The sequence below is a fragment of the Streptomyces sp. NPDC029014 genome, from assembly GCF_055564695.1.
Map to the genome: position 1 here is coordinate 137,089 of NZ_JBVHVT010000002.1, position 57,671 is coordinate 194,759.

Genomic DNA, 57,671 nt, shown 5'->3' on the forward strand with positions numbered 1-57,671 from the left:
CGGCACCTTCGCGGACGCCCACGACCCCTCCCTCGCCCAGAACCGCTGCTTCCTGTACCACGTCATCGGCGGCGGCACGGGCGACTGGGACGTCCCCGTCGGCGGCATGGGCTCCCTCACCCGTGCGCTGGCCGGGGCGGCACGGGCCGCCGGGGCGCACATCGCGACCGGGCACGAGGTGCTGCGCATCGACTCGGACGGCACCGGGGCCGAACCCGCCGAGGTGGTCTTCCGCACGGCGACCGGCGAGGGGCGGGTCGCCGCGCGCACCGTCCTGGTCAACGCCTCCCCGCGGGCGCTGGCCGAACTCTGCGGCCAGGAGCCGCCGTCGCCTCCCGCCGAGGGCGCCCAGCTGAAGGTGAACATGCTGCTGCGGCGGCTGCCCCGGCTGCGGGACACCTCCGTGGACCCGCGCGAGGCCTTCGGCGGCACCTTCCACATCGCCGAGGGGTACGCCGAACTCGCTCGGGCCCATGCCGAGGCCGCGGCCGGGGAGTTGCCCTCCGTACCGCCCTCGGAGATCTACTGCCATTCGCTGACCGACCCGACGATCCTCGGCCCGGAGCTGGTGGAGCAGGGCTACCAGACGCTGACGCTGTTCGGCCTGCACACGCCCGCGCGGCTGTTCGAGAAGGACAACCAGGGCACACGGGAGGTGCTGCTGACCGCCACCCTCGCCCAGCTCGACGCGCACCTCGCCGAGCCGATCACCGACTGCCTCGCCTTCGACGCGGACGGCCGGCCGTGCATCGAGGCCAAGACCCCGCTCGACCTGGAACGCGAACTGCGCCTGCCCGGCGGACACATCTTCCACCGGGACCTCTCCTGGCCCCACCGGGCCGACGACGCGGCCGCCGGGGACGACGACGCGGCCGGTGCCGGCTTCGGCTCGGGCCGGTGGGGCGTGGGGACCCCGTACCCGGGCGTCCTGCTGTGCGGGGCCGGCGCCGTGCGCGGCGGCGGCGTCAGCGGGGTCCCCGGCCACAACGCCGCGATGGCGGCGCTGGGCCGCTGAGGGACGGGGTGCGCGGGAACGCGGCCGCTACTGGGCGGGAGCGGCGGGAGTGGCCGCCGGGTCCGGTTCGATGACGACGATCGGGATCTCGCGGTCGGTGCCCGCCTGGTATTCGTCGTACGCGGGCCAGTGCCCGACCATGACCGGCCAGTACGCGGCGCGTTCCTCGGGCGTGGCCGTACGGGCCGTACCCTGCATGACCCTGGGGCCGACCTGGATGCGGACCTCGGGGTGGGCGACCAGGTTCCGGTACCAGAGGGGGTGCTCGTCGGAGCCGCCCCGGGACGCGACGACGAGGTAGTTGCCGTCGGCCTCGCCGTAGATGAGCGGGGTGCGCACCGGGTCGCCGGAGACCCGGCCGACGGTGGTGAGGAGGAGGGTCTGTGTGCCCTGCCAGTACTGGCCCTCCGCCCCCTTCGACTCGACGTACTGCCTGACGTGGTCGAGCTGCCAGCCCGGCCGGGGGTCCTTCGGGTTGTCCCAGTCGATGTGCGTCGTCATGCGGTCCTGCCTGCCTTCGCTGAGGGGTGGCGTTGGGTCAACACCGGTGTCAACGGGGAGGCGTGCGGTCTTATGCCGGGACGGGCACGTCCGGAAGGGTGAATCCGTTGAACAGGTCGTCCAGCGCCCGTAGTCGGACGCGCGCCGGGACGGCCCGGACGGCGAGGTCGCGGGCGGCCGCCGCGAGGGGGTGGGCCTGCGCGACCATCCGGCCCGCGCGCCGGGCCCGGACCCGGATCGAGTCCGTGCGGGCGCAGCGGGCCGCGCTGTAGGCGGCGAGGGCCTCGCGCACGCCGACGGTCCCGTCCGCCGCGTCGTCGAGGAGGTGCGCCAGGACGACGGCGTCCTCGACGGCCTGGCAACCGCCCTGCCCGAGGTTGGGCGTCATGGCGTGCGCGGCGTCGCCGAGCCAGGCGATCCGCCCGTGGTGGAAACGGGGGAGCGGGGCGGCCAGGTCGTACAGGTCGTGCTGGAGCACGGCCGCCGGGTCGATCCGTGCGAGCAGCGCCGGGATCGGGTCGTGCCAGGTGCCGAAGCGGCGCAGGAGTTCGGCCCGGACGTCCGCGGGCCGGTACCCCTCGGGGACCACGGCGGTGGCGTACAGGTACAGGCCGCCGTCGCCGAGCGGGACGAGCCCGAAGCGCTCGCCGCGGCCCCAGGTCTCGGCGGTGGCCGGTAGCGACGGCCGTCCGGCCTCCCGCGCCGCGGCCGGGACCTCGCGGGCCGGCAGTACGGTGCGCCAGGCGGTCTCCCCGCTGTACCGCAGCCCGGGGTGGTCGGGGAAGTACCGGCGGCGCAGCGCGCTGTGAATGCCGTCGGCGGCGACGACCAGGTCCGCGCGGAGCTCGCCGGCGGTGGTGCGGACGAGCGGGCTGCCGTCGGGGCCGTCGACCCCGGTGACGGCGGCCCCGTACCGGAGCGCGTCCGCGGGGAGTTCGGCGGCCAGCCCGGCGGCGAGGGCCGGCCGGTACACGGCGAGCGGGGGTCGGCCGTAGCGGGCCTCCAGGGCGGCGGTGTCGGCGCGGCTGAGCCAGCGCCCGCCCCGGTGGCGCACGCCCATCGCGGCCGGGACGGCCCGGCCGGCGGCGCGCCCGGCGTCGAAGCCGATGGTGTCGAAGGCGCGCAGGGCGTTGGGCGCGAGGACGATCCCCGCCCCGGCGGCGGACGGCCCGGGAGCCCGTTCGCACACGGTGACCCGCCAGCCGCGGCGGTGCAGCGCGAGCGCCGCCGTGAGCCCGCCGATCCCCGCACCCGCCACGACCGCATGACGCTGAGACATGTCCCGTCCTCCTTGGACGCCCCTCGTCCTCTACATCCGTAGAGGAATCGATCCTCACTCTACAGCTGTAGAGTGAGGCCATGTCCACCCCCACCCCCGACCCCGACCACGACCGCTCCGCAGCGAGCCCCGAACCGCGTACCGCAGCCGCCGACCGCCGCACCCTGATCGCCGACACCGCGATCGGGCTGGTGGCCGCCGCCGGTCTGCGCGGCCTGACCCACCGGGCCGTCGACGGGGCCGCGCAGCTGCCGCCGGGCAGCACCTCGTACTACTTCCGCACCCGGACCGCGCTGATCGGCGCCTGCTACCAGCGGCTCGCCGAACTGGACGTGGCCGACTACGCACACGCGGACCGCCCTGCGGACCGCCCCGAGGACCGCAGGGCGGACTCCGCCGCGCCGGCCGGCCGCGACGAGGTCGCCGCAGCGACCGCCGCGCTGCTGCACCGCTGGCTGACCACCGACCGGTCCCGGCAGCTGGCCCGCTTCGAACTCAGCCTGGAGGCCGCCCGCACCCCCGAACTCCAGCCCGAGTTCGAGCGCGCCGGCCGGGTCGTCCGAGCCCGGGCCGCCGCGATCCTCGGCGAGCTGGGCGCGCGGCAGCCCCGGGAGGCCGCCGAACTCCTGGTCGCCTGGACCGACGGACTCCTCCACGACCGGCTCGTCGGCGCCCTCGCCCGCACCCGCCCCGTCCCCGACCCGGCCGAACTGGCCGCCGTCGTACGCCGGATGCTCGACGCGGCCCTCGACTGACGCCCCGGCCCCCTACGATCGGGGCATGATCGCCGAACTTGAGTGCGTGGTGCTGGACTGCCTCGATCCGCTGGCCCTCGCCGGGTTCTACCGGTCCGTGCTGGGCGGCACCGTCAACCGGCCCGACCCCCGGTGGTCGGTCGACGAGGACTGGGCCACGCTGCACACCCCGTCCGGGACCGTCCTCGCCTTCCAGCGGGTCGCCGACCACCGGCCGCCCCGCTGGCCCGACCCCGCACGCCCCCAGCAGTTCCACCTGGACTTCGGGGTCCCCGACCTCGACCGAGCCCAGGGGCAGGTGCTGGCCGCCGGAGCCGCCCTCCTCGACGCCCGACCCGGCAGCGACGACTGGCGCGTGTACGCGGACCCGGCGGGTCACCCGTTCTGCCTGGTCCGCCACTGACCCCCCCGGGGCGCCGGGGTGCGCCCCCGCGCGACGCGAACGTGCTCTGGTGGGGCCGCCGCGGCATCTCCTACCATCGGAACGGCGATGGGGGAGGGGGGCCTGCATGGCGGCACGAGTGGGGCGGCTGGAACGCTTCGTGGCCTGGGTGTTGCGCAACGCCGACGTCGTGGTCGCCCTGTGCGTCGCGATGGGCGTCGGCTTCCTGGACATCTTCGGGGACGTCGTCAGCGACGACGTCTCCTCCGGAGCCACCCTGGTCGTCCTCGGCCTGCTCGCCACCGGCTCGATCGTGGAGCGCGTACGCCGGCCCGCAGCCATCCAGGAGGCGATGAACGGCACCCGGCGGGCGCTGGAGGACCTCGCCATGGTGCGCTCGCTGTCGGGCAACGAGGTCGGCGAGGCGCTGCGCAAGGCCCGCCAGCACACCAACCTCTGGTACTTCAAGGGCGGCACCGGGACCTATCTCCGGGCCGTCACCCTGCCCCAGTGCGTGGCCGCGGCCAAGGAGCAGCGCTCCCAGCTCAACGTGAAGATCGACATCGTCAACCCGTCCGACGAGCGGGCCTGCGCCGCCTACGCCCGGTTCCGGCAGATGTTCGGCGGCCAGCGCCGCGGCGACGAACCGTGGACCACCGACCGGGTCCGCCGGGAGTCGTACGCGACCGTCCTCGCCGCCTGCTGGTACCAGCGGCAGCTGACCACGCTGGAGATCAGCGTGCACCTCTCGTCCGCCGTGCCCACCCTGCGCTTCGACCTGTCCGAGACCTGCCTCGTCATCACCCAGGACGACCAGTCCCGGGTCAACCTGCTCGTGGAGCGCGGACAACCGCTCTACGACTACTACGTCACCGAGCTGCACCAGAGCCGGGAACAGGCCACGGCGCTCGACCTGCGCGTCACGGCCCCCCTCGGCCAGGAGCCCACCGTCGATGAGGCGCGCACCCTCTTCGACGAGCTGCGGCTCCCGCTCCCGCGCGTCTTCACCGACAGCGACATCGGCAAGATCATCGAGAAGGCCCTGCACGCGGAGGACCCCTACAGGAGGTGAGGCGCTCCGGCGCGCCCCCATGGACCACGAGCTCGAAAGGACACTCGCCACCCTGGAGGAGATCGCCTCCGGGGAAAGGACGTTACGGGCGGTGCGGCACCCCCTCGGATTCCTCTGCCTCCCCCTGGTGAGAGAGGACCCCCGCGGCATCTGCGTGCACCTCTTCGATGCCGGCGACCGCGCCGAGCCGGGCGCGTCCCCGCTGCACGCCCACAGCTGGGAACTGCGCAGCCGCGTGCTGTACGGGCGGGTGGCCAACCTGCCCGTACGCGTGCGGGAGGTGGGCGCCGGCGAGGAGGGCGCCACCCACCGCGTGTTCGAGGTGCACAGCGGCAGCGACGGAGTCGACGAGATCCGGCCCACCCCCCTCCTCGTGCGCAGCGAACTCGGTCCCGCCCACGTCACCGCCCGGGGCGGGACCTACACCCTCACCGCGGGCGAGTTCCACGCCACCGCCCTGGAGGGCCCGGAACCCGCCGCCACCCTGGTCCACGGGCTGTCCGTGCCCGGGCGGGCCGACCTGTCGCTCGGGCCGATCGACGGCCGTCCGCGCCGCACCACCCGCCGGCTGTGCGACACCGAACTGACCGTGCGCAGCGTCCACGCCGTCCTCAGGAGGATCCATGCCGAGCAGCGGGCTGCCTGACTTCGACCAGGAGCGGCAGGTCGCCGTCGCCGCGGCCGAGGAGGCGGGCGGCCTGCTGCGCAGCCGCTTCGGTGCGGCGCGCCGCCTGCGGACCAAGGGCGACTCCGGCGACGTCCTGATGGACCTCGACCTCGCCGCCGAGGAACTCGTCCTCGGCCGGATCCGGCACCACTTCCCGGACGACCGGATCCTGTCCGAGGAGGCGGGCCTCCTCGGCGCCGCCGGGGAACGCACCTGGCTCGTCGACCCACTGGACGGCAGCAACAACGTCGCGATCGGCCTGCCCGCGTTCGTGGTGGGCATCGGCCTGTGCCTCGGCGGCACCCCGGTCATGGGCGTCGTGCACGAACCGGTCACCGGGGAGACCTGGCACGCGGTCAAGGGGTACGGGGCGTACGGGCCGGCCGGGGCGCTGCCCGGCCCCCGGCCCATCCTGCCGCGCCCCGGGCCCGTCGTCGCCTGGACCCAGGGGTACGCGGTGGCCCGCGGCGACGCCACCGCGACGGCGCTGCGCGGGGCGCTCGAACTCGGCTGCCGGCGCGTCCTGCAGCTGTGGGCGCCGCTGCTCGGCTGGAGCCTGCTGGCCCGCGGCACCATCGACGCCTTCGTCGGCTACCGCGCCGAGGGCGTGGACCTGCCGACCGGGGCACTGCTCGCGGCCGAGGCGGGGGTGGAGCTGCGCACGCTGTCCGGGACGCAGTTCCGGCCCGGCTTCGCCGGGGACGACACCGGGCGCAGCTTCGTGGCCGGGCGCGGCGGGACCCTCGCGTACCTGTTGCGGGAGGTGGGGGCCGCGGTCGAGCGGGCGGCCGGCTGAGCCGGGCGGCGCGGGGTGGGGCTACGCGGTGGCCGCCAGGGCCACCGTCGCCGCCAGCGTGCCCGCCACCGCCAGCACCAGTCCCGTGCCGAGGAAGCGGCCGAGGTCGATCCGGGTGCCGTGCCAGCGGCACCGCTCGAACCACAGCAGGGTGGCCAGCGAGGCCCACGGCGTGACGACCGGGCCCACGTTGACGCCGATCAGCTGGGCGAGCAGCTGGTGGTGGTTGCCGTCGGGGATCGCCGACTCGCCCGCCATGTACGCCGGCAGGTTGTTCAGTATGTTCGAGAAGCCGGCGCCGACCGCGGCCGACCTCAGCATCCCCATGGGCCCGTTGTCGGATCCGATGGCCGCCGCCAGTACCTCCTGCAGCCCGTTGGCGCTGGCCGTCTCCACGACCAGGAACATCCCGGGTACGAGGACGAGGAGCCGCCAGGGCACCAGGGACAGCCGGAGCGTCTCGCGGCTGCGGACCGCGAAGGCCGCCACCACGACCAGTGCGGCCGTCAGTGACGCCGCCCACAGCGGCACGTCGGCGAGGATGGCCAGCAGGAACCCGGCGCAGGCCACCGCGCACACCCGGAACAGCACCCGGTCTGCCGGGCTCGGCGGCGACGGCGGCTCGTAGCGGAGCTCGCCGCGGCGGCCCAGACGCCAGTAGAAGCCCCACAGGCAGGCCATCGTGACCGTTATGGCGGCCAGCTGCGGCGCCCACATGGCGGCGGCCATCTCCGACGGGGCCAGCGCCACCCGGTCCGCGGCCAGCAGGTTCGTCAGGTTCGACACCGGGAGCAGCAGGCTCGCCGTGTTCGCCAGCCAGACCGTGGTCATCGCCAGCGGTACGGACGCGATGCCCACCCGGGTCGCCAGCGCCAGCATCACCGGGGTCAGCAGCACCGCCGTGGTGTCCAGGTTGAGGGTGATGGTGGTGAGGGAGGCGAACGCCACGCACAGACCGAACAGGAGGGGGTAGTTCCCCCGGCCCGCGCGGGCCACCCAGGTGGCGACCACGTCGAAGACCTGGGCCTTGCCGGTCAGTTCGGCGAGGACGATGACCGTGGCGAGGAACACCAGCAGCGGGCCGATGCGCTCGATGACGTTGCCGGCGGGACCGGTGGGGAGCAGACCCGTGGCCACACAGAGCACGCCGAGCACGAGCAGCCCGCCGGCCAGCCAGTCGAGTGCGTGGAGACGCCTGAGGAGAGACACGGCGAACAGAGTCGCACACGCGCACGCCCGGACATCAGACGGCGAGGTGCAGAACAGGATGAACGGGGCAAAGTGAACGGAGCTGGATCCGGTCGGGTGAACGGGTCGGACCGGACGGCGGCCCGCCGGCGCGAGCCCGGCCCCACCGCCGGCCGGGAACCCGGCCTTCCTCGCCGGAACAAGGTCGCTCCCGGACCCCCGGGCCTACCATGGATCCATGATGACGGACGGGCAATTCGGCGCATCCGCAAGAGAGTTCGACTTCTTCATCAGCTACTCGCCAGCAGACGAACCATGGGCCGCATGGATCGCGTGGACCCTGGAGGAAGCCGGCTACCGCACGGTCGTCCAGGCCTGGGACTTCGTGCCGGGAACCAACTTCATCGACTTCATGGACCGCGGGGTCAGCGAGTCCGTCGCGGTGATCGCCGTCCTGTCCCGCCACTACGAGCGCTCCACCTACGGCCGCATGGAATGGCAGGCCGCCCTGCGCGCCTCGCCCGAGTCCCCCGAGCGCCGCCTGCTGACCGTGCGGGTGGACGAAATGCCCATAGAGGGCCTCCTCGCCACCATCACCTACGTCGACCTCGTCGGCGTGCCCGACTCCGACACCGCCCGCTCCCTGCTGCTCACCCGGGTCGAGCAGGCCGTCGACGGGCACGCCCGCCCCGGTCGCCGGCCCGGCTACCCGGGCAGCGGACCGGCCCCCGCCCGCCACCACGAGCAGCCCGATCCGGCCCGCCCGCAGCCGAGCGCCCTCGCCGGCCCCGGCTGGTCCGGGCGCCGCCGGCCGGCCCGGGCACCCCTCTACCCGCAGGCCTCCCCGGCCGGCGGCAGCGCCCGCGACGCCGTCACCGTCCTGCACCTGGCCGGACCCGACTTCGGGCGCGGCCGCGAGCCCGACGCGCTCAGCCGGCAGGTCCGCGGCGACCTCATCATGCTCAGGGACGCCGGAGCCCCCGCCCCCGACCTGATGGTCGTCACCGGCGACCTCACCGCCTCCGGCAGCCCCCGCGAGTGCGACCAGGCCCTCAGCTTCCTCACCGCCCTGCGCTCCCAGCTCGACCTGTCCCCCCAGCGGGTGATGGTGGTGCCCGGCGCGCAGGACGTGAACCAGGCCGCCTCCCAGGCCTACTTCCACACCTGCGAAGCCGACGAGGTCGCACCGCAGCCGCCGTACTGGCCCAAGTGGCGCCACTACACCCGGCTCTTCCGCGGCCTCTACCAGGGCCTGGAGACCGTCTTCGACAGCGACCAACCCTGGACCCTCTTCCCCGTGCCCGAACTGAGCACCGTCGTCGCCGGCTTCAACTCCACCATCGCCTACAGCCACCGCCCCGAGGAGCAGTACGGGTTCATCGGCCGCGACCAGGCCGCCTGGTTCGCCGAAGCCATGCGCACGTACGAGGAGGAGGGCTGGCTCCGCATCGGAGCCCTCCGGCACCCCCTCACCGACGGCCGCCGCCCCGGCGACGCGGCCGGCGGCCCCGGCGCGCTCAGGGACGCCGACACCCTCGCCCGGCTGGCCGCGCCCCGGCTGCACCTGCTGCTGCACGGCCCGACCGGCGGCCCCCGCACCACCACCGCCGACCCAAGCCGCTCCCAGCTCACCGGCGCCGCCGGCGGGCTGCCGCTGTTCGGCTCCGCCGCCCCCGCCCGCTTCCAGCTGCTCCAGGTCACCGCCGACGGCGTCACCCGATGGGACGACCGCATCACCGGCTCCGGCGAGCGCTTCCCCGCCGACTGGCGGCAGACCCGCCGGGTCTTCCCCGTCCCCGAACTCCCCGCCGTCGTCCACGCCCTGCCCCGGCAGGGCAGGGCCCCGCTCGACGACCCCGCCGCCTCGCTCGCCGAGCGGGTCAAGGAGGTCTGCCGGGTCCGCAGGGAGGGCGTACGGCTGCGCGACGTACCGCGCCGCGAACCGGGCGACATGGTGCAGATCATGTCCACCTGGCGGGAGCCCGACGACGGCGTCGTCCGCCAGCAGCGCATAGCCGTCCACCCGGGCACCCCCGCCGAGGACGAACTCGACCGGTTCATCGCCCAGGTCCACGCCACCGACCCCGGCTCCGAAGCCGTCCTCGTGTACGGCGGCGAGGCACCGCCCGGCGCCCTGCGGCAGCGGGCCGCCAGCCACGGCGTACGGGTCCGGGTGCGCAGCTTCATCGAGTTCCAGGGCCTGCTCGACCTGCGCGGCTACGTCACCGCCCAGACCGCCCGGCTCGTCGCCAGCGAGCAGTACCCGCCCTCCCTCTACCTCCCCCAGCGCTACCGCGACGCCGACCGCCCCGACGGCCAGGAACGCGACGGCCTCGTCGAGGAACTGCTGGAACTCCTCGAATCCGACCACGGCCGCTTCGTCCTGCTCCTCGGCGACTTCGGCCACGGCAAGACCTTCGCCCTGCGGGAACTGGCCCGCCGCATCGCTGGACAGCTCCCGCACCTGACCCCGCTGCTCATCCCGCTCAACAGCCTCGACCGGGCCCACAGCCTCGAAGGCCTCGTCGCCGCCCATCTGGCCGGCCACGACGTCGACACCATCGACCTGCGGGCCCTGCGCTACATGCTCGCCCAGGGCCGGGTCGTCCTCCTCTTCGACGGCTTCGACGAACTCGTCCACCGCGTCAGCTACGACCGCGCCGCCGACCACCTCCAGGTCCTCCTCGACGCCGCCGTCGACAGCGCGAAGATCGTCGTCAGTAGCCGCACCCAGCACTTCAAGTCGCACGCCCAGGTCCTCACCGCCCTCGGCGAGCGCGTCGGACTGCTGCCGCAGCGCCGGATCCTGTCCGTCGAGGGCTTCACCCCGGCGCAGATCCGCTCCTACCTGGTCCGCAGCTACGGCGACGAGGCCTCCGCCGACCGCCGCTACCAGCTCCTGCGGAACATCCCCGACCTGCTGATGCTCTGCCGCAACCCCCGGCTGCTGTCCTTCGTCGCCGGCCTGAGCCAGGACCAGCTCAGGGCCGTCGCCGGAGCCGGCCGCGCACTCAGCCCGGCCCGCCTCTACGAGGACGTCTTCACCGCCTGGCTGCAGTACGAGGAACAGCGCGGCCAGGGCGGGCCCGGCGCCCCGCCCGGACTCACCCTCGACGAGCTGTGGGCCGCGGTCACCGCACTGGCCTGGCGGCTGTGGGAGAGCGGCCGCAGCGCCCTGCGGCTGGACGAGCTCACCGAAACGGTGGCCGCCACCCTCAACGAACTCACCGAGTCCCCGCTCACCGCGGCCGAGCGCGCCCAGGCCGTCGGCGCGGGCAGCCTGCTCGTGCGCAGCGACGACGGAGTGTTCCAGTTCATCCACGGATCCGTCATCGAATGGCTGGTCGCGCGGGAAGCCGCCCGCCAACTCGACCGCGGGCAGCACGCCCTGCTCTCCGCCCGCCCGCTCAGCCAGCTCGCCGTGGAGTTCTTCTGCGACCTCGCCGACCACGAGCGCTGCGCCCGCTGGGTGCGCGAGGTCCTCGACTCTCCCGGACGCGGGGTCAGCGACGCCGCCCGCGCCAACGCCGTCCGCATCAGCGACCGCCTCCGGGTCCCCGCCAACGCCGACCTGCGCGGCGCCCGGCTGGCCGGCGAGGACCTCTCGCACCGCGACTTCTCCGGCGTCGACCTGACCGACGCCGACCTGACCGACGCCCGTCTGATCGGCGCCAACCTCTCCGGCTCGCTGCTGCGCGGCACCCTGCTGGTCGGCGCCCGCCTCGACCGGGCCGACCTGAGCCGGGCCGACCTGACCGGCGCCAACCTCAGCCGGGCCCGGCTGACCCGGGCCGACCTGCGCGGCGCCCGGCTGACCGGCAGCCGCTGGCACCGGGCCGCGCTCATCGACGTGACGATGGACGACGACGTGCGGGCCGCCCTCGAGCTCGCCACCGCCGCCATCGCCCCCGGCATGCCCGTCGACGCGGGCCTGCGCCCGTCGGCGGTCGGCGTCCCGTACGGCTTCGGCATCCGCACCAGCCGCCTCCCCGAACCCATCGCGTACAGCCCCGACGGCGAACTCCTCGCCGTCGGCAGCGAGGACGGCTCCATCCTGGTCTGCGGCGGCGACGACGGCCGCGCCGTGCGCACCCTCCAGGGCCACGAGGGCCGGGTGTACGCCGTGAAGTTCCGCGCGAACACCATCGCCACCGGCGGATCCGACGGCGTCGTACGGCTCTGGGACCCGGTGACCGGAGCCTGCCGGCACCGCCTGGAGATCCACCCCGACGGGGTGTGGCCGCTCTCCCTCGACCCCGACGGCACCCTCCTCGCCACCGGCGACAGCGAGGGCCTGGTAACCGTCTGGGACGTGGCCGGCGGCGCGCCCCTGCACCGGCTTCCCGGCCACACCGCCCCCGTCTACACCGCCGTGTACGGCCCCGGCGGAACCCTGCTCACCGGCGACGCCAACGCGCAGCTACGCCTCTGGGACCTGGCCACCGGCCGGTGCGTCCGCGAGATCGACGGCCACCGAGGGGCCGTCTACCGCGCGCGGTTCAGCCCCGACGGCACCCTCTTCGCCACCGCCGACCGAGGCGCGGCCGGGCAGGGCGGCACGGTCAGGGTCTGGCGCACGGCTGACTGCCGGCTCCTGCACGAGTTCACCGGGCACACCGGCCGCGTGTACGTCCTCGACTTCCACCCCGAGGGGAACCTCCTCGCCAGCGGTGACACCGACGGCCAGGTCCGACTGTGGGACCCCGTCGTCGGCACCCCCGCCGGCACCCTCGAACGCAGCACCGGCGCCGTCTACCAGGTGCTGTTCGGTGACGGCGGCAGGCTCCTCGCTGCCTGCGACAGCAACGGCACGGTCCGGCTGTGGACCGTCACCGCCCGCCCGCACGGCCACACGGTCGCCCTCCACCCGCAGCAGCCGACCGAGCACCGGGGCACCGCCTGGGCCTGCGCCTTCCGGCCCGGCGACAGCCAGCTGCTCACCGTCGGCAACGACGGCGGCGCGCAGATCTGGGACGCCGCCACCGGCCAGGGCAAGCGCATCCTGCGCGGTCACGGCCGCCGGATCAGCGGGGTCGCCTTCAGCGCGGACGGCACGCAGCTGGCGACCGCCGGCAACGACGGCGTCGTACGGCTGTGGGAGACCCGCACCGGGCGACGTACGCAGGAGCTCCTCGGGCGCGGCGACCGGCTGGTGTCGGCGGCCTTCAGCCCCGTCGAACCCCTCCTCGCCACGGCCAGCAACGACGGCGACATGTACCTGTGGGACCCGGCGGGCGGCGCGTACATGCGCGAGCTCGACGCCGAGACCGAGCACGTGTGGGCGGAGGCCTTCAACGCCGACGGCACCCTGCTGGCCACCGCCAACGACGACGACTCCGTCCGGGTCTGGTTCCGCCCCACCGGCTCGCCCGTGTCCACGCTGGACGCCCACCGGGGCCGGGTCCGCTCGATCGCCTTCCGCTCGGACGCCGACGTCCTGGCCACCGGCTGCGACGACAGCCACGTCCGGGTGTGGGACGCCCGCAGCGGCCGGCTCGTGGCGGAGCTCGGGGGCGACGGCGGCGGGCACGCTGACCGCGTGTACGGCGTCGCGTACGGGCGGGGGAGCGGCGGCTGGCTGGCCAGCGCGAGCTGGGACGGCACCGTCATCGTCTGGCGGGACGGGCGGGCCGCCCTGCGCCTGCGCGGACGCGGCGGCCGGCTGTGGGCCGTGGCCGCCCACCCGTCCCGGCCCCTGCTCGCCGCCTCGGGCGACGACCGCAGCGTCTGCCTGTGGCACGCCGGGACGGGCGAACACGTCGCCGACCTCGTCGGCCACACCGGCCGGGTCCTGTCCCTCGCCTTCTCCCCGGACGGCACCACCCTCGCGAGCGGCGCCGAGGACGGCACGGTCCGGCTGTGGACCCTGCCGGCGACCGCGGGCGGGGGAGCGCCGACGCTGCGGGCGACCCTGATGGGCCTGGCGGGCGGTTGGGCGACGCTGACCCCGTCCGGCGGGTACAAGTACGAGGGCGACGTCGCCGGCGAGTTCTGGCACGTGGTCGGGATGTCCCGGTTCACCCCGGGAGAACTCGACGAGTACCTGCCGGGCATCCGTCGCCTGCCGCTGGGCGAGGAGCTCTGAGCAGGCGGCGTCCGGCGCCCCCGAGTCCGGTCCGGGGGACTCTCGGCACGCCGGCCCTGGTAGAACAGTGACCGGTGGGTATCCAGGAGCGCGAGCGCAAGGTGTACCGGCCGCTGCGGCGGGCCGGCCTCGAGGTGATCCCGAACGCCGTGCCGGACGGCACGATGCCGTTCGTCGGGAGCTGGGGTGCCGAGGACGTCGTCGGCGGCTTCTCGCACCGGTACGACACCCCGCGGCTCGTCGAGCGGCTCAACGAGGGCTGGTACGACCTCGCGGTCTCCTCGGGTCTTCTCGACCACCGGCGCGAGTTCCTCGTCCACCTCCCCCACGGCACCCGCACGCACCAGGCCGTCCTGCAGGACATGCGCAGTGGCCGCCATACCGCACCGGCGGTCTGGACCCGGGTCCGGCTCCTGGACCGCTGGGACGTCATGGGCCGGGGCGCGGCGTCGGCGTTCCTCGGCATACGCGCGGGCCACCCGGGCTTCGGCATGATGTCCCTCGACAGCAGCGTGTACGTCAGTTGCTCGACGGGCGAGGCCGGCGTGGACGTGACCGCGGTGGCCCACCCGGACCGCTCCGAGAACGTCCTGCGGTTCCTCGAATGGTTCGCGCAGTGGGACGGCTCCTCCCGCGAACGCGAGTTGCAGAGACAGATCGCCGTCTGGCTCGCGGCGAAGACCTAGTCGGACGAGCGGGTCCAGCCGTCCGCGCGGAGGGCCGCGGCGTCGGTCGGGCGGTCCTCCGAGAACAACAGCCGGGCCCGCTCCGACACCCGTACGACGTCCACGTACACCCCGCGCCCGACGTAGCGGCCGGTCGCGGCGTGCCGGAAGCGCAGGTGCACCGGGCGGCCCGCCCAGGCCGTGAGGGGGGCCTCCAGGCGGTGCCAGATGCGGCCCGACCAGCCGTCGGTGCGGCCCTGCGGCCACTGTTCGGCGGTGCCACCGGTGGTGCGGACCGTGGTGAACGGCAGCGGCTGCCACACCGTGCCGTCCGCCGACGCCTCCAGGTGGAAGGCACCCTCGCCGGGCACGGTGTCCCACCACACGGCACAGCGCAGCCGGGCCTCGGCGGTGGCCGGGGTGAGCGGGGGCAGCGTCAGGGTGCCGGAGCCGCCGGGCTCCATGCCGGAGAACCAGGCCGGGCCGCCGTGCCGGGTCCGGACCGGGACGGCTCGGGCGAAGCGGTTGCCGACCGCGATCCGCGGGGCACTGCCCGCCCGCCAGGTGCGTACGGGGTGCACGGAGTTGCCGAGCAGGATGAGGAAGGAGTCGGTGGAGGGGTCCAGGACGAGGGAGGTGCCGGTGAAGCCGGTGTGGCCGGCGGACCGGGGGGTGGCCATGGCGCCCATGTACCAGTGCTGGTAGAGCTCGAAGCCGAGACCGTGGTCGTCGCCGGGGAAGGCGGTGTTGAAGTCGGTGAAGAGCAGTTCGACGGAGGCGGGGCGCAGGATGCGTCGGCCGGCGTAGATCCCGCCGTCGAGGAGGGCGCGGGCGAGGACGGCGAGGTCCCAGGCCGTGCTGAAGATCCCGGCGTGGCCGGCGACGCCGCCGAGGGCGTACGCGTTCTCGTCGTGCACCCTGCCCCACACCAGCCCGCGGTCCAGGCCGGACCAGGGTGGGCGCTGGACCTCGGTGGCGGCCGTGACGCGGCGCCAGGAGAGCGGCGGGTTGTAGCGCGTGCGGTGCATCCCGAGCGGAGCAGTGATCTCGTCCTGGAGCAGGAGATCCAGAGTGTGACCGGTGATCCGTTCCAGGAGCAGTTGCAGCGTGATGAGGTTGAGGTCCGAGTAGCGGTACACCGTCCCGGGCGGCTCCTGGGGACGCACGGACCACAGCAGCCGCAACTGCCCCGCCCGGGTGGGCTCCTGGTAGAACGGTGCCCAGGAGCGCAGCCCCGACGTGTGGGTGAGAAGCTGCCGGACCGTGATCAACTCCTTGCCGCCGCCGGTGAACTCGGGCAGGTACCGGTCCACCGGAGCCTCCAACTCCAGACGGCCGCGCTCCATCTGCTGGACCGCCAGCAGTGACGTGAACAGCTTGGTCAGCGACGCCAGGTCGAAGACGGTGTCCTCCGCCATCGCGATGCGCTGCGCCGCCGGGAACTCCTGGGCGAGGTCGGTCCGGCCGTCGTAGTCCGCGTACCGTACGGCGTCGCCCATCGCCCGGTGCAGGGCGATGGTCCGGCCGCGGCCCGCGAGGACCACGGCCCCGGCGTAATAGGGGTGCAGGGGGGAGGGGCCGAGGAACCGCCGGGCCTCCTCCACCACCTGCTCCAAGTGCCGCTCCAGCAGCCCGGCCTGGCGCGCGGACCCGTACCGCAGCCGCAGCCCCTGGAGCGCCCGCCGCTCGGCCGGGTTGCCCGCCGCCCCGGCGGCCCCGGGCAGCACCCCCTGCAACAGCAACACCCCGCCCAACGCCAGCAACCGGCCCCCCAGCGCCCGCCGCGTCAGCCCGCCGCCGGGAGGCCGCCCCCCGCTGCTGCTGCCGCTGCCGCCGCCGTGGGTCTCGCGGGTCCTGCGGTCTGCGCCGTCACCGCCGTCGCGACCGCCGGCACCGGCTTCCGAACCGCCGTGGTGGTGGCCGTGGTCGTCGCCGGTGGGGGTTCCGCCGACGGGCGCGGAGCCGCGGCGGAGCCCGGCCGAGTCCCCGCTGCCGCCGCGCTGTGCGCCGGCGGTCCCGACCTCGCCGCGCTGCCCGGCGGTGTTTCCGACGCTGTCGTGCGGGGTGCTGGTGTTCACGTCTCCGCCGTGCTGCGCTTCGACGATCTCGCTGTCACCGCGCTGCCCGTCGGCGGCTGCGTTCCTGCTGCACCGCGTGTTGGCGTTGCCGTCCGCTCCGGGCTGCCTGCGCGCCCCGTCGTCCGTGTCGCGCGGCCCGCCGGTCCCGCCGGTCCCGCCGTGGCTGTGCCCGCCGCGCATCCCGTTGCCGTGCCGCCCGTTCGTGCCGTGCCGCCCGCTGCCTTCGCCGCTCGTGGCGTCGTCGGTGTGGTCCGCGCCGTTGCCGACGGCCGTTCCACTGCCGCTGCGGAGTGCACTCCCTTGCCCGTCGACTGCGCGGGCTGCCGGGTGGAAGGTGTCGTGTGTGCCGTCCTCGCCGTCGGGCGCGGTGCCGCGGGGTGGGAGCCCGTCGCGCAGATGGTTTCCGCCGTTGCCGCTGAGCGGGTCGGTCGACCCTGCGGCGTCCGTGTCATCGGCGTTGCCGCAGGGGGTTGCGGGAAGTGCGGTGGGGCGGGGGCCTGTGGTTCCGTCGCCGCTGTTGCCGCTGTTGCCGCTGTTGCCGCTGTTGCCGCTGTTGCCGCTGCTGCCGTGGCGTGGGGGTGCGGCGCCGGCGGTCGTGCCGGCCGGTTCGGCTGCCGGGCCGTTGCCGTCGGTGCCGCGGTACGGGCGGTGGGCGCGGGGGGTGCCGGCGGGCCCGGTTCCGTCGTCGTCGGCCGCGTCGGCCGTGGCCATGTGCGGGGCTCGCGCGGGCGGGCCGTCGGCTGCCCTCAGGCTCGGCTCCTGCGCGTCGTACGCGGGCCGGGCGGGGTGCGCCGTGTCCTCTGCCCCGCGGTCGGGCGCGGGGCCGCCGTCCGGTCGGGGTGGGGTGGCGGGGCCGGCGGCCGGTCGGGGTGGGGTGGCGGGGCCGGCGGCCGGAGCGGCGCGGTCCGCGGCGTGCGGCCTCCGCGCCGCGGGGGCCTCGGAGCCGGGCCCCGCGGGGTGGGTGCGGGGCGGCGCCCCGAGGGGGTGCGAGGGCGTGGTGTCGTGGTCGGGGGGCGCTTCCGCGTCCTGGGCGCGGTGCGCCGTGTCGTCCCCCGTGCGTGCCTCCATGGTGGGCCTCCTGTCCGCCCTATCGGCGTCTCGAAGTATCTGCCCGCCCGCGGCGTGCGCCCCGCACGGATCACCCCCAAAGAATCTGACGCTGCATCAGAAAACCCCTTCCCTCGACCGCCGGGCTGCGGCATGCTGCCGCCCATGCAGACGGAGCTGAGCAAGAGACTGGGAGTCGAGCACGCCCTCTTCGGCTTCACCCCCTTCCCCGCGGTCGCCGCCGCGATCACCCGTGCCGGCGGCTTCGGCGTGCTCGGCGCGGTCCGCTACACCGCCCCCGACGACCTGCGGCGCGACCTCGACTGGATGCAGGCGCACACCGACGGCAAGCCCTACGGCCTCGACGTCGTCATGCCCGCCAAGAAGGCCGTCGACGGCATCGGCGAGGCCGAGATCGAGGCGATGATCCCGGCCGGCCACCGCAACTTCGTCCGCGACACCCTCGCCAAGCACCACGTCCCCGAGCTCCCCGAGGGCGAGTCCTCCGGCTGGCGGATCACCGGCTGGATGGAGCAGGTCGCCCGCGCCCAGCTCGACGTGGCCTTCGACTACCCCGTCAAACTCCTCGCGAACGCCCTGGGTTCCCCGCCCGCCGACGTCATCGCCCGCGCCCACGACCGCGGCGTCCTCGTCGCCGCCCTCGCCGGCAGCGCCAAGCACGCCCGCCGGCACGCCGAAGCCGGCATCGACATCGTCGTCGCCCAGGGGTACGAGGCCGGCGGCCACACCGGCGAGATCGCCACCATGGTCCTCGTCCCCGAGATCGCCGAAGCGGTCGCCCCGCTGCCCGTCCTCGCCGCCGGCGGCATCGGCAGTGGCGAGCAGATCGCCGCCGGGCTCGCCCTCGGCGCGCAGGGCGTCTGGCTCGGCTCCCTCTGGCTGACCACCACCGAAGCCGAACTCCACTCACGCGCCCTCACCGAGAAGCTCCTCGCCGCCGGCTCCGGCGACACCGTCCGCTCCCGTGCCCTCACCGGCAAGCCCGCCCGACAGCTGCGCACCGAGTGGACCGACGCCTGGGACGGCCCGGACGGACCCGGCGCCCTGCCCATGCCCCTCCAGGGACTGCTGGTCGCCGAGGCGCTCTCCCGGATCCAGAGGTACGAGGTCCAGCCGCTGCTCGGGACCCCCGTCGGCCAGATCGTCGGCCGCATGAACAGCGAGCGCAGCGTCCGGGCCGTCTTCGACGACCTCACCCGCGGCTTCGAGAAGGCCGTCGACCGCATCAACCGCATCGCCGGCCGGACGGCGTGAAAGGGGTGACCCGAGTGAGCAGTGTGACGGGCGCGAACGGTAGGGGCCACGGCAACGTGCCGCAATCCGCAGGCGGGTTCTGGGCCCAGGCCGCCGCCGACCCGCAGCGGGTCGTCCTGGTCACCCCGCAGGGCGAGGAGTGGACCGCCGGCCGGCTGCACGCCGACGCCAACCGCCTCGTCCACGGCCTGCGCGCCGCCGGACTCGAACGGGGCGACGCGTTCGCCGTGGTCCTCCCCAACGGCGTCGAGTTCCTCACCGCCTACCTCGCCGCCACCCAGGCCGGCTTCTACCTCGTCCCCGTCAACCACCACCTCGTCGGCCCCGAGATCGCCTGGATCGTCTCCGACTCCGGGGCCAAGGTGCTCATCGCCCACGACCGCTTCGCCGACGCCGCCACCGCCGCGGCCGACGAGGCCGCCCTTCCCGCGACGCACCGCTACGCCGTCGGCGCCGTCCCCGGCTTCCGCCCGTACGCCGGACTCCTCGACGGCAGGCCCGGCACACCCCCCGCGGAGCGCACCCTCGGCTGGGTCATGAACTACACCTCCGGCACCACCGGCCGCCCCCGCGGCATCCGCCGCCCGCTGCCGGGCAGGACCCCCGAGGAGACCCACCTCGGCGGCTTCCTCGGCATCTTCGGCATCCGCCCCTTCGACGACAACGTCCACCTGGTCTGCTCGCCGCTCTACCACACGGCGGTCCTGCAGTTCGCCGGGGCCTCGCTGCACATGGGCCACCCGCTGGTGCTGATGGACAAGTGGGCGCCACAGGAGATGCTGCGGCTGATCGAAGCCCACCGCTGCACCCACACCCACATGGTCCCCACCCAGTTCCACCGGCTGCTCGCCCTCCCGGAGGCGACCCGGTCGGTGTACGACGTCGGCTCCATGCGGCATGCCATCCACGGCGCCGCCCCCTGCCCCGAGCACGTCAAACGGGCGATGATCGCCTGGTGGGGGCAGTGCGTGGAGGAGTACTACGCGGCCAGTGAGGGCGGCGGGGCCTTCGCCACCGCCGAGGACTGGCTGAAGAAGCCGGGCACGGTCGGCCGGGCCTGGCCGATCAGCGAGCTCGCGGTCTTCGACGACGACGGCAACCGGCTGCCCGCCGGGGAAGTCGGCACCGTCTACATGAAGATGAACACCGGCGGCTTCAGCTACCACAAGGACGAGGGCAAAACGCGGAAGAACCGCATCGGCGACTTCTTCACGGTCGGCGACCTCGGACTGCTGGACGAGGAGGGCTACCTCTTCCTCCGCGACCGCAAGATCGACATGATCATCTCGGGCGGGGTCAACATCTACCCCGCCGAGATCGAGGCCGCGCTGCTCACCCATCCGGCGGTCGCCGACGCCGCCGTCTTCGGCATCCCGCACGCCGACTGGGGCGAGGAGGTCAAAGCGGTCGTCGAGCCGGCCGACGGCCACGAACCGGGGGAGGAGCTGGCCGCCGGGATCCTGGCGCACTGCGCGGGCCTGCTGGCCGGCTACAAACGGCCCAGGACCGTCGACTTCATCACGGAGATGCCCCGCGACCCCAACGGCAAGCTGTACAAGCGGCGCCTGCGCGACCCGTACTGGGAGGGCCGCGACCGGGCGGTGTGACCGGGGCCCGGCGGCAGGCGGACGGGCAGCGCGACCGGGCGCGGCCTTCCGATGGCGCCACGCCCCGGCCGTACGCTCAGCAGCGCAACCTTGCGGGCCGCCCGGGCTAACCGACGGCCGCGCCTGTGGCAGGGCGCCCGCGGACATCGATGAGATGGGCGGCGGACCGACTCGGTCCGCAATCCCACGCCATCTCACGCACTCCCTCCGGCCTGCGCGGCCGAGGGAGGTAAGGAAGTCATGAACGCGAGTACCACCTCCCGCCGCTCCCGGCGCCGGGCCCTGGGCGTCGCGGCCCTCACGGCGGCGGCCGTCGCCGGCCAGCTGCTGGTCATGTCCCCGCTGGCCCAGGCGGCCGGTGACCCCGAGGCCCGTGCGGTCACCTCCGCCCGGAACCTGCTGGAGCCGCCGCCGGACCAGGACGACCCCTCCCTGGGCGAGGAAGGCCGTCCCGAGGACGCCCCGCCGCCCGGGGAGGACAAGCAGAAGCCGAAGCAGAAGCAGAAGCCGAAGCAGAAGCAGAAGTCCCCGCACCACGGAGTGCAGGAGTACACCAACGACGGGACCTTCGTGCCCCCGCCGGGCGTGACCTCGGTGTTCATCCAGGCCTGGGGCGCCGGCGGTGGCGGTGGCGGTGGCGGTGGCGGTGGCAGCGGCACCAACGTCGGCGACGGCGGCACCGGCGGCGGTGGCGGTGGCGGCGGCCTGGCGTGGTGCGCCGTCCCGGTGAAGCCGGGGCAGGCGTACGTGGTCGTCGTCGGCGACGGCGGCACGGGCGGCACCGGTGGCCCCGGCGGCACGGGCGGAGGCCCCGGCACCGCCGGCAACCCGGGCACGGCGGGCACCGCCACCACCCTGGCCTCGCCCAAGGGTGACGTCCTGGTCACCGCCGGCGGCGGTGGCGGCGGTGGCGGGGGCGGTGGCGGGACCACCGTCGACGGAGCGGACGGCACGCCCGGCACCGGCGGCACCGCCACGTGCCGCACCGGCGGCGTGACCCGGCCCGGGGAGACCCCGACCGGCAACAGCAGCGGCGGCGTCGCCGACGGCATCATCGGCCTGCCCGACGCCGCCGGCACCGGCGGCTTCGGTGCCGGGGGCGGTGCCAGCGGCACCACGTCGGGCGGCAACGGCGGTACGTCGATCGGCAGCGGTGACGGATACGCCGTCATCTTCTGGTAGCCCGCCCACGGCAGAGGCGGCCGGCCGCAGTCCCCGGCGCGGGGACCGCGGCCGGCCCGCGCCGCCGGTCGCGCGGCGGACCACGGGGCGTGGCAGCGTGGGGGCATGAGACGCGCAGTCCTCAGGCTCCCCGCCGCTGCATGGACCGTCCTGGTCCCCCTCGTCTCGCTCCTCGCGCTCGTGTTCAGCTGGGGGCGGGACCTGCCGGGATACGCGGTGGCGATCGTCGCGCTGTGCCTCGCCGGCGCGGTGCTCGCGGCCGTGCACCACGCCGAGGTCGTCGCCCACCGGGTGGGCGAGCCGTTCGGGTCCCTCGTCCTCGCGGTGGCCGTGACCGTCATCGAAGTGGCCCTCATCGTCACCCTGATGGTCGACGGCGGCGTCAAAACCGCCTCGCTGGCCCGGGACACCGTCTTCGCCGCCGTCATGATCACCTGCGACGGCATCGTCGGTCTGTCCCTGCTCGTCGGTGCCCTGCGCAACCGGGTCGCCGTGTTCAACGCCGAGGGCTCCGGCGCCGCCCTCGCCAGCGTGGCCACCCTCGCCACCCTCAGCCTGGTCCTGCCGACGTTCACCACCAGCAAACCCGGCCCCGAGTTCTCCGGGGCCCAGCTCACCTTCGCCGCCTGCGCCTCGCTCGCCCTCTACGGGCTGTTCGTCTCCGTGCAGACCATCCGGCACCGGGACTACTTCCTGCCCGTCGTCACCGGCACCGACACCGGCGACGACAACCATGCCGCGCCGCCCAGCGCCCGCGCCGCCGGGATCAGCCTCGGGCTGCTGCTCGTCGCCCTCGTCGCCGTCGTCGGCAACGCCAAGGCCGTCTCGCCGACCATCGAGTCGGCCGTGGCGGAGGCCGGCCTGCCGCAGGCCGTCGTCGGCGTCGTCATCGCCCTGCTCGTCCTGCTGCCCGAGACGCTCGCCGCCGTCCGCGCCGCCAGCCGCGACCGCGTCCAGACCAGCCTCAACCTCGCGTACGGCTCCGCCCTCGCCAGCATCGGCCTCACCATCCCGGCCATCGCCCTCGCCTCCCTGTGGCTGTCGGGCCCGCTGGTGCTCGGCCTCGGGCCGGTCCACATGGTGCTGCTCGCCCTCACGGTCTCGGTCGGCACCCTCACCGTCGTACTCGGCCGCGCCACCCTGCTGCAAGGAGGCGTCCACGTGGTCGTCCTGGCCGCCTACCTCTTCCTGGCGGTGAGCCCGTGAGCCCGCTCCCTGCGCGGCTCGACGCCGTACATCCGCACCCCCCACCTGATCGCCCACGAGGACGCCGTGCCGTACGCGGTGCGCGCGCCGGAGCTGCTCGGACGTCGCCGGTACGGCAGACGGGGTGCCGGGTACCGGCCGGGGGCCGGCGGCCCGTTCGGGTCCCGGTGGTTGACCCGTCGTGCGCGGGGGCACGAGGATCGCGGTATGACGGCAGTGCGGGACAACACGGTCGACGGGCTCGTGCGGGACAGCGCGCGCCGGTTCCCCGAGCGGGAGGCCCTGCGGTACCGGGACCGGGCGTGGACGTACGCCGAGCTCGACGCGGCGGTCTCCACCGGAGCCGCCGTCCTGCGCGGGCGGTACGGGCTGGACGCCGGCGACCGCGTCGTGGCCTTCGCCCACAACTCCGACGCCTACCTGCTCGCCTTCCTCGCCTGCGCCCGGGCCGGCCTCACGCACGTCCCCGTCAACCAGAACCTCACCGGCGACGACCTCGCGCACATCCTGGCCGACTGCGCGGGCGCGCTGGTCCTCGCCGACCCGGACCTGACCCCGCGGATCCCTGACGGGTACCCGGTGCGGCCGCTGCGCGACGCACCCGGCTCCTTCCTCGACGAGCTCGCCGAACCGCTGCCGTGCGAGGCGGCCGGCGACCCGGGCGCCGTGGTCCAGCTGCTGTACACCTCCGGCACCACCGCCCTGCCCAAGGGCGCGATAATGACGCACCGGGCGCTGGCCCACGCGTACGAGAGCGCCGTCGAGGCGTTGGACCTGCACGCGGAGGACCTGCCGGCGCACGCCCTGCCGCTGTACCACTCGGCGCAGATGCACGTCTTCCTGCTGCCCTACCTGGCCGTCGGCGCACGGAACACGATCCTGGACGCACCCGTGGCCGAAGAGCTGTTCGAGCTGGTGGAGGCGGGAAGGGCGGACAGCTTCTTCGCGCCGCCCACGGTCTGGATCGCCTTCGCCGACCACCCCGAGTTCGAGCGGCGCGAGCTGGGCGGACTGCGCAAGGCGTAATACGGGGCGTCCGTGATGCCGGTGCCGGTCCTGGAGCGGCTGCGGGCACGGCTGCCCCGGCTCGGCTTCTACAACTGCTTCGGGCAGAGCGAGATCGGGCCGCTGGCCACCGTGCTCGGGCCCGCGGAGCACGACGGGCGGCTGGAGTCCTGCGGGCGGCCGGTCCGGCACGTCGAGGCGAAGGTCGTCGACGAGGACGGCGCGGACGTGCCCGACGGCACCGCGGGCGAGGTGGTGTACCGCTCGCCGCAGCTCTGCCTGGGCTACTGGAACGACCCCGGGGCCACGCAGGAAGCCTTCAGGGACGGCTGGTTCCGCTCCGGTGACCTGGCGGTGCGCGATGCGCAGGGGTACTTCACGGTCGTCGACCGGGTCAAGGACGTCATCAACTCGGGCGGGGTGCTGGTCGCCTCCCGGCAGGTCGAGGACGTGCTCTACACGCACCCCGCGGTGGCCGAGGCGGCGGTCGTGGGACTGCCCGACGAGCGGTGGATCGAGGCGGTCACGGCCGTGGTGGTGCCGCGCGGGGACCTGGCGGAGGCGGAGCTGCTGGCGTACGCACGGGAGCGGCTGGCCCACTTCAAGGCCCCGAAGCGGGTGCTGTTCGTCGAGGCCCTGCCGCGCAACGCCAGCGGCAAGATCCTCAAGCGGGAGCTGCGCGACCGTTTCGGCCGGCCGGCCGACCGCTGACACGGCGGTTTCGTCGAGGCGGTCCTGGACCGCTACCGGCTGCCCGGCGACAGCACCCCGTACGTCGACGTCGCCCTGCGGCCCGGTCGGTCGGGCAGGAAGCCGGACGGGGCGGTTCATTCGAGGAGCAGGCCGTCGTGCCGCAACCGGCGCAGGGTCAGGTGTTCGTGGACCATTCGGCCCACGAGCGCGCCCCCGTAGACGACGAAGCCGACGCCGACGAGCCAGGACTGGACGACCAGCAGCGTGCCGAACGGCCCGTACGTCACGGCGTTGGAGGCGATCAGCGGTGAGAACACCAGCTGGGAGAAGATCCGCAGGCCGAGCAGGCCCAGGCCGGTCGCCACGGCCCCGGGCAGCAGGGCCCGCCAGCGGACCCGCCCGCCCAGCAGCAGGCGCTGGGACCCCCAGAAGAAGACGCAGGTGCCGACGACGTCCCCGGTGCCGACGAGGAGGTTCCCCAGGGTGTTGTCCGACGGGGCGGGGACCCCCACGAGCAGCGCCAGGTAGCACACCAGCAGGGCCAGCCAGACGACGTGCCGCCACATGGTGTGCCACCGGGCCGTGGGCAGGTCCCACACCTTCTCGTACCCGGTCTGCACGGCCGACCCGAAGGTCAGGCCGAACACCGCCAGGGCGGCGAGGCCGAAGGCGGTGGTCCGCTCCAGCGCCAGGTCGGCCGACGCGAACAGCATCTCGATCCGGGCCCGGGAGGACGCCGCGACCCCGAGCGCCTGGCCCAGCCAGCGGCCGAAGTTCGAGCCGCTGCCGGGCGCGGCGGCCGCCACCACGACCAGCAGCGGCACCAGGGTCAGGAACCCGAGGGCGGCGAAGCCCATGGCCCGGTGCATCAGCTCCATCTCGCGCCCCCGGCTCCAGGCGAGCCCGACCGGGGAGGCCTGGAGCCGGTCGTGGAGCTGTCGGAGCTTGGCGGTCACGCCTCATGCACTACCCGCACGGGCCCGACGGCTCTCGGGGGCCGCCCCGAAGTACGGCCGATCGGGGGTCTCCACCTGCTGGTCCTTGAAGTTGGGTCAGTGAGCTGCGCCGTTCGTTGCCCTGGGGCCATCCGGTGTGGCGATTCGCGACCGCCGGGGGCCTGACACCCGCCGACGGGAAGGTGTTGCGACTGGCAGGCGCGCACCTCGGGTCGCTTGCCTCCCGTGATCCCAAGGCCCGGTGCGCGGACGGCCTGGAACGCTCCACGGACACGTGGGCGGCCCGGAAGAAGAGCCTGACCTCTGAGTCATCGTCCCGCTGGGCGGGGGCGATCACCAAGGCAACGCACGACCAGTGGGCCTTGTCCCGCGCTGCCAGCTCGCGCACATCCAGGGCCTCGAAGCAGGCCTCACGATGATTCGGCACCGTCTGTCCCAGCCCATCGGGGAGAAGGGCACCAAGAAGGATCCAGGCGGGTACCGCTCGAAGAACGACGGACCGTCCAGGCCGGACCGGAAGCCCTTGGGCGTGGGGAAACCCGCCGCCGCGTCTCCGGACCACGGACACGATCCGTGCAGCCGGACGCGGCGAGTACGCGGGCGACCAGGACACCCAAAGCCGTTCGGGATGTCCGCAGTGACCAGGTATAGGTCCGAGACCTACTCCTGCTCACTGATGAGGAACGGTTTCAGCCGCCCGGACGCGTGTCCCCGCCCTCCCCGGCGCCGCGCAGGTCGACCAGCCGCTTGAGCTTGCCCACGGAACGCTCCAGCGTCTCCGGGTCGACGACCTCGACCGCGACGGTGACGCCGATGCCCTCCTTGACCGCCCGCACCACGGCGGCGGCCGCGGACTCCCGACGGGCGGAGTCCGTGTCCGGGCGCGCCTCCACCCGTACCGTCAGCGCGTCCATCCGGCCCTCGCGGTACAGCCGCAGCTGGAAGTGCGGGGCCAGACCGGGCGTGCCGAGCAGGATCTCCTCGATCTGGGTCGGGTACAGGTTCACCCCGCGCAGGATGAGCATGTCGTCGCTGCGCCCGGTGATCTTCTCCATGCGCCGGAACGCGGGCCGGGCGGTGCCCGGCAGCAGCCGCGTCAGGTCCCGGGTCCGGTAGCGCACCACCGGCATGGCCTCCTTGGTGAGGGAGGTGAACACCAGCTCACCGGGCTCGCCGTCCGGCAGTACCTCGCCGGTCAGCGGGTCCACCACCTCCGGGTAGAAGTGGTCCTCCCACACGTGCAGGCCGTCCTTGTGGGTGGCGAACTCCTGCGCCACGCCCGGGCCGATGACCTCGGACAGGCCGTAGATGTCCACCGCGTCGATGTCGAGCCGCTCCTCGATCTCCCGGCGCATCCCCTCGGTCCACGGTTCCGCGCCGAATATCCCCGTTCGCAGGGAGGTGCTGCGCGGGTCGATGCCCTGCCGCTCCATCTCGTCGAGCAGGGTCAGCATGTACGAGGGCGTCACCATGATGACCTCGGGCCGGAAGTCCTGGATCAGCCGTACCTGGCGGTCCGTCATACCGCCGGAGGCGGGCACGACCGTACAGCCCAGCCGTTCCGCCCCGTAGTGCGCGCCCAGGCCCCCGGTGAACAGGCCGTACCCGTAGGCGATGTGCACGATCTGGCCCGGCCGTCCGCCGGCCGCCCGGATCGAGCGGGCGACGACCGCGGCCCAGGTGTCCAGGTCCCGCTCGGTGTAGCCGACCACCGTGGGGCGGCCGGTGGTGCCGCTGGAGGCGTGCAGTCGGCGCACCTCCGTGCGGGGCACGGCGAACATGCCGAACGGGTACTGCCCGCGCAGGTCCGCCTTCGTGGTGAACGGGAAGCGGGCCAGATCGGCGAGGGAGCGGCAGTCGTCCGGATGCACCCCGGCCTTGTCGAAGGCCTGCCGGTAGAAGGGCACCCGCTCGTAGGCGCGGGCCAGGGTGTCCCGCAGCCGGGTCAGCTGCAGTGCGGCCAGCTCCTCGCGGCCGAGCCGCTCGCCCGCGTCCCGTAGGTCCTCGTACTGCGTCATGTGCCCTCACCCCGTCGTGAGCCGAACAGCCGACCGATCATTCGGTACATTGCCCGACCGGGGTGGCCAAAATCAATGACTCGAACGAGTGGTCGCACGACAGGGTGCGCCCGTGCTTTCCGTCACCCCGTACGACGGGACGGGGCCTGGCCGGGGGCCGGGCCCCCGTCACCCGGCCGGCGGCGGGTTCCGGCGGGCGGCCGCCGCGTCGGCCTCCACCGCCACCGACTTCGCCCACCGGTAGTCCGCCTTGCCGCTCGGCGACCGTTGCACGGCCGGTGCGATGACCAGCTGGCGCGGGATCTTGTACCCCGCCAGCCTGGTCCGGCAGTGGCTCTGGATCTCGTCCAGCGTCGGCTCCGGCGCGCCCCCGCGCAGTTGGACCACCGCCGCGACATGGCTGCCCCACTGCGCGTCCGGCACCCCGGCGACCAGGGCGTCGTACACGTCCGGATGCGCCTTCAGCGCCTGCTCCACCTCCTCTGGGTACACCTTCTCGCCGCCCGTGTTGATGCACTGCGAGCCGCGCCCCAGCACGGTGACGATGCCCTCGGCGTCCACGGTGGCCATGTCCCCGAGCAGCACCCACCGCTCCGCGCCCTTGCGGAAGAAGGTCTCGGCGGTCTTCGCGGGGTCGTTGTAGTAGCCGAGCGGTACGTGGCCGCGCTGCGCGAGCCGCCCGGGCACGCCCGGCGGCACCGGCTCGTGCGTCGCCGGGTCCACCACCTGCGTACGGTCGTTGACGACGAGCCGGAAGCCCCGCTCCGGGCCGGCGTCGTCGGCCGCCCGACCGTTGGAACCGGACTCCGAGGAGCCGAAGTTGTTGAGCAGCAGCACGTTCGGGACGAGCCGCAGGAACTCGGCGCGGACCGAGTCCGACATGATCGCCCCGGACGAGGACACGCTGAACAGTGAGGACAGGTCGGTCCCCCGCAGCGGGCCCTTCAGCGCGTCGATGAGCGGCCGCAGCATCGCGTCGCCCACCAGGGACACGCTCGACACCTTCTCCTTCTCGATGGTCCGCAGCACCTCCTCGGGGACGTACTTGCGGTGGATGACCACCCGCTGGCCGTAGTTGAAGGCGATGAACGAGGTCAGCGTCGAGGTGCCGTGCATCAGCGGTGGGGCGGGGAAGAAGGTGAGCCCGGGGTCGCGCGCCGCGGCCCGCTCCGCCAGCTCCTCCGGCCGCTTGACCGGCTCGCCCGACGGCTCCCCGCCGAACAGGCCCGCGAAGAACAGGTCCTCCGCCCGCCACATGACGCCCTTGGGCATGCCGGTCGTGCCGCCGGTGTAGATGATGAACAGGTCGTCGGGGGAGCGGGGCCCGAAGCCGCGGTCCGGCGAGCCGGCCGCCTCCGCGTCCGCGAACGGCACCGGGGCGACGGCCGGCTCGGCTGCCCCCTCGGGGGCCCGCCCGACCCGGATCAGGTGGCGCAGCTTCGGTGTCCGGGGCAGGGCGGCCGCCACCCGCGCCGTGAACTCGCCCTCGAAGACGAGCGCGGCGAGGTCGGCGTCGTCGTAGAGGTAGACCAGCTCCTCCTCCACGTACCGGTAGTTGACGTTCACCGGCACCAGCCGGGCCTTCAGGCAGGCCAGCACGGTCTGGAGGTACTCGACCCCGTTGTAGAGGTGCAGGCCCACGTGCTCGCCGGCCTTCAGCCCGCTGTCCCGCAGGTGGTGGGCGACGCGGTTGGCCGCCGCGTCCAGCTGCGCGTACGTGAGGCGGCGCTCGGCACCGGTCCCCGGGTGGTCCACGTACACCAGGGCCTCGCGGTCCGGGACCACGTCCACGACCGATTCGAACAGGTCGGCAAGGTTGTACTCCACCGTTCCTCCTCACCCCCGAAGCTCCCTTGGCGGCCGGCCGGCCGGGCCGCCCGGCGGCCATTAGAGCGCCGCCCGGACCAACTGGGAAGGGTGCGGGACAACAAAACTGACTGAGTGTCAGAAAACCCTTGAACTGCACACCACGCTCCTGCAACCTGTTCTAGGTCTCGAGAGGGAGGACGGCAATGGGCGGCACCGAACACCTCACCGTCGAACGGCACGGCGCCACGCTCGTGCTCACCATGAACCGGCCCGAAGCGAAGAACGCGCTCTCGCTGCCCCTGCTGGTCGGGCTCCACGACGGCTGGCTGGAGGCCGATGCGGATGACAGCGTCCGCTCGATCGTGCTGACCGGCGCCGGAGGCGACTTCTGCGCCGGGATGGACCTCAAGGCGCTCGCCGGGAAGGGCATGGCCGGGGACGGGTACCGCGACCGCCTGAAGGCCGACCCCGACCTGCACTGGAAGGCGATGCTGCGCCACCACCGGCCGCGCAAGCCCGTCATCGCCGCCGTCGAGGGGTACTGCGTGGCCGGCGGCACCGAGATCCTCCAGGGCACCGACATCCGGGTCGCGGGCGCCGGCGCCACCTTCGGGCTCTTCGAGGTCCGGCGGGGCCTGTTCCCCATCGGCGGCTCGACCGTACGGCTGCCGCGCCAGATCCCCCGCACCCACGCCCTGGAAATGCTCCTGACCGGCCGGCCGTACTCCGCGGAGGAGGCCGCTCGGATCGGGCTCGTCGGCCACGTCGTCCCCACCGGCACGGCCCTGGGCGCGGCCCTGGAGATCGCCGAACAGATCAACGCCTGCGGCCCCCTCGCCGTCGAGGCTGTCAAGGCCTCGGTCTACGAGACCGCCGGACTCGACGAGACCACGGCACTGGCCGCCGAACTCGCCCGCGGCTGGCCGGTCTTCGACACGGCCGACGCCAAGGAGGGCGCCCGGGCCTTCGCCGGGAAACGTCCCCCGGTGTACCGCCGCGCCTAGACCGCCGCGCCGCCGCCCCTCGCTCGTCCGCCCGCGCCGCCGCCGCAGCACCCTACTCACCCGCCCGTCCGGAGAACTGGGAGAGCCGCCATGACCGCCGCGTCCCCGCCCGAGGTGCTGCGCGCGCCCCTCGTCGTCGAGTTCCCCTTCACCCGGTCCCTCGGACCGGTGCAGAGCGCCTTCCTCACCGGGCTGCGCGAGCGCGTCCTCCTCGGCGTGAAGACCTCCGACGGCCGGGTGATGGTCCCGCCCGTCGAGTACGACCCCGTCACCGCCGAGGAACTCCGCGAGCTCGTCGAGGTCGCCCCCACCGGCACCGTCACCACCTTCGCCTGGAACGGCCATCCCCGCCCGAACCAGCCCCTCGGCACCCCCTTCGCCTGGGTGCTGGTCCGCCTCGACGGGGCCGACACCGCCCTGCTGCACGCCCTCGACGCGCCCGGCCCGGACGCCGTCCGCACCGGCATGCGGGTGCGCGTCCGCTGGGCCGCCGAACGCACCGGCGCCATCACCGACATCGCCTGCTTCGAGCCGTACGCACCCGGCGGCCCCGGCGAACCCGCGGCCGCGACCCCCGCCCCGCACGACGGGGTCCTCCCCGAGCCCGTCACCGGCATCGTCGCCCCCGCCCGCCTCGACTACACCTACAGCCCCGGCCGCGCCCAGACCGCGTACCTGGGCGCCCTCGCCGAACACCGCACCGTCGGCGAACGCTGCCCCTCCTGCCACAAGGTGTACGTCCCGCCCCGCGGCGCCTGCCCCACCTGCGGGGTCGCCACCACCGACCGGGTCGAGGTCGGTCCGCGCGGCACGGTCACGACCTTCTGCATCGTCAACATCAAGGCCAGGAACGCCATGAACGACGCCGTCGAAGTGCCGTACGTCTACGCGCACATCGCCCTCGACGGCGCCGACCTCGCCCTGCACGGCCGCATCGGCGGCATCCCCTACGACCAGGTCCGCATGGGCCTGCGCGTCGAGCCCGTGTGGACCGAAGGCGGCCGCTATCCCGACCACTACCGTCCCACCGGCGAGCCGGACGCGGACTACGAGGCGTACAAGGAGCTGTTGTGACCGACGGGACCCGGTACGCGCGCGAGGTCGCGGTCGTCGCCTTCGCGCAGAGCGACCACCTGCGCCGCACGGACGAGCTGAGCGAAGTCGAGATGGTCATGCCGGTCCTGCACGAGGTGCTCCGGCAGACCGGACTGAAGGCGGGAGAGATCGGCTTCACCTGCTCCGGCTCCTCCGACTACCTCGCCGGCCGGGCCTTCTCGTTCACCATGACCCTCGACGGCGTCGGCGCCTGGCCGCCGATCTCCGAATCCCACGTCGAGATGGACGGCGCCTGGGCCCTCTACGAGGCCTGGGTCAAGATCCAGACCGGCGAGGCCGACACCGCGCTCGTCTACGCGTACGGCAAGTCCTCCCCGGGACCGGTGCGCGACGTCCTGACCCGGCAGCTCGACCCGTACTACCTGGCGCCCCTGTGGCCCGACTCGGTGGCCCTGGCCGCCCTCCAGGCCCAGGCACTGATCGACGCCGGAGAGACCGACGAGCCCGCCCTCGCCGCCATCGGCGCCCGCAGCCGGGCCGCCGCAGGGGCCAACCCGCACGCCCAGCTCCGCGGCCCCGTCCCGCAGGGCGACTACCAGGTGCGGCCGCTGCGCACGGGCGACTGCCCGCCCATCGGCGACGGCGCGGCCGCGGTCGTCCTGGCCGCCGCGGACGCCGCCCGGCGGCTGTGCGCCCGCCCGGCCTGGATCACCGGCATCGACCACCGCATCGAGGCCCACGGCCTGGGTCTGCGCGACCTCACCGACTCCCCGTCCACCCGGACCGCCGCCCGGCACGCCGGCTTCTTCGACCGACCCGTGGACACCGCCGAACTGCACGCCCCGTTCTCCTCCCAGGAGGTCGTGCTGCGCAGGGCCCTCGGCATCGGGGACGACGGCGCGGTGGCCGTCAACCCCTCCGGCGGGGCGCTCGCCGCCAACCCGCTCATGGCCGCCGGCCTGATCCGGATCGGCGAGGCCGCCGCCCGGATCCACCGCGGAGAGTCCGACCGGGCCGTCGCCCACGCCACGTCCGGCCCCTGCCTGCAGCAGAACCTGGTCGCCGTCCTGGAAGGGGACCGCACATGAGCAAGGAGCCCGTGGCCGTCGTCGGCATCGGCCAGACCAAGCACGTCGCCGCCCGCCACGACGTGTCCATCGCCGGCCTCGTCCGCGAGGCCGCGGTCCGCGCCCTCGCCGACGCCGAACTGGCCTGGGCGGACGTCGACGCCGTCGTCATCGGCAAGGCCCCCGACTTCTTCGAGGGCGTGATGATGCCCGAGCTGTACCTCGCGGACGCCCTCGGCGCCACCGGCAAGCCCATGCTGCGCGTGCACACCGCCGGCTCGGTCGGCGGGTCCACGGCGCTGGTCGCCGCCAACCTCGTCGCCGCCCGCGTCCACCGCACCGTACTCACCCTGGCCTTCGAGAAGCAGTCCGAATCCAACGCCATGTGGGGCCTGTCGCTGCCCGTCCCCTTCCAACAGCCCCTGCTGGCGGGCGCGGGCGGCTTCTTCGCCCCGCACGTACGCGCGTACATGCGGCGCACCGGCGCGCCCGACACCGTCGGCTCGCTCGTCGCCTACAAGGACCGCCGCAACGCGCTGAAGAACCCGTACGCGCACCTCCACGAGCACGGCATCACCCTGGAGAAGGTCCAGGCCTCGCCCATGCTGTGGGACCCGATCCGCTACTCCGAAACCTGCCCCTCCTCGGACGGCGCCTGCGCCATGGTCCTCACCGACCGGGCGGGCGCGGCCCGTTCGCCCGGGCCGGCCGCCTGGCTGCACGGCGGTGCGATGCGCAGCGAGCCGACCCTCTTCGCCGGGAAGGACTTCGTCTCGCCGCAGGCCGGCAAGGACTGCGCGGCCGACGTGTACCGGCAGGCGGGCATCACCGACCCGCGGCGCGAGATCGACGCCGTGGAGATGTACGTGCCGTTCTCCTGGTACGAGCCCATGTGGCTGGAGAACCTGGGCTTCGCACAGGAGGGCGAGGGCTGGAAGCTCACCGAGGCGGGCGTGACCGAACTCGACGGGGACCTCCCCGTGAACCCCTCCGGAGGCGTCCTGTCCACCAACCCGATCGGCGCCTCCGGCATGATCCGCTTCGCCGAGGCAGCCCTCCAGGTCCGCGGCCGGGCCGGGGAGCACCAGGTGCCCGGAGCCCGACGGGCGCTGGGACACGCGTACGGCGGCGGGGCGCAGTTCTTCGCCATGTGGCTCGTCGGATCCGCGGCCCCGGTCTCCTGACCGGCACGGGACCGCGGTCCGGCCCGGGCCGGACGGGACCGCGCACCGCGGCGGGGCGACGGGACGGTCGGGGGTGACGCACTGTGGCCTGTGCGACACGCGCCGCTATGGCTACCCTGGCTCCCGGACGACGTACCGGGAGGAGCACGCACGTGACCGACACCATCACTTCGCAGCCGACCTCCGGCTGGGGCAAGCCGGACCTGGACCTCAGTCAGGCGGACTGGCAGTCCAGCAGCCGGGGGGCGGGCGACGTCCAGATCGCCTTCGTCGAGGGGTTCATCGCGATGCGCAACAGCGAGCGCCCCGAGAGCCCCTCGCTGATCTTCGCGCCGGACGAGTGGCGCAGGTTCGTCCTCGGCGCCCGGGGCGGCGAGTTCGACCTCACCTGACCCGCCCGCCCCGGCCACCCGCCGACGCCGCCGGACCGCGCAGCCGCAGCGCCCGGCGGCGTCGGCGTACCCGGCCGTCACCCCGGCGGCGGCCGACCCCCGGCGGTGTCCGCACATCCCGGCGGTGTCCGCACACCCCGCGGCGTCGGGCCGCTCGTCGGCGTGGCTCGGGTGTACTGGGGGCGCCATCGTGCACCGCGCGCACCACCGCGCACCACCACGTACGCGCGCAGCGCAACCCCGGTACACCCACCCGCCCGGCGGGCAGTGTTGCCGCATGGACCACAGCGCACACCTGTCCCGTTTCCGCAACGAGATCCTGGCCTTCGAGAAGGCCGTCGGACGCGCCGTCGCCGAAGCCGGCGAAGGCCCGCTGCCCCTCGTGCCGTCCTGCCCCGGCTGGTCGGCCTCCGACCTGCTCGTCCATCTGGGCGGAGTCCACCGCTTCGTCGGCCGCATCCTGCGCGACCGACTCGCCGCGCCCCCCGACCCCACCGACCTCTCCCTCTTCGAGCTCCCCGAGGACCCGGCGACCCGGGCCGCGTGGCCGCTCCCGGAGCGGGCGCCGAACCGGGGGCCGCTGACGCAGCCGGTGACGGACTGGTTCGCGCAGGGCGCGCGGCAGCTCGCCGACCTGTTCCGCGACCTCGGACCCGAGGAGTCCGTGTGGACCTGGTCCGCCGACCCCGGCCGGCGCACCAGCGGGTTCTGGCTGCGGATGCAGGCCATCGAGCTGGCGATCCACCGCTGGGACGCGGAGGGCGCCACCGGCACCCCCGGTCCCGTCGACGCGGCCCTCGCCGCCGATGCCGTCCCGCAGACCTTCGAGGTCATGGCCCCCTTCCGGCGGGCCGTGGCCGCCGCCCCGCCCGGCGCGGGGGAGCGCTACCGGTTCCGCCGTACGGACGGTCCCGGATCCTGGACGGTGGCCTTCTCCGGGGACCTCGTCCACGTCGAGCCGGACGCCGCCGGCCCGGTGCACGTCGAGGCCGCCGGCACCGCCTCCGACCTGATGCTCTTCCTCTGGCGGCGGATCCCGGCGGACGATCTGGAGACCACCGGCGACAAGGAGCTCCTCGCGCACTGGTTCACCCTCGTCCCGCCCCTGTAGGGGCCCGCCACCGCCCGCCCCGGGATCCGGAAACCGCGCCCGGCCACGTACCATGGCGGCATGTCCTTCCTCCGCCGCAACCGCGCCGCCACACCCGCCGGCCCGGACTTCGACGTCCTGGCCATGGACCCGGGTGACTGGCCGGGCAATCTCGGGGCCGGGCTCCTGCCCGCGCCCGACGGCAGCTGCCAGGGCGTCTTTCTCCGCTACGACCTGTTCGGCGGACGCGGCCCCGCAATGATCATCGGCAACCTTCCCGAGGGGTCCCCGGCCCGGGACCTCGGCGAGGGCCAGGTCCCCTTCGAGGTGGCCCAGCTCCTCGACGCCCTGGAGAACGACGAGGACGTCCACGTCACCGGCACCGAGGACTGCCCCGTGATGCAGGGCGACAACCTCCTCATCGTCCGGAAGGTGAAGCTCTCCGAGACCCGGATCAGCTGCGTTCAGTTCGACCGCAGCGACAACGTGCTGGTCACCATCGCCAGCTGGGACCGGCCCATCAGCGACGACCTGTACGCGCTGCTCAAGCCGCTCCCGGCCGAGCTCTTCCAGCAGGGCTGAGGTCCCGGCCGGCACGGAGGGCCCCGCTGCGGCGCGGCGTCGAAGCGGGGCGGCCCCGAAGCCGGGCGGCGCCGCGGCCGGGTCGGGCCGGACCCGCGCCCGCCGGCGCCCGCCCGCCCGCTACGTGTCCGCTATGTCGTTCGCCGCGACGTAGCCGAAGGTCATCGCCGGGCCGATCGTCGATCCCGCGCCCGCGTAGCTGTGCCCCATCACCGCCGCGCTCGCGTTGCCCGCCGCCCACAGCCCCCGGATCACCGAACCGTCCGGCCGCAGCGCCCGCGCCCGGGCGTCCGTGACGATGCCGCCCTTCGTCCCGAGGTCGCCCGGCACGATCCGGAACGCGTAGAACGGCGGCGCCCACACCGGCGCCAGGCACGAGTTCGGGAACACGGCCGGATCCGTGTAGTAGTGGTCGTACGCGGTGTCCCCGCGGTGGAAGTCGGCGTCGTTCCCGCTCCACGCCTGTGCGTTGAAACGGTTCAGCGTCGCCCGCAGCGCCCCCGCCGGCACCCCGATCTGCCCGGCGAGCGCGTCCCACGTCCAGGCCTTGCGGACCGCGCCCGCCGCGTACCAGGACTCCGGGAACGGGAGCGTCGGCAGCACGTCCTTGAACAGGTACCTGTTGCGGTAGTTCTGGTCCACGATCAGCCAGGCGGGAACGTGCGAACCGGGCGCGCCCCGGTCCTTCTCGTACATCACGTGCACCACGTCGCTGTACGGGGCCGCCTCGTTCACGAAGCGGCCGCCCGCCGCGTTCACGACCAGCCCGCCCGGCAGGGTCCGCTCCGCCAGGCAGAAGTACGGCTCCCCCGGCAGCGGGATCGTCGGCCCCCACCAGGCGTCCTCCATCAGCGCCAGTGCCGCGCCGGCCCGCTCGCCGGCCCGGATGCCGTCGCCGGTGTTCTCCGCGGCGCCCACCGACCACTGCGTGCCGATCGGCTGCTGCTGGTACCGCGCCCGCATCTGCGCGTTGTGCTCGAACCCGCCCGAGCCGATGACCACCCCCTTGCGGGCGCGCACCACCCCCCGTACGCCGTCCTTCTCCACCACGACCCCGGTGACCTCCCCGCCCTCCTGCACCAGGTCCACCAGCGGGCTGCCGAGCCACACCGGAACCCCGGCCCGCAGCAGCCCCGCCCGCAGCCCGGCCGCCAGGGCCTGCCCCATGGTCAGCGGCTTCTCCCCGCGCAGCGCCGCCGCCGTGCCGCGCGCCAGGCATTCGGCGGACACCGCCATGCCCCTCACGTTGACCGCGGCCAGGGTCAGCCACTTGTAGTCCTGGCTGAACACCACCATCCCGGCCGGGACCGGCATGTACGCCGGGTTCAGCCGGGCGAGTTCGGCGCCCAGGACGTTGCCGTCGAGCTGGTCGGGCTCGATGGAGCGGCCGTTCGGCAGCCCGCCCGGGAGGTTCGGGTAGTAGTCGCTGTAGCCGTCCATGTAGCGGAAGCGCAGCGGGCTGTTGGCCATCACGAAGTCCAGCATCCGCGGCCCGTTCGCCAGGAACGCCGCCTGCCGGTCCGCCGGCACCTCCGGCCCGACCACCGCGGCCAGGTACGCCGCGGCCTTGTCCGGGGTGTCGGGCACCCCCGCGCGCAGGATCACCGAGTTGTTCGGCAGCCAGATGCCGGCCCCGGAGCGGGCCGCCGAACCACCGAAGGTGGGGGCCTTCTCGACCACGAGCACGCTCAGGCCCCGCCGGGCGGCCGTGAGCGCCGCGGTCATCCCCGCAGCCCCGGAGCCGACCACCACGACGTCGTACTCGCCCAGCGGTGCACCCGGTCCGGCGCCGTCGGCCCGCGCTGCGGGGGCCGACAGCACGGCGGCCGCGACCCCGGCCCCGGCCCCGGCGAGGACCGACCGGCGGGAGGGCCGGGTCCGGGGACCCGGGGTGGGGGAGGGGGAGGCGCTCGCAGTCATGGGCAGGCTCCAGCGGGAGGGGAGGCGAGGGACCGGGCGAAGCAGACACAGAACCTGATGCCGTATCAGAAAACTGTGCGCGGGAAGACGGGAAGTCAAGCCATGTGCGGGCCCGGACGCACGAAATCCCGTGGTACGCACACGGGGTGCGTACGCCACGGGATTTTCGTGCGGGGTGCGGGGTACGGGACCGCCCGGGGTCAGCGGGTTCCGACCGCCGCACGCACCGCCCTGCGGGCCATGCCGCAGTCGTCGTGCAGCCGGCGCAGCAGCAGCCGCTGCTCCTCACCGGAGGACAGCGCGCCCGCCTGCAGGGGTTGCGTCGGCGTGGCCGCCGCCATCGACCGCTGGACGGCCGTCTCGGACATCCGGATCTCCCGGGTCAGCACCAGCATCAGGTTGACCAGGAAGGCGTCCCGCGCGGCCGGTCCGGACGCCTGAGCGAGCCGACTGATCTGGCTGCGCGCGGCCGGCGCGTCGCCCAGCACCGTCCACAGCGTGGCCAGGTCGTAGCCGGGCAGGTACCAGCCCGCGTGCTCCCAGTCGAGCAGCACCGGCCCGGCCGGGGACAGCAGCAGGTTCGACAGCAGGGCGTCACCGTGGTTGAACTGCCGCTGCACGCCGGCCAGTTTCAGGCCGTGCAGCAGCTTCTGCAGGTCACCCAGGTCCCGGTCGGTGAGCAGCCCCAGCTCGTGGTACCGCGCGATCCGCTGCGGGTAGTTCAGCGGGTCCTCGAACAGCTCCGTCGGCGGCCGCCACTGGTTCACCCGGCACACCGCGCCCAGCGCAGCCCGTACGTCGGCCCGCGGCGGGGCCTCCACGGGGTGCCGCTGCAATGCCGCGACCCGGCCCGCCATCCGCTCGACCACCAGCGTGCAGTTCTCGGGGTCCGCGGCGATCAGCCGCGGCACCCGGACCGGCGGGCGGTGTCGGACGAACGCCCGGTACGTCGCTATTTCGTGCCGGTACCGCTCACGCCATTCCGGCGAGTGGTCCAGTAAAACCTTCGCCACGGCCGTCGCCCGACCCGTCGTCCCGACCAGCAGGACCGACCGGCCGCTGCGGCGCAACACCTGCACCGGCGCGAACTCCGGACAGATCCGCTGCACCGAGGCGAGGGCGGTGCGCAGCTGCGCACCCTGCGGCCCGGACAGGTCGATTCTTCCGCTGAGCGGCTGCGCGACGGGCCCCGGCACGCGCCGCGCCCGCAGGGCGCCCGGCACCGGTGCCGCGGGACGGCCGGGATCGAGGTAGGCGCCGCCGCCCGCCTGCAGCGTGCGGTGGGGCCGGACCGGGGCGGACACGGAGGACGTTGCTGCGTACATGGCTTGCGGTTCCCTTCGTGCGCCGACGAGTTGCGTACGCCGCCCCGCCGATCCCGTACTTCACCCTGGGGAGTTCCGCCGGTGACCGGGTCGGGGAGGCGCATTCCTACCTGACACCCGGCGACGGGTGGCGGACCACGAAGCGTGCCCTGGCGAAGGCTGGCGAATAGTCGTGGGCCCGTTGGCGGAGGGCTACTGTCAAATCAGCCGAGAACCTGGGGGCTTGACGTGAGCAAAGGACCAAACACCCGACTGAACGACCTGTTCGGCCTGGCCGGCTGGTCGAAGGGTGAGCTGGCGAGGATGGTCAACCGGCAGGCGGCGGCCATGGGCCACCACCAGCTGGCCACCGACACCTCGCGGGTGCGGCGCTGGATCGACATGGGGGAGACCCCCCGAGAACCCGTTCCCACCGTACTGGCGGCCCTGTTCACCGAGCGGCTCGGTCGTGTCGTGACCATCGAGGACCTCGGGTTCGTACGGCAGCGGCGCACCTCCAAACGGCAGTCGGACGGGGTGCAGGACAACCCCGACGGCATGCCCTGGGCGCCCGAACGCACGGCCGCGGTCCTCACCGAATTCACGGGAATGGACCTCATGCTCAACCGTCGCGGTCTGATGGGCGCGGGAGTGGCGCTCACCGCCGGCTCCGCCCTCACCAACGCCATGTACGACTGGCTGCACACCGACGTGCGGGCCGTCAAGGACACCAAGCGCTTCGGCGAATCCTTCCAGGCCGACCCGGTCGCCTTCGACCGCTACGAGGCCGCCCCCATCGGCTCCGAGGAGATCGAGGCCCTGGAGCGCTCCGTGGAGGTCTTCCGCGCCTGGGACGCCTCCAGAGGCGGCGGCTTGCAGCGCAAGGCCGTCGTCGGGCAGCTGAACGAGGTCGGCGGCATGCTCGCCTACCACCACCCCGACCACCTTCAGCGCCGGCTGTGGGGGGTGGCGGCCAACCTGGCGGTCCTGGCGGGCTGGATGTCCCACGACGTCGGCCTCGAACCCACCGCGCAGAAGTACTTCGTCATCGCCGCGCACGCGGCCCGCGAGGGCGGTGACCGGCCGCGCGCCGGGGAGGCGCTGTCCCGTGCCGCCCGCCAGATGGTCCACCTCGGCCGGCCCAACGAGGCCCTGGACCTGATGAAGCTGGCGCAGTCCGGCTCCGGCGAGCAGACGCTGCCGCGCACCCGCGCCATGCTGCACACCATCGAGGCCTGGGCGCAGGCCGCCCTGGGCAAGGGCCAGGCCATGCGCCGCACGCTCGGCGAGGCCGAGGACCTGTTCGTGTCGGACAAGGGCGACGTCCCCCCGCCCTCGTGGATGCAGCACTTCGACGAGGCCGACCTGCACGGCATGCAGGCGCTGGCCTACCGCACCCTCGCCGACCACGACCCCGCCGCCGCCCCGATCGCCCAGCGGCACGCCCGGGAGGCGCTGCGGCTGCGGGCCAGCGGCCACCAGCGTTCGCAGATCTTCGACTACATCTCGATGGCCTCCGCCTGCTTCCTCGCCGACGACCCCGAACAGGCGGACCGCTACGCGCGCCTGGCCCTCGTCTCCATGAACGAGACCTCCTCGCACCGGACCTGGGACCGGCTGCGCGAGATGTACCGGCTCACGGCCCAGTACGCCGGGTACGCGGGCATCGAGGACCTGCGGGCCGAGATCAAGTTCGCCCTGCCCAACGGCCCGGCGCAGCACACCGTCTAGTCCGTGAGCCGGTCCACCGCACGCGTGTCCCCGTCCGCACCGGCAGCATCCACGACCGCAGCACCCGCAACCGCAACAGCACCCGCAACGGCATCCGCTCCGGCTCCCGCGACCCCGTCCGCCTCCACCGGCATGCGAAGACGGGGAAGGCCGCGCCCTCCGGCGCGGCCACGACGTCCCCCGGTCGTCTGCGGTCCGTCAGCCCGTGATCCGTGCCACCAGGACGCAGGCGTCGTCCTCGCGGTCGCTCCCGCCGAACTCCTCCACCACCATCCGCAGGCAGTCCTGCGCCGACCGTGCCGCCGCGACCCGGGGCGCCAGCGCGAGCAGCCGCCCGGTGCCTTCCGACCGGACCGCGCCGGTACTGCGGGCGGTGAGGCCGTCCGTGTGCAGCACGAGCACGTCGCCGGCCTCCAGCCGCTCCTCGGCCTGCCCGTACGTCGCCCCGGAGGTCGCACCCAGGAGCACCCCCTCGGGCGCGACCAGGGCGCGGCCCGCGCCCCCGCGGAACAGCAGCGGGGCCGGGTGCCCGGACTGGGCCCAGGACAGCGTCCGGCTCCCGGGGTCGTAGCGGCAGCACACGGCTGACCCGAGCGCGGGCTGTACGGAGGACTCCAGTAGCTGGTTGAGCCAGCCCATCAGCGGGCCCGGCTCGATACCGGCCACGGCCATCCCGCGCAGCGCGCCGAGCAGCATCGCCATGCCGGACGTGGCCGTCACGCCGTGGCCCGTCAGGTCCCCGACGGTCAGCAGCGAGCGGCCGTCGGCCAGTTCGAGTGCGTCGTACCAGTCGCCGCCGATCGGGGAACCGCTCGCCGGCGGAAGGTAGTGCGCGGCCACGTCGAGCGTGCCGGTGTCGCTGTGCGGGAACCGCAGGGAGCCGCGCCACGGGGGGAGCACGGCCTCCTGCAGCTCGACCGCCAGCCGGTGCTCGGTCTGCGCGATCTCCCGCCGGCGCTGCAGCGAGTCACGGGACTCGCGGACGGCGCGCTGGCTACGGCGCAGCTCACTCACGTCCCGGAGCACCGCCCACATGGAGGCGGTGCAGCCGTCGGAGTCGAGCACCGGCTCGCCCCGCATGTGCAGCGTGCGGACCCGGCCGTCGGACCGGACGATGCGGAACTCCCCGTCGATGGGTCTGCCGTCGACCAGACAGGCCGTCACCATCGCGGTCAGCAGCGGCTGGTCCTCGGAGAACAGGGTGGATCCCAGCTCGTCGAGGGGGAGCGGGCCCGCCTCGGGGGAGCGGCCGAAGATCTGGAACAGCTCCTCGGACCAGATGACCTCGTCCGTCAGCAGGTTCCACTCGGCGCTGCCGACGCGGGTCAGCGCGCCGGTCTCGGCCTCGTCCTCCGGGCCCTGCTCCGGGAGCTCTTCGAGGGCGGGGGCGGGCGGCAGCCCTTCCTTGAGCTGGTCCAGGTGCTCGCGCAGGTCGTCGAGCTGGTGCACGGCGAGGTCGCACAGCGCACGCTGCCAGCGACCCCGGACGTCGTCGTCGTCGACGGTGTCGCGGCGCACGGCGTCCACACCGCCGCGCAGCCGCCGGGTCTGCGAGATCAGGGCGTCCACCGACCCGGGCTCGGGCGGCTGCGCGGGACGGTCCGCGAACAGGTGGGACGGCATGGGGACTCCGATACGGGCGCGACGCGGCCAGGTATGAAGGGTGGGCCTACGACGACTGTGGCACAGGCCGTGAAAGGCCGTAAGGCGTTTGGCAACATCCGCTACGGTCTTGCTTCCGGCATATGCCAAAGGCCTCCCGGTCGGTCTTCCGGCCGTGCGAACGGTTCCGGTCATGATTCCGTACGCGGTCCGGGCCGGCGGACCCGGAAGGCCCCGCCCCCGGGCCCGCCCGCCCGTGTCCTGCGGGAACCCCGGCCGTCACACGACGAGCGGAACCGGGTGGATCTCGTTGAACGGGTGACCGGAGCGCTCGTGGATCCGCTTGACCGCCTCCGCCGAGGGCGCCTCGGACAGGCAGTACACGGTGCCCGACGCCGGGTCGGCCCAGGCGCGCTCGAAGTGCACGCCCTCGTCCTTCTCGATCGCCAGGTCGGCCCTGTGGGCCTCCATCAGCTGGTCCCGCGTGATGCCCTTCATGTCGTGGTGGACGTCCATGAACTTCGCCATCGCCACACACCTCCTGTCGGGGTCTCTCCCTCCATCGTCCGCCCGTGGCCGGAAACAGTCCTGCCGGGGCGGCGCCGGTCGAGCGCGCGGTCGACGGCTTCCCCTTCCGGGTGGCGGAACTCGTACGCAAGGTCCCGCCCGGGCCCCGGCGGGCACCGCCCGAACGAAGGACCCCTCCCGCGTACTCTCCGTGCCGTTCCGCTTCCCACCCCGGGGGTCGGCCGCTACCCTACGTGGCGGTAACCAGCCGGAAGTGATAGGAGGGGCCCGTGTGAAACGGGCTCCCTAGCAGGGGGACAGCGACATGACCGGGCAGAGCCGCCGCTCCTTCCTCATCCACCTCGTCGCGGCGCCCACGCTCGCCCTCGTCACCCGGGCCGGCGCCGACGTCCTCGCCCCCCAGCCCGCCCACGCCGTCATCCCGACCCTGCCCGCCCCGGCCGATCTGGTCGACCTCGGCGACCTGTTCATCCTGGCCGGCGCCCCCACCGCCGCCCTGCTCGTCCTCACCGTCGAGACCGACGGGACCGTCCGCTTCCGGCTGCCGCGCGAAGAGGTCGGCCAGGGACTCACCACCGCCGTGGCCATGCTCGTCGCGGAAGAGCTCGACGCGCCGCTGGCCTCCGTCCGCGTGGAACTCGACGACGCCCGGCCCGAACTGCTGTTCAACCAGCTCACCGGCAGCTCCAACGCCATCCGCTCGCTGTACGGGCCCGTCCGCCGGACCGCGGCCACCGCCCGCGCCCGCCTCGTCGCCGCAGCAGCCCGCCGCTGGAACCTCCCCGCCTCCTCCTTGACCACCGCGAACGGCGCCGTACGCGCCCCCGACGGCCGCACCGCCGACTACGGCGGCCTCTCCGCGGCCGCCGCCGACCCGGCCCTCGTCGTACCGGCCGCCACCCCGAAGAAGACCGCGCAGCACACCCTCGTCGGCAGCCCCACGGGCCGGATCGACGCCCGCGCCATGGTCACCGGCGCCCAGCGCTACACCCTCGACCTCGACGTGCCCGGAGCCAAACCCTGCGTGGTACGCCGCCCGCCGACCCTCGGCGGCACCGTCCGCTCCGTCGCCAACCTCGCCGCCGTCCGCGCCATGCCCGGCGTCCTCGACGTCGTCACCGTTGCGACCGGGGTCGCCGTCGTCGCCGAGACCTTCGGCCAGGCCATCGACGCCAAGGCCGCCCTCCAGGTCTCCTGGGGCCCCGGCCCCGCCGACCACCTCTCCGACGCCGACGTCCGCGCCACCCTGCGCGCCGCCGTCCCGCCGCTCCTGGTCCCGCCGCTGCTCACCCCGTACGTGGACGCCGAGTTCGACTTCGCCTTCGTCAGCCACGCGCCGATGGAGACCAACTGCGCCGTCGCCGACGTCCGCGACGGCCGCGCCGAGATCTGGTCCGGCCTCAAGTCCCCGATCGTGGCCCGCCAGACCATCGCCGCCGAACTCGGCCTGCCCGTGGACAAGGTCACCGTCCACGTGGTCCAGGCCGGCGGCTCCTTCGGCCGCCGCCTCTTCTTCGACGCCGCCCTGGAGGCCGCCCGCGTCTCGAAGGCCTGCCGCCGGCCCGTCCGCCTCATGTGGACCCGCGTCGACGACACCCGGCACGGCCGCATGCGCCCCGCCACCCACCACCGCATCCGCGCCACGTACGCGCTCGGCGAGATCCTCAGCTTCGAGCACCGGGTGGCCGCCGTCGAGACCGACTTCCGGCACGGACTCGGCGAGATCCTCACCGCCACGGTCGCCAGCCTCCCGTCCGGCATCGGCAACGCCACCCTGGCGCAGACCCTGTTCCTCACCACCGTCAAGTCCCCCTACCACTTCGGCCTCACCACCCAGGCCCTCACCGAGGTGCCCACCGGCATCCCGACCGGCTCCTGGCGCTCGGTGTACTCCGCCAACACCCGCGGCGCCGAGGAGATCGTGGTCGACGAACTCGCCGCGCGGACCGGGCGGGACCCGTACCGGTTCCGGCGCACCTTCCTCAAGACCGACGCCCAGCGCGCGGTCCTCGACGCGGCGGCCACGGAAGGACAGTGGGGCCGGACGATGCCGGCGGGCTGCGCCCAGGGCATCGCCTTCCACGAGGAGTACAAGTCCCGTACCGCCTGCCTCGTCGAGATCGACGCGCGGGACCGGGAGCACGTCCGGGTCACCAAGGCCGTCATCGCGGTCGACGCGGGCCTGCCCGTCAACCCGCGCGGCCTGGAGGCCCAGATGACCGGCGGGCTCACCGACGCCATCTCCACCACCCTGCGGGCCGGGCTCCACCTGGACAAGGGACTCCCGTTGGAAGGCAGTTACAGCCAGTTCCACTGGGCCCGCCAGCGCGACACCCCGCGCGACGTGCGCGTCATCGTGCTGCCGGCGACCGGCGACGAGCCCGGCGGCGCCGGCGAACTCGGGGTGCCCGCCGCCGTGGGCGCCATCGCCAACGCCTGGGCCCGCGCCACCGGGAGCAAACCACGCAGCTTCCCCCTCGACTTCGACGTCGACTTCACCCCCTACCCCCGCTGACCCGGCAGTTCAGGAGCCCCACCGTGCCCTTGCACACCTTCACCGTCAACGGGCGGAGCGTCACCGTCGAAGCGCCCGACGACATGCCCCTGCTCTGGGTGCTGCGCGACCTGCTCGGCGTCCGCGGCCCCAAGTACGGCTGCGGCGTGGACGTCTGCAAGGCCTGCACCAGCCACCTCGACGGCGCGGACGTCCGCCCCTGTGTCGTGCCCGTCTCCGCCTGCGCGGGCCGTACGGTGACCACCATCGAAGGACTGGCGAACGGCGACGAACTGCACCCGGTGCAGGAGGCCTGGCTCGAACAGGACGTCTCCCAGTGCGGCTTCTGCCAGCCCGGCCAGATCATGGCCGCCGTCGCCCTGCTCCGGCGGACCTCCTCGCCCACCGACGAGGACATCGACGCCATCGCCAACATCTGCCGCTGCGGCACCTACTTCCGGATCCGCGAGGCCATCCGCAGCGCGGCCGCCCGCATGTGAGCGAGGAGGCCCCGGCGACTCCCCCGTCGTTCCCGGGGCCGTCCGCTCGCGGCCAAACCTAGGCGGGCGCCGCCCGGTTCGCAGGGACCGCTGCGCACAGTGACCGGGCGAGACCGGTATCACAGCGCACAGTGTGCGGCGGATGGTTGAATGCGGCCGCGCGACCCGCACCGCCGAACGGAGCCCGGCATTGGCCACCCCGCCCGCACCCACCCCGCCGAACGCGCCGGACCGGACCGCGGCCGGGACCAGGACCGGGACCGGGACCACCAGGACCGGGACCGGGACGGTGGCCGGGACCGGGACGACCGGACCCGCCCGCCCCGCCGAACCCGCCCGCCCCGGCACACGGTCCGAGGACATCCTCAAGGTGCACCGGCTCGTCCGCTCCGGCGGCTCGGCCGCACTGCTCCACTGGCTCGCCGGCCGGCTCGGCGGCTGGACCGGCGTCCTGGACCCGCGGAAGGACACCGCCCCGGGCCCGTCCCGCACCGCCCCGGAAGCGGCCCGGCGCGGCGCGGCCGAGCTGGCCGCCCGCGGCGTGCGGTCGGCCGCCCTGGACGGCGACGGCTCCGCCGTGCTCCTGTACGCCCTCGACGGCGGCCGCGTCCTGGCCGCCGAGGTGCAGCGGCCGTACGACCCGGCCGCACCCGCCCTGCTCGCCGACGCGGCGGGCGCGCTGGAGCTCGTCCTGCGCGCCGAGGAGGCCGAACGGCGCGCGGAGCGGGCCGGCCTCGCCGAGTCGCGGGCCCGCGAGGCCGTCCTGCACCTGCTGATGGCCGGCCGGCTCTCCACCGCCCACCAGGTCGCCGAGACGCTGTCCCCCTCCCTGCCCGACCCGATGCGCATGTACGTCATCGAATCCCGGGCGGCGCAGCGCGCCGAGGTCACCCGGGTGTGCCGGGAGCTGACCGGCGGCCGGGCGTGGATCGTGCGCTGCCCGGTGTACGTGCGCCACCTCATCGCCTTCGTCCCCGCCGGCCTGGGGGCCTCCTCCGCCACCCACGACCCGCTGGCCGAGGCGCTGGTGCGGGCCGTGCCGGACTGCGTCGTCGGGGTCAGCGGCCAGCTGTCGCTGCGGGAGTCCCCGGCCGCCTACACCCAGGCCTTCCACGCGCTCGCCGTCGCCCGCGGCCGCACCGGGCACCACGCCCGCTTCGGCCCCGCCCCCGAACCGGAACTGGCCGCCCACGAGGCCGGAACCGGCTGGGCCGAGGCCCTCCTCGCGCCGCTGCACGCGTACGAGCCCCGGCGGCCCCAGGACCCCGGCGGGCAGGAACTGCGGGCCACCGCCCACGCATGGCTGGACTTCTCCTCGCACGCCACCCGGCTCCTGAAGATCCACCGCAACACCCTGGCGAGCCGGCTGCGCCTGGTCGAATCCGTCCTCGGCACGGACCTCGCCCGGCTCCCGGAGCAGGCCGCGCTCTCGCTGGCGCTGCGTCTCACACCCGGCGGCGCGAGCCCGTACGCGTCCCCGGCGCCCGCCGCGCCCGGGGCGGTACCCGCTCCCGCAGCCGGAGCCGCGGCCGACCTGGACGCCGTACTGCGCCACCCGCACCTGGCGGCCTGGTCGCACGCCCAGCTGGCCCCGCTGACCGGACCCGACGCCCCGCCGGGCGCACTCGACACCGTACGGGCCTGGCTGCGCAACGACACCCACCTCGCCGGCACGGCGAGCGCCCTCGGCATATCGGTGCCCGGCACCCGCAAGCGGCTCACCCGGATCGAGGGCGTGCTCCAGCGCTCCCTGCTCCAGTCGCCGAGCGCCCGCTACGACCTGTGGCTGGCCGACCGGGCCGCCGAACTGGCCGGGCCCCCGACGAGGGAACACCACCCCACACAGCCCAACACCACCACGAAAGGGGACGAAGTCCTCGAAAAATGCCTGATCATGCCTGAATGAGGCGCATCAATCCCAAGCGCGTGCTGGTCGGTGAGCCGCTCGACACCGCACGACTGGGCGAGACCCTGCTGCCCAAACGGCTCGCCCTGCCCATCTTCTGCAGCGACCCCCTCTCCTCCGTGGCCTACGCCACCGAGGAGATCCTGCTGATCCTCGCCCTCGGCGGCGTCGCCCTGCTCCACCTCGCCTGGTACGCCGCCGCGGCCATCGCCTTCCTCCTCGTCGTGGTCGTCGCCTCGTACCGGCAGACCTGCTACGCCTACCCCGGAGGTGGCGGGGCGTACGTCGTCAGCTCCGAGAACCTCGGCCAGGGCGCCGCCCTCACCGCCGCCAGCGCCCTGCTCGTCGACTACGTGCTGACCGTCGCCGTCTCCGTGGTATCCGGCGTCGACGCCATCACCTCGGCCGTCCCCGCCCTCAGCGACCACGAAGTGGCCCTGTCGGTGGCGTTCGTGGTGCTGCTGACGGTGATGAACCTGCGCGGGGTGCGGGAGTCCGGGCGGGTCTTCGCCATCCCCACCTACGGCTTCATCGCCGTCATCTACCTGATGTTCGCCGTCGCCGCGGTCCGGATCGCGGGCGGCGCCACCATCCGCGCCGAATCCGCGGACCTGCCGATCACAGCCGTCGGCACCTTCACCGGCCTCGGCGTCGTCCTCCTCGCCATGCGGGCCTTCGCCTCCGGCTGCACGGCCCTGACCGGCGTCGAGGCGATCAGCAACGGCGTACCCGCGTTCCGCAGGCCCAAGAGCCGCAACGCCGCCAACACGCTGGCCGCGATGGGCGCCCTGTCGGTCACCATGTTCCTGGGCATCACCGCCCTCGCGATGCTGTACCAGGTCCACGTCGCCGCCGACCCCACCGAACTCGGCCTTCCCCCCGGCACCCCGATGTCCACCGCGCTCGCCCAGATCGGCCGCGCCACCTTCGGCGACTGGCACGTCCTCTTCTACCTGCTCCAGGCCGCCACCGCCGGCGTGCTGGTCCTCGCCGCCAACACCGCCTTCAACGGCTTCCCGATGCTCGCCTCGATCCTGGCCCGCGACCGGTACGCGCCGCGCCAGCTCTCCAACCGCGGCGACCGGCTCGTCTACTCCAACGGCATCGTCCTGCTCGCCCTCACCGCCATCACCCTGATCGTCGCCTTCGACGCCCAGCTCACCCGCCTCATCCAGCTCTACATCATCGGCGTCTTCGTCTCCTTCACCCTCTCCCAGGCGGGCATGGTCCGGCACTGGCGCCGCGCGCTCGCCTCCCCGGCCACCCCGCGGCAGGAACGGGTCCACATCCACCGGCGGCTCGCCATCAACGCGGTCGGCGCGGCCCTGACCGCCCTGGTCCTGGTCATCGTCCTTGTCACCAAGTTCACCCACGGCGCCTGGCTGGTCGTCATCGCCATGCCGCTGCTCTTCGCCGCCATGAAAGCGGTCCGCCGCCACTACGACCGGGTCGCCGTCCAGGTCGCCGTCGCCGCGGACGCCCGGCCGCGCAAGCCCGCCCGCCACCACGTCCTGGTCCTGGTCTCCGCCGTACACGCCCCCACCCTGCAGGCCCTCGGCTACGCACAGGCCCTGCACCCCGACACCCTGACCGCCGTCACGGTCGCCGCCGACGAGGACGAGGCCCACCGGCTGCGCGAGGCCTGGGCGCGGCACGACCCGGGCGTACCCCTGAAGATCCTGCACTCCCCGTACCGCGAGGTGGTCGCGCCGGTCCTCGCGCACATCCAGGAACTGGCCGCCGCAGAGGGCACGGACATCCTCTCCGTCGTCATCCCCGAGTTCGTCGTGGGCCACTGGTGGGAGCAGCCCCTGCACAACCAGATCGCGCTGCGCCTGAAGGCCCGGCTGCTGTTCACCCCGGGCGTGGCCGTGATCGACGTCCCCTACCTCCTCGCCTCGGCCCGGCACGCGGAACCGGCCGGCTAGCCGGGCCGGTGCGGCGGCCGGGCGGCGCCGGGCTTCGGGGCGGGGGCGGGCTCGCCCACCGTGCGTTGGAGGACCGCGGCGTGGGCCAGGGCCAGTTCCACCACGTGCGTCGGATCGGACAGGGACCGGCCGGTGAGGTGCTCCAGGCGGCGCAACCGGTTCGAGACGGTGTTGCGGTGGCAGTACAGCACCTGCGCGGCCCGCGTCGTCGAGCCCCGGCAGGCCAGCCACGTGCCCAGCGTGCCCAGCAGGACCCGGCAGTCCTCCGCAGGCAGCCCCAGCACCGGACCGAGCACCACCTGCCGCAGCCGTCCCGCCAGTTCGGCCTGCGAGGCCACCAGTGCCATCGGCAGCCGCTCGTCCAGCAACGCCGTGTGCGGCCCGGCCGACGACGGCGCGGTGCGCAGCGCGAGCGCCGCCAGCCACCGGGCCCGCGCCAGGTCCCCCGGGGCCTCCACGACCGGGCTGACCCCGGCCCGCACCCCGAGCGGGGCCAACAGCTCCCGTACGGACTCCAGCGGATGCCGGCCCAGCTCCACCAGCCCGGTCTCCCCGTCGGCCCGGATCCGCCACAGCACGCGCGGCCCGGACGCCGCCGGCTCGGCGCCGCGCCCGCCGGAGCTGCCCGAGCCGATCACCACCACCGCGAACCGGCCCCGCTCGGGCAGCCCCAGCTGGGCCGCGGCCTCCGAGGCCGCCGGCCCGTCCGCCGGGCCCCCGCCGTCGAGCAGGGCGTCCAGCAGGGACGCCCGGCGCTCCCGGTCGCGGTCGCAGCGCGCGGCCTCCGTACGGCGGTACGCCTCGGCCACCGCGTCCGTCAGCTGGTCCACCACGTCCCACAGCACCGAGGCGAGCGGCAGCAGCCGGGGGAGTGCGGCCGGATCGTGCGCGGTCACCGCCTCGGTGAGGGTGTGCCAGAGCAGCCGGCCGCCCCGCCGGTAGGTGCGCAGCAGCGAGGCGAGCGGCAGGCCCTGCTCGGCGCGGAGCGTGCCGGTGGCCCGGGCGTCGCCGAGCTCCACCGGCAGCCCGCGCGCGCTGCGGACCAGCCCCTCGACGGACTGCGCGAGGTTGTGGTGGATCCGCTCGCGCAGCTCGGTCCGGCCGAGCAGGGCGGCGTACGCGGGGTCCTCGGCCAGCGTCCGGTCGGCGAGCCGGTCCGCCGTCACGGTGATCCGGCGGGACAGTTCCTCTCGAATCTCCTCGATGATCCGCTCCATGGGGGCAGAGTGACACGTGAGAGGCGCTGGTGGGGAGGGCCGGGCCCCACCGGGTCCGCTAGCGTGTCCGAATCACTGCGCGTGGAGTGCCCGCTCCGCAGCGTCGAGCACACCCACCCACCCACACACCGTCAGGAACCACCCATGCGTCACAACCCCGAGCGCCGCACCGCGTTGCTCGACGCCGCCATCGAAGTCCTGGCGCGCGAGGGCTCGCGCGGCCTGACCCTGCGGGCGGTCGACGCCGAGGCGGGCGTGCCGACCGGGACCGCGTCGAACTACTTCGCCAACCGGTCACAGCTGCTCGTGCAGATCCTGCACCGCACCCGGGAGCGGATCACCCCCGACCCGGCCGAGCTGCCCGCACCGCTGGACACCAAGGTGCTGCTCATGCTGCTGCTGGAGCGGATGCGACGCGAACGCAGCGTGCACATCGCCCACCTGGAGCTGCGGCTCGAGGGCATCCGGCGCCCCGAGCTCCAGGCGGAGGTGGCCGCGTTCCAGGGCGCGGAGCTGGAGGCGAACATCGCCTGGCACCTGGAGGCGGGCCTGCCCGGGGACCGGCAGGGCGTACTGCTGCTGTACCTCGTCATGATGGGCCTGATCGTGGAGGACCTGACCGCGCCGGCGATGCTGAAGGACTACCCGGTGGCGGGCATCATCGACTCGATAGTCGAGCGACTCCTCCCGGAATCCGCCGCACAGTGAGTATTGTGCCGGTCGGGGGAGTGCCGGCACGATGCGCGGAGGAACGACCGTGGAGAAGACCGGGGACCGAGGCGGAGCCATACGCTGGCTCGCCGACTGGGACGGCTGGTACGTCGGCCTCACCTTCGCCCGGGGCATAGGCCCCGAGGAGCTCGCCCGGCGCCTGGGCGCGCTGCCCGGCATCCGGCCGGGTCCGCTGGGCGCCGCCGACGCCTGGACCATGGTCGCGGAGACCGTGGACGGCGACGGCGTGGCCAGGGTCGGCCGGTGGGGCGACTGGTCCTTCGCCGTCGAGCACGGCATGCCGGCGGGCGCCGACCGGCTCGCCGACGTCTCCCGGTGCGGAGCGGAGGCCGTCCACCTCGACCCCCAGCCCGACCATCCGCCGAAGCTGTTCTCGTACGCCCGCGACGGCGAGCTGGTCTGCTGCTTCGGCCTCGGCGAGGAGGCCTGGCGCGGCGGCCACCGGCCGGACTACCTGCTCCCGGACCTCGTCGCCGCCGGCATCCTCACCGCCGACGGCTCCTCCCACGCCCACCGCGAGGAGGAGCCCTGCGTCGAGCGGGACCGCCGCACCCTGGAGGTCCTGGAGCGCCGTTTCGGCCTTTCCCTGCCGCGCCGCCTGATCGAGGACGCTCCCCTCCCGGCCTTCGTGACCTGCACGCAGTGACCGGCCGGCCGGGCCGCCCCGGCCGCCCGAGCCGCGGCCGCCCGTGCCCCGGTGGGTCCGGGGTGCTCGCGGTCACCCGGACGGGCCACGCGCGTTCGCGTCGGCCGCTCGAATCCCGTGCTGCTCCAGGGCCGTCCCGGCCCGGCCGGCGGACCGTGATCAGCATTCCCGATCAGAAGTCGACGGGTTCCGGCCAAGGTGTCGCGCTCTTCTGTGCATGTTCCCGCGGAAAATGCCAGATGGCCCTTCCGGGCTGTGGAACTTGAGTAGGTTCCCTCCTGTCGCGCCGTACGACGTGCACCTCGCACATCCGGTCGGGAGGGGAGCCCGCGTGCCCGGGATCGACGAATGCCTGCTCGAAGCCATGGCCCTGCCTGGTGCGCGCGGGGCCGCGCTGGTCGACTGGAGCAGCGGACTGGCCCTCGGCACCGCCGGGGAGTCGCCCGTCGGCGACCACGAGACCACCGCCGCCGAGACCGCGGAGCTGGCCCGGGCCGCCGCCGAGTACGAGTCCTTCGCGCAGCCCGCCCCGGCGGTCGTGGCCCCGGTGGCCGCCGCCGGCGCCGACGGCCCGCCCGTCGAGGACGTCATCGTCACCACCCGGACCGGCTACCACGTGCTCCGCTTCGTCGAGACCAGCTTCGACAGCAGTGTCTTCCTCCACCTCTGGCTCGACCGTGCCGAGGGCAACTTGGCCCTCGCCCGCCACAGACTCAGGGCCCTCGCGGAGGAGCTGGTGCTCAGATGACCGCCTTCGCCACTGCCGCCGCAGCCGTCTCCCCCCTCCTCACCCGACTCGCCGCGGAGCGCGCCACCGGCGCCCTGCTCCGCGACCGCGGCACCCTCTTCCTGCAGGACGGCCGCATCGTCCACGCCGAGAGCCCCGCCACCCCCGGCCTCGACGTCCTGCTCACCACCGGCGGCGGCCTCGCCCCCGAGCGCTGGCGCGAGGCCGTGGACCAGGCCGGGGCCCACGGCCAGGTCGCCCGCTTCCTCGTGGACAGCGGCGGCCTCGCCGGCGGCGAACTGGAGATCTGCCACCTCGCCGCGATCTTCGACGCCGCCTTCTTCGCGCTCTCCCCGGGCAGCGGGCCCTCCCGGTTCCGCCGCGGGGCCACCCACTGGATCGGCTCCGTCCGCTCCGTCCCGGCCGCCGCGGTCGAGCGCGAGACCCAGCGCCGCCGGGAGCTCCTCGACGCGGTCTGGCCCTACCCGCAGCTGGACACCGCTCCCGTGGTGCCCCGTGCGGCCGCCCCCGGCCAGACCGTCACCGCCCGCCAGCGGCTCCTGCTGACCCACGCGGACGGCCACCGGACCCCCGCTGACCTGGCCTGGGTGCTGGGCCGGCCCGCCTTCCACACCCTGCTCGACGTACGACGCCTCGCGGCCGCCGGACTCGTGGAGACCCCGCACCCGCCGGCCCCGGTGCCCGTCGTGACGACCCTGCCCGACTGGATGACCCAGACCCAATCCCCGGACGTGGCGCTGCTCCGCCGGTTACGCGACGCACTGGAGGCAAGCCTGTGAGGCTCCCGCTGCGACCGGCACTGCGCGCCGAGCGCGCCGACCGCTCCGAGCGGAGGCAGCCCGAAAGGAGAGGAGCCGACATGAGCACGGCTATGGTGCCCGCGGAGGCCGAAGCCGAGATACTCGCCGAGCTCCGCCGGCTCCGAGCCAGGGTCCCCCAGCTCAGCGGCGCCCTCGCCGGGAGCTCCGACGGCCTCGTCCTCGCCCAGGACAGCGCCGCCACCGAGGTCGAGGCCGTCGCCGCCCTGACCGCGGCCGCGCTCGGCGTGGCCCAGCGGCTCAGCGACAGCACCGGCCAGGGCATGTTCCGCGAACTGCTCGTCCGCGGCGAGCACGGCTACGTGGCCACGTACGCCGCCGGCGACGCCGCCGTCCTCACCCTGATCGCGGAGCCCCGCGTCAACGTGGGCCGGCTCCACCTCGAGGCCCGCCGCTCCAGCCTGCGCATCGCCGAGCTGATCGACCACACCCTCGGGCGCCGCGGACCCGGGCCGGCCCTGCCGCCGCCCCCGTCCGCCTGACACACCCGAGACGACCGCACCGACCGCATACCCGCACCCACAGCACCAACTGCAACCCGCACGCGCGCACGCTGCGTGCGCGAACCGTCACAGAGAGAAGGAACCGGATCATGGCCAGTGTGGAGACCGCCCTCAAGGAAGCCACCACCGTCATCGACGGAGCCCTGGGCGCCGCCCTCGTCGACTACGACAGCGGCATGGCCCTCGGCACCATCGGCGGCGGCAAGGACCTGGACCTCAGCGTCGCCGCGGCGGGCAACACCGACGTGGTGCGGGCGAAGGTCCGCACCATGGACATGCTCGGACTCAAGGAGGAGATCGAGGACATCCTCATCACCCTCGGCAGCCAGTACCACCTGATCCGGCTGCTGAAGGGGCGGGGGAGCAAGGGCTTCTTCCTCTACCTCGCACTCGACCGCGGCCGGGCCAATCTGGCCATGGCCCGACACCAGCTCAAGAAGATCGAGAACGAGCTCGAAGTCTGAGCGAACGTTCGGTCAGACATCGACGCCGAGGTGGCGGGCGGCTGAAATCTTTGCCGTCCGCCCCGGCAGACAGCGGCAAATGTCCAGGATGGGGGGACTTTATCATCCCGTAACCGAGTAGGATGCTCTCAACCTCTGATCATCCAAAGAGTTTGATTCGCTGGAGAACCCGCTACCCATGCCCCCGCGCCTGAGCATCGTCGTCCCCGTCTACAACGTCGAGCTCTACCTCGACGAGTGCCTGGAGTCCATCGCCACCCAGACGTTCGCCGACTTCGAATGCATCCTGGTCGACGACGGTTCCACGGACAACAGTGCCGCCATCGCCAAGGCCTTCGCCGCGCGGGACAAGCGGTTCCGGGTCGTCATGCAGGAGAACGCCGGCCTCGGCGCCGCCCGCAACGTGGGTGCCCGGCACCTCACCGAGGGCACCGAGTACCTGGCCTTCGTCGACAGCGACGACACCATGCCCGACTACGCGTACGAGCGCCTGATCGCCGCCCTCGACGAGACCGGATCCGACTTCGCGGGCGGCAACGTCCAGCGCTTCCGCTCCGTCGGCATGCAGCAGTCCTGGGGTCACCGGGCCGCCTTCGCCAAGACGCGGCTGAAGACCCACATCTCCAAGTTCCCGGAGCTGGTCACCGACCGCACCGCGTGGAACAAGGTGTACCGCCGCAGCTTCTGGGACGAGCACGGCTTCCAGTACCCCGAGGGCATCCTCTACGAGGACGCCCCCGTCAGCATCCCGGCGCACTACTTCGCCGCCAGCGTCGACATCCTCAGCGAATGCGTCTACCACTGGCGCGTCCGCGAGACCGGCGAGCGCTCCATCACCCAGCGCTCCACCGACCCGGTCTCGGTCATCGACCGCGTCACCTCCATCCGCCTGGTCCGCGAGGCCCTCAAGGGCAAGGAGGGCGCCAAGTACGTCCGCTACCTGCGCGACTACGACCACAACGTGCTGAGCGAGGAGCTCCCGCTCATCTACAAGTACGTCGGCGAGGGCGGTCCCGATTTCCGCGCCGCCTTCGTCAAGGAGGTCGGCGGCCTGGTCCGGGAGATCGGCACCGCCCCCTGGTCCGGCCTGACCGTCGCCGACCGCCTCAAGGCGTACCTGGCCAGCGAGGGCCGCGTCGAGGACTTCATCGCCCTCACCGACCACCAGCGCAACTACTCCTACAGCGTCCCGGCCAAGGGCCTGGCGCGCCCGCAGGCGGACTACCCGTTCCTGCAGGGCCGGCCGCCGGTCCCCGCCAAGCTCCTCACCCTCGGCTCGCGCGAGCTCCGCGTCGTCAGCCGCCTGGAGCAGGCCGTCTGGAAGGAGGGCAAGCTGCTGCTGCGCGGCTACGCCGTCCCGGGCCACCTCGGCGCCGAGAGCCGCCTCGCCTCCCGCAAGGTGCTCGTCTTCCGCGAGGGCGGCAAGCGCCGCCGCGCGGTGGTCAACACCCGCACGGTCGCCTCGCCGATGGCCACCGTGAACGTCGCGCACCTCGCGCTGCGGCACGCCGACTGGGCCGGCTTCACAGCCGTCGTCGACCCGAGCACCTTCCAGTCCGGCGGCACCTGGCGCGACGGCATATGGACCACCTCCATCGCCGTGACCGGGGCCGGCGGCCTGCACCGCGCCCGCCTCAAGGGCGGCGAGTCCGACAGCGGCCAGAACCCGCCCGCCCACTGGGTGACCCCGGACGTCCGCATCCTGCCCCACATCCAGGGCTCCCTGACCGTCCAGGTCGAGGTCGTCCGGGCCCGCGCCCTCGACGTCCGCCCCGCCGGCGACGACGCCGTCGAGATCGCCGGTGAGATCGCCGCCGAGCTCGGGGGCTCCGGCGCGACCCTGCGCGCCGAGCACGTCTCCACCGGCACCGTCCTCACCTTCCCCCTGGAGACCGCCGCCGCCAACGGCTCCGGCCGGGTCCCGTTCACCGTGCGCGTGCCGCTGGCCGACCTGGCCGCCGTACCGGACGCTGAGGTCGCGCCCGGCGAATGGTCCCCCGAGCCGTGGGCCCTCGCCGTCACCGGCACCGACGGCAAGGGCCACCGCCTCGTGCACGACGAGCGCGGCGGCTTCACCGGCCTGGTCCTCCCGCTGCCCGGCGGCGACACCGGCCGCACCGTCTTCGCCAAGCGCGGCAACACCGGTCACCTGACCCTCTCCGTGCAGCCGTGCCCGCCGCTGATCGACGAGGTCTCCGCCCAGGACGGCGCCTTCACGCTGCGCGGCCGCTTCGCCGCCGCCACCGACGAGCCGTACGAGCTGGTCTTCCACAACGCGAGCGGCACCGAGTTCAGCTACCCCGTCACCCGTGACGGCGACCGCTTCGAGGCCGTCTTCGAGCCGGTCCTGCCCGAGTCCTACGCCGGCCGCGCCACCCTGCCCCACGGCCGCTGGTGGCCCACCCTGCGCCCGGTCGCCCAGGCCGGCACCACCGCGGGCCTGCTCGGCGTCGACCGCGGCGCCCCCGTCCAGTTCGCGCCCTCCTGCCTGCACGCCGGCCCCGTCGGCCTCACCCTGCACGGCCGCCGGATGCGGATCGAGGCCCGCTTCTACGACCGGATGGCGCTCGTCGCGGACGAGATGCTCACCCCGCACGACCGTTCCCGGTACGCCCAGCGCGTCCTGCGCGACGAGACGTACCCGGCGCGCCGCGCCCTGCCGCTGAAGGACATCGTCGTCTACGACACCTTCCAGGGTCAGGCCGCCGGCGACGCGCCGCGCGCCATCCACGAGGAGCTGGTGCGCCGCGGCGAGAAGCTGGACCACATCTGGCTGGTCCGCGACGGCCGTGCCGAGGTCCCGCCGACCGCCCGCGCCGTGGAGTACGACAGCGTCGAGGCCTGGGACGCCCTGGCCCGCGCCCGCTACTACGTCCTGAACGACAGCGTGGCGCGCCGCTTCCAGCGCCGGGCCGGCCAGGTCGTCGTCCAGACCTGGCACGGCACGCCGATCAAGGAGATCGGCCACGACTTC

General features: G+C 74.1%; 43 protein-coding genes and 2 pseudogenes (2 of these 45 only partly in view). 33 read left to right on the top strand and 12 right to left on the bottom strand.

What is annotated here, in order from left to right:
- Window positions 1-1,015, top strand: the 3' portion of a protein-coding gene (locus tag ACZ4VL_RS02165) for a phytoene desaturase family protein (protein ID WP_468194551.1). Its footprint begins 644 nt before the window's first position; 1,015 of the gene's 1,659 nt are visible here — the last part of the coding sequence; its start codon lies off the left edge, out of view; its stop codon occupies window positions 1,013-1,015.
- 27 nt (window positions 1,016-1,042) lie between these two features.
- Here ACZ4VL_RS02165 and ACZ4VL_RS02170 read toward each other — a convergent pair whose 3' ends face one another.
- Both ACZ4VL_RS02170 and ACZ4VL_RS02175 read right to left on the bottom strand, forming a co-directional pair.
- Entirely contained in the window at window positions 1,043-1,516 is a 474-nt protein-coding gene (locus ACZ4VL_RS02170; RefSeq protein WP_468194554.1) for a nitroreductase family deazaflavin-dependent oxidoreductase, read from the bottom strand.
- Between the two features lie 70 nt (window positions 1,517-1,586).
- Window positions 1,587-2,795: an FAD-dependent monooxygenase gene (locus tag ACZ4VL_RS02175; RefSeq protein ID WP_468194558.1), complete on the bottom strand. Its 1,209-nt coding sequence runs from the start codon at window positions 2,793-2,795 to the stop codon at window positions 1,587-1,589.
- An 80-nt stretch (window positions 2,796-2,875) separates the two neighbouring features.
- On the opposite strand from ACZ4VL_RS02175, the gene ACZ4VL_RS02180 reads away from it, so the two are divergent.
- The 5 genes from ACZ4VL_RS02180 (at window position 2,876) to ACZ4VL_RS02200 (ending at window position 6,467) form a co-directional block, all read left to right on the top strand.
- On the top strand, window positions 2,876-3,550 hold the full coding sequence (locus tag ACZ4VL_RS02180) for a TetR/AcrR family transcriptional regulator (RefSeq protein ID WP_468194561.1): 675 nt from the start codon (window positions 2,876-2,878) through the stop codon (window positions 3,548-3,550).
- Window positions 3,551-3,575: 25 nt separating this feature from the next.
- Window positions 3,576-3,953 carry a VOC family protein gene (locus ACZ4VL_RS02185; protein ID WP_468194564.1) on the top strand — a complete coding sequence of 126 codons (378 nt, stop codon included), beginning with the start codon at window positions 3,576-3,578 and terminating at the stop codon, window positions 3,951-3,953.
- Window positions 3,954-4,059: 106 nt separating this feature from the next.
- Window positions 4,060-5,004, top strand: a complete 945-nt coding sequence (locus ACZ4VL_RS02190; protein ID WP_468194566.1) for a hypothetical protein — start codon at window positions 4,060-4,062, stop codon at window positions 5,002-5,004.
- Between the two features lie 19 nt (window positions 5,005-5,023).
- Window positions 5,024-5,650 (top strand): hypothetical protein, encoded by a 627-nt coding sequence (locus tag ACZ4VL_RS02195; RefSeq protein ID WP_468194569.1) that lies wholly within the window; start codon window positions 5,024-5,026, stop codon window positions 5,648-5,650.
- Window positions 5,628-6,467: an inositol monophosphatase family protein gene (locus tag ACZ4VL_RS02200; RefSeq protein WP_468194572.1), complete on the top strand. Its 840-nt coding sequence runs from the start codon at window positions 5,628-5,630 to the stop codon at window positions 6,465-6,467. The genes ACZ4VL_RS02195 and ACZ4VL_RS02200 overlap by 23 nt, the downstream gene beginning before the upstream one ends.
- Before the next feature lie 21 nt (window positions 6,468-6,488).
- On the opposite strand, the gene ACZ4VL_RS02205 is transcribed toward ACZ4VL_RS02200, so the two are convergent.
- Window positions 6,489-7,676 carry an SLC13 family permease gene (locus ACZ4VL_RS02205; protein WP_468194575.1) on the bottom strand — a complete coding sequence of 396 codons (1,188 nt, stop codon included), beginning with the start codon at window positions 7,674-7,676 and terminating at the stop codon, window positions 6,489-6,491.
- Between the two features lie 220 nt (window positions 7,677-7,896).
- Here ACZ4VL_RS02205 and ACZ4VL_RS02210 point away from each other — a divergent pair, with 220 nt between their 5' ends.
- Window positions 7,897-13,740, top strand: coding sequence for a WD40 domain-containing protein (locus tag ACZ4VL_RS02210; protein ID WP_468194753.1), 5,844 nt, complete (start codon window positions 7,897-7,899; stop codon window positions 13,738-13,740).
- A gap of 74 nt (window positions 13,741-13,814) precedes the next feature.
- Complete coding sequence (locus ACZ4VL_RS02215; protein ID WP_468194578.1) at window positions 13,815-14,426, top strand: hypothetical protein; 612 nt, start codon at window positions 13,815-13,817, stop codon at window positions 14,424-14,426.
- Here ACZ4VL_RS02215 and ACZ4VL_RS02220 read toward each other — a convergent pair.
- Window positions 14,423-16,195, bottom strand: a complete 1,773-nt coding sequence (locus tag ACZ4VL_RS02220; RefSeq protein WP_468194756.1) for a serine hydrolase domain-containing protein — start codon at window positions 16,193-16,195, stop codon at window positions 14,423-14,425. The genes ACZ4VL_RS02215 and ACZ4VL_RS02220 overlap by 4 nt on opposite strands.
- 1,500 nt (window positions 16,196-17,695) lie before the next feature.
- Between ACZ4VL_RS02220 and ACZ4VL_RS02225 the strand changes: the two genes are divergently transcribed.
- From ACZ4VL_RS02225 to ACZ4VL_RS02245, 5 genes and pseudogenes are all read left to right on the top strand, one after another.
- Window positions 17,696-18,805, top strand: coding sequence for a nitronate monooxygenase (locus ACZ4VL_RS02225; protein WP_468194581.1), 1,110 nt, complete (start codon window positions 17,696-17,698; stop codon window positions 18,803-18,805).
- 56 nt (window positions 18,806-18,861) lie between these two features.
- Window positions 18,862-20,412 carry an acyl-CoA synthetase gene (locus ACZ4VL_RS02230; RefSeq protein WP_468194584.1) on the top strand — a complete coding sequence of 517 codons (1,551 nt, stop codon included), beginning with the start codon at window positions 18,862-18,864 and terminating at the stop codon, window positions 20,410-20,412.
- Between the two features lie 240 nt (window positions 20,413-20,652).
- Window positions 20,653-21,594: a hypothetical protein gene (locus ACZ4VL_RS02235; protein WP_468194587.1), complete on the top strand. Its 942-nt coding sequence runs from the start codon at window positions 20,653-20,655 to the stop codon at window positions 21,592-21,594.
- Window positions 21,595-21,699: 105 nt separating this feature from the next.
- A complete protein-coding gene (locus tag ACZ4VL_RS02240; protein WP_468194590.1) occupies window positions 21,700-22,800 on the top strand; it encodes a calcium:cation antiporter in 1,101 nt (366 codons plus the stop codon).
- A gap of 207 nt (window positions 22,801-23,007) precedes the next feature.
- A pseudogene (locus ACZ4VL_RS02245) lies at window positions 23,008-24,516 on the top strand (fatty acyl-CoA synthetase).
- Between the two features lie 116 nt (window positions 24,517-24,632).
- Here ACZ4VL_RS02245 and ACZ4VL_RS02250 read toward each other — a convergent pair.
- Window positions 24,633-25,454 (bottom strand): YhjD/YihY/BrkB family envelope integrity protein, encoded by an 822-nt coding sequence (locus ACZ4VL_RS02250; protein WP_468194593.1) that lies wholly within the window; start codon window positions 25,452-25,454, stop codon window positions 24,633-24,635.
- Window positions 25,455-25,575: 121 nt separating this feature from the next.
- Here ACZ4VL_RS02250 and ACZ4VL_RS02255 point away from each other — a divergent pair.
- A pseudogene (locus ACZ4VL_RS02255) lies at window positions 25,576-25,950 on the top strand (IS200/IS605 family accessory protein TnpB-related protein); the annotation flags it as partial.
- A 193-nt stretch (window positions 25,951-26,143) separates the two neighbouring features.
- Here ACZ4VL_RS02255 and paaK read toward each other — a convergent pair.
- Both paaK and ACZ4VL_RS02265 read right to left on the bottom strand, forming a co-directional pair.
- Entirely contained in the window at window positions 26,144-27,472 is a 1,329-nt protein-coding gene (gene paaK / locus ACZ4VL_RS02260) for a phenylacetate--CoA ligase PaaK (protein ID WP_468194596.1), read from the bottom strand.
- A 168-nt stretch (window positions 27,473-27,640) separates the two neighbouring features.
- The gene (locus ACZ4VL_RS02265; RefSeq protein WP_468194599.1) at window positions 27,641-29,299 is read right to left on the bottom strand and encodes an acyl-CoA synthetase; all 1,659 of its coding nucleotides are present in this window, start codon (window positions 29,297-29,299) and stop codon (window positions 27,641-27,643) included.
- Window positions 29,300-29,484: 185 nt separating this feature from the next.
- Between ACZ4VL_RS02265 and ACZ4VL_RS02270 the strand changes: the two genes are divergently transcribed.
- The 7 genes from ACZ4VL_RS02270 (at window position 29,485) to ACZ4VL_RS02300 (ending at window position 35,656) form a co-directional block, all read left to right on the top strand.
- Window positions 29,485-30,285, top strand: a complete 801-nt coding sequence (locus ACZ4VL_RS02270; RefSeq protein WP_468194602.1) for a crotonase/enoyl-CoA hydratase family protein — start codon at window positions 29,485-29,487, stop codon at window positions 30,283-30,285.
- A gap of 90 nt (window positions 30,286-30,375) precedes the next feature.
- Window positions 30,376-31,359 (top strand): Zn-ribbon domain-containing OB-fold protein, encoded by a 984-nt coding sequence (locus tag ACZ4VL_RS02275; protein ID WP_468194605.1) that lies wholly within the window; start codon window positions 30,376-30,378, stop codon window positions 31,357-31,359.
- Window positions 31,356-32,429 carry a thiolase domain-containing protein gene (locus ACZ4VL_RS02280; protein WP_468194608.1) on the top strand — a complete coding sequence of 358 codons (1,074 nt, stop codon included), beginning with the start codon at window positions 31,356-31,358 and terminating at the stop codon, window positions 32,427-32,429. The genes ACZ4VL_RS02275 and ACZ4VL_RS02280 overlap by 4 nt, the downstream gene beginning before the upstream one ends.
- Entirely contained in the window at window positions 32,426-33,592 is a 1,167-nt protein-coding gene (locus ACZ4VL_RS02285; RefSeq protein ID WP_468194612.1) for a thiolase domain-containing protein, read from the top strand. Before ACZ4VL_RS02280 ends, ACZ4VL_RS02285 begins: the two co-directional genes overlap by 4 nt.
- A gap of 107 nt (window positions 33,593-33,699) precedes the next feature.
- Window positions 33,700-33,984: a DUF397 domain-containing protein gene (locus ACZ4VL_RS02290; protein ID WP_468194615.1), complete on the top strand. Its 285-nt coding sequence runs from the start codon at window positions 33,700-33,702 to the stop codon at window positions 33,982-33,984.
- Between the two features lie 277 nt (window positions 33,985-34,261).
- On the top strand, window positions 34,262-35,095 hold the full coding sequence (locus tag ACZ4VL_RS02295; protein WP_468194618.1) for a maleylpyruvate isomerase N-terminal domain-containing protein: 834 nt from the start codon (window positions 34,262-34,264) through the stop codon (window positions 35,093-35,095).
- Between the two features lie 60 nt (window positions 35,096-35,155).
- A complete protein-coding gene (locus ACZ4VL_RS02300) occupies window positions 35,156-35,656 on the top strand; it encodes a hypothetical protein (protein ID WP_360625473.1) in 501 nt (166 codons plus the stop codon).
- A 120-nt stretch (window positions 35,657-35,776) separates the two neighbouring features.
- On the opposite strand, the gene kstD is transcribed toward ACZ4VL_RS02300, so the two are convergent.
- Both kstD and ACZ4VL_RS02310 read right to left on the bottom strand, forming a co-directional pair.
- On the bottom strand, window positions 35,777-37,576 hold the full coding sequence (gene kstD, locus ACZ4VL_RS02305) for a 3-oxosteroid 1-dehydrogenase (protein ID WP_468194622.1): 1,800 nt from the start codon (window positions 37,574-37,576) through the stop codon (window positions 35,777-35,779).
- Between the two features lie 200 nt (window positions 37,577-37,776).
- Entirely contained in the window at window positions 37,777-38,901 is a 1,125-nt protein-coding gene (locus ACZ4VL_RS02310; RefSeq protein WP_468194626.1) for an aminoglycoside phosphotransferase family protein, read from the bottom strand.
- Between the two features lie 228 nt (window positions 38,902-39,129).
- Here ACZ4VL_RS02310 and ACZ4VL_RS02315 point away from each other — a divergent pair, with 228 nt between their 5' ends.
- Complete coding sequence (locus ACZ4VL_RS02315; protein WP_468194631.1) at window positions 39,130-40,611, top strand: DNA-binding protein NsdB; 1,482 nt, start codon at window positions 39,130-39,132, stop codon at window positions 40,609-40,611.
- 198 nt (window positions 40,612-40,809) lie between these two features.
- Here ACZ4VL_RS02315 and ACZ4VL_RS02320 read toward each other — a convergent pair whose 3' ends face one another.
- Together ACZ4VL_RS02320 and ACZ4VL_RS02325 are read right to left on the bottom strand one after the other, a co-directional pair.
- Window positions 40,810-42,234 (bottom strand): PP2C family protein-serine/threonine phosphatase, encoded by a 1,425-nt coding sequence (locus ACZ4VL_RS02320; protein ID WP_468194634.1) that lies wholly within the window; start codon window positions 42,232-42,234, stop codon window positions 40,810-40,812.
- Between the two features lie 258 nt (window positions 42,235-42,492).
- A complete protein-coding gene (locus ACZ4VL_RS02325) occupies window positions 42,493-42,741 on the bottom strand; it encodes an SCO4226 family nickel-binding protein (protein ID WP_468194637.1) in 249 nt (82 codons plus the stop codon).
- A gap of 304 nt (window positions 42,742-43,045) precedes the next feature.
- On the opposite strand from ACZ4VL_RS02325, the gene ACZ4VL_RS02330 reads away from it, so the two are divergent.
- The 4 genes from ACZ4VL_RS02330 to ACZ4VL_RS02345 all read left to right on the top strand — a co-directional run bounded on the left by ACZ4VL_RS02330 (window position 43,046) and on the right by ACZ4VL_RS02345 (window position 49,569).
- Entirely contained in the window at window positions 43,046-45,256 is a 2,211-nt protein-coding gene (locus ACZ4VL_RS02330) for a xanthine dehydrogenase family protein molybdopterin-binding subunit (protein ID WP_468194639.1), read from the top strand.
- A gap of 23 nt (window positions 45,257-45,279) precedes the next feature.
- Window positions 45,280-45,735 (top strand): (2Fe-2S)-binding protein, encoded by a 456-nt coding sequence (locus ACZ4VL_RS02335; protein ID WP_468194641.1) that lies wholly within the window; start codon window positions 45,280-45,282, stop codon window positions 45,733-45,735.
- Between the two features lie 190 nt (window positions 45,736-45,925).
- Window positions 45,926-47,641, top strand: a complete 1,716-nt coding sequence (locus ACZ4VL_RS02340) for a helix-turn-helix domain-containing protein (protein WP_468194643.1) — start codon at window positions 45,926-45,928, stop codon at window positions 47,639-47,641.
- Window positions 47,638-49,569, top strand: coding sequence for an APC family permease (locus ACZ4VL_RS02345; RefSeq protein ID WP_468194646.1), 1,932 nt, complete (start codon window positions 47,638-47,640; stop codon window positions 49,567-49,569). Before ACZ4VL_RS02340 ends, ACZ4VL_RS02345 begins: the two co-directional genes overlap by 4 nt.
- Here ACZ4VL_RS02345 and ACZ4VL_RS02350 read toward each other — a convergent pair.
- Window positions 49,566-50,786: a PucR family transcriptional regulator gene (locus ACZ4VL_RS02350; RefSeq protein WP_468194649.1), complete on the bottom strand. Its 1,221-nt coding sequence runs from the start codon at window positions 50,784-50,786 to the stop codon at window positions 49,566-49,568. The genes ACZ4VL_RS02345 and ACZ4VL_RS02350 overlap by 4 nt on opposite strands.
- 144 nt (window positions 50,787-50,930) lie before the next feature.
- Between ACZ4VL_RS02350 and ACZ4VL_RS02355 the strand changes: the two genes are divergently transcribed.
- The 7 genes from ACZ4VL_RS02355 to ACZ4VL_RS02385 form a co-directional block, all read left to right on the top strand.
- The gene (locus ACZ4VL_RS02355) at window positions 50,931-51,494 is read left to right on the top strand and encodes a TetR/AcrR family transcriptional regulator (RefSeq protein WP_468194652.1); all 564 of its coding nucleotides are present in this window, start codon (window positions 50,931-50,933) and stop codon (window positions 51,492-51,494) included.
- A 49-nt stretch (window positions 51,495-51,543) separates the two neighbouring features.
- Window positions 51,544-52,164: a DUF6461 domain-containing protein gene (locus ACZ4VL_RS02360; protein WP_468194657.1), complete on the top strand. Its 621-nt coding sequence runs from the start codon at window positions 51,544-51,546 to the stop codon at window positions 52,162-52,164.
- Window positions 52,165-52,495: 331 nt separating this feature from the next.
- Entirely contained in the window at window positions 52,496-52,912 is a 417-nt protein-coding gene (locus tag ACZ4VL_RS02365; RefSeq protein WP_404232799.1) for a hypothetical protein, read from the top strand.
- Window positions 52,909-53,691: a transcriptional regulator gene (locus tag ACZ4VL_RS02370; RefSeq protein WP_468194661.1), complete on the top strand. Its 783-nt coding sequence runs from the start codon at window positions 52,909-52,911 to the stop codon at window positions 53,689-53,691. The genes ACZ4VL_RS02365 and ACZ4VL_RS02370 overlap by 4 nt, the downstream gene beginning before the upstream one ends.
- Window positions 53,692-53,783: 92 nt before the next feature.
- The gene (locus ACZ4VL_RS02375; RefSeq protein ID WP_468194759.1) at window positions 53,784-54,212 is read left to right on the top strand and encodes a roadblock/LC7 domain-containing protein; all 429 of its coding nucleotides are present in this window, start codon (window positions 53,784-53,786) and stop codon (window positions 54,210-54,212) included.
- Window positions 54,213-54,322: 110 nt separating this feature from the next.
- Window positions 54,323-54,697 (top strand): hypothetical protein, encoded by a 375-nt coding sequence (locus tag ACZ4VL_RS02380; protein ID WP_361090341.1) that lies wholly within the window; start codon window positions 54,323-54,325, stop codon window positions 54,695-54,697.
- 178 nt (window positions 54,698-54,875) lie between these two features.
- A protein-coding gene (locus tag ACZ4VL_RS02385; RefSeq protein WP_468194664.1) for a bifunctional glycosyltransferase/CDP-glycerol:glycerophosphate glycerophosphotransferase crosses the window boundary here: on the top strand, window positions 54,876-57,671 show its 5' portion. 789 nt of this gene lie beyond the right edge of the window; 2,796 of the gene's 3,585 nt are visible here — the first part of the coding sequence; the start codon lies at window positions 54,876-54,878; its stop codon lies off the right edge, out of view.

What these genes read in the sequence shown, in the direction of transcription:
- ACZ4VL_RS02170 (WP_468194554.1), bottom strand. Translation starts at nt 1,516, where the DNA reads ATGACGACGCACATCGACTGGGACAACCCGAAGGACCCCCGGCCGGGC.
- ACZ4VL_RS02175 (WP_468194558.1), bottom strand. Translation starts at nt 2,795, where the DNA reads ATGTCTCAGCGTCATGCGGTCGTGGCGGGTGCGGGGATCGGCGGGCTC.
- ACZ4VL_RS02180 (WP_468194561.1), top strand. Translation starts at nt 2,876, where the DNA reads ATGTCCACCCCCACCCCCGACCCCGACCACGACCGCTCCGCAGCGAGC.
- ACZ4VL_RS02185 (WP_468194564.1), top strand. Translation starts at nt 3,576, where the DNA reads ATGATCGCCGAACTTGAGTGCGTGGTGCTGGACTGCCTCGATCCGCTG.
- ACZ4VL_RS02190 (WP_468194566.1), top strand. Translation starts at nt 4,060, where the DNA reads ATGGCGGCACGAGTGGGGCGGCTGGAACGCTTCGTGGCCTGGGTGTTG.
- ACZ4VL_RS02195 (WP_468194569.1), top strand. Translation starts at nt 5,024, where the DNA reads ATGGACCACGAGCTCGAAAGGACACTCGCCACCCTGGAGGAGATCGCC.
- ACZ4VL_RS02200 (WP_468194572.1), top strand. Translation starts at nt 5,628, where the DNA reads ATGCCGAGCAGCGGGCTGCCTGACTTCGACCAGGAGCGGCAGGTCGCC.
- ACZ4VL_RS02210 (WP_468194753.1), top strand. Translation starts at nt 7,897, where the DNA reads ATGACGGACGGGCAATTCGGCGCATCCGCAAGAGAGTTCGACTTCTTC.
- ACZ4VL_RS02225 (WP_468194581.1), top strand. Translation starts at nt 17,696, where the DNA reads ATGCAGACGGAGCTGAGCAAGAGACTGGGAGTCGAGCACGCCCTCTTC.
- ACZ4VL_RS02235 (WP_468194587.1), top strand. Translation starts at nt 20,653, where the DNA reads ATGAACGCGAGTACCACCTCCCGCCGCTCCCGGCGCCGGGCCCTGGGC.
- ACZ4VL_RS02240 (WP_468194590.1), top strand. Translation starts at nt 21,700, where the DNA reads ATGAGACGCGCAGTCCTCAGGCTCCCCGCCGCTGCATGGACCGTCCTG.
- paaK (WP_468194596.1), bottom strand. Translation starts at nt 27,472, where the DNA reads ATGACGCAGTACGAGGACCTACGGGACGCGGGCGAGCGGCTCGGCCGC.
- ACZ4VL_RS02270 (WP_468194602.1), top strand. Translation starts at nt 29,485, where the DNA reads ATGGGCGGCACCGAACACCTCACCGTCGAACGGCACGGCGCCACGCTC.
- ACZ4VL_RS02275 (WP_468194605.1), top strand. Translation starts at nt 30,376, where the DNA reads ATGACCGCCGCGTCCCCGCCCGAGGTGCTGCGCGCGCCCCTCGTCGTC.
- ACZ4VL_RS02285 (WP_468194612.1), top strand. Translation starts at nt 32,426, where the DNA reads ATGAGCAAGGAGCCCGTGGCCGTCGTCGGCATCGGCCAGACCAAGCAC.
- ACZ4VL_RS02290 (WP_468194615.1), top strand. Translation starts at nt 33,700, where the DNA reads ATGGCTACCCTGGCTCCCGGACGACGTACCGGGAGGAGCACGCACGTG.
- ACZ4VL_RS02295 (WP_468194618.1), top strand. Translation starts at nt 34,262, where the DNA reads ATGGACCACAGCGCACACCTGTCCCGTTTCCGCAACGAGATCCTGGCC.
- ACZ4VL_RS02300 (WP_360625473.1), top strand. Translation starts at nt 35,156, where the DNA reads ATGTCCTTCCTCCGCCGCAACCGCGCCGCCACACCCGCCGGCCCGGAC.
- kstD (WP_468194622.1), bottom strand. Translation starts at nt 37,576, where the DNA reads ATGACTGCGAGCGCCTCCCCCTCCCCCACCCCGGGTCCCCGGACCCGG.
- ACZ4VL_RS02310 (WP_468194626.1), bottom strand. Translation starts at nt 38,901, where the DNA reads ATGTACGCAGCAACGTCCTCCGTGTCCGCCCCGGTCCGGCCCCACCGC.
- ACZ4VL_RS02320 (WP_468194634.1), bottom strand. Translation starts at nt 42,234, where the DNA reads ATGCCGTCCCACCTGTTCGCGGACCGTCCCGCGCAGCCGCCCGAGCCC.
- ACZ4VL_RS02325 (WP_468194637.1), bottom strand. Translation starts at nt 42,741, where the DNA reads ATGGCGAAGTTCATGGACGTCCACCACGACATGAAGGGCATCACGCGG.
- ACZ4VL_RS02330 (WP_468194639.1), top strand. Translation starts at nt 43,046, where the DNA reads ATGACCGGGCAGAGCCGCCGCTCCTTCCTCATCCACCTCGTCGCGGCG.
- ACZ4VL_RS02345 (WP_468194646.1), top strand. Translation starts at nt 47,638, where the DNA reads ATGAGGCGCATCAATCCCAAGCGCGTGCTGGTCGGTGAGCCGCTCGAC.
- ACZ4VL_RS02350 (WP_468194649.1), bottom strand. Translation starts at nt 50,786, where the DNA reads ATGGAGCGGATCATCGAGGAGATTCGAGAGGAACTGTCCCGCCGGATC.
- ACZ4VL_RS02355 (WP_468194652.1), top strand. Translation starts at nt 50,931, where the DNA reads ATGCGTCACAACCCCGAGCGCCGCACCGCGTTGCTCGACGCCGCCATC.
- ACZ4VL_RS02370 (WP_468194661.1), top strand. Translation starts at nt 52,909, where the DNA reads ATGACCGCCTTCGCCACTGCCGCCGCAGCCGTCTCCCCCCTCCTCACC.
- ACZ4VL_RS02375 (WP_468194759.1), top strand. Translation starts at nt 53,784, where the DNA reads ATGGTGCCCGCGGAGGCCGAAGCCGAGATACTCGCCGAGCTCCGCCGG.
- ACZ4VL_RS02380 (WP_361090341.1), top strand. Translation starts at nt 54,323, where the DNA reads ATGGCCAGTGTGGAGACCGCCCTCAAGGAAGCCACCACCGTCATCGAC.